Origin of the sequence: Actinoplanes sichuanensis, assembly GCF_033097365.1 — a bacterium.
In the GTDB taxonomy this organism is placed as follows: Bacteria; Actinomycetota; Actinomycetes; order Mycobacteriales; family Micromonosporaceae; genus Actinoplanes; species Actinoplanes sichuanensis.
The window spans coordinates 57672-115342 of the sequence record NZ_AP028461.1 but is presented as its reverse complement, the minus strand read 5'-3'; the positions used below and the strand labels follow the sequence as shown (position 1 = coordinate 115342).

Below are 57671 nucleotides of genomic sequence, written 5' to 3'. Positions count from 1 at the left end.
AACAGCAGCATGTCGCGCCGTTGCCCGATCAGGTCGGCCACCCCGGTGAAACGGCCACCGAGCTTGCGGTACGCCCGCTCCATCAGGTGCGCCTGCTCCTCGTTGGGTTCCCTGGGCTGCCAGGTCGACGCCCGTACGATCGCGGCGATGTCCTCGGGGTTGTCGGTGGTCATCCGCTCGTAGATGAAATGGAAGTAATACATCGACAGGATGAACTTGGCGAACCGCATCTGATAGGCCAGGAATCCGGCGTCGCTCTTGCGTTCGGCGGTGTGGAAATTGACGATGTGCCGGTTGTGCAGCAGCCCGGGGAGCCCGGCCCGGTCGGCGACGTGAATGAGGAAGTAGTCGCTGCCGATCGTGTCGGTGGCCGGTGGCAGCGGCACCTTCTCGTGCAGGCCGTGGAAGCTGATGTTGTGCATGTCGACGCGCATCGGGTCGACCACCGACAGCACCGTGTGGTCGCCGTCGAAGGGTGCGCTGCCGGTGAACGACTCCTCGACCAGGGCGCGTTTCTCGGTGTCGGTGCTGCCCGGCGCGGCCCAGAGGCTGACCAGGTCGTAGTAGCCGTCAGCGTCGCGGATGTCCTCGACGTCGACGCTCATGTCGCCGACGAACGACGCCCCGACCATGGCGACCGGCAGGTCCCGGCGGCTGTCGTCGAGCCGGTCCTCGGTGGCCCGCACGTCGCGGGCGGGTCGGCCGAGCGCGGACAGTTCGGCGTGGATCGGGAAGATCTTCTGGCCGGCGTACGTCTGGAAGTACAGGTCGGAGTCGCGCCGGTGCACGGACTCGCAGCCGAGGGCGGCCGCGATCAGGAAGGCCCGGTTGGTGCAGGCGCCGTAGGACGGTTTCGACGGCAGCAGCAGGTCGAGCATCCGGCCGGGTTCGGCCACACCGGCGCGGTCGACGACCCGGCTCAGGAACTCCCGCTGGCGCGCCTCGTCGAGGTGCCACCCGGTGCGGGCGTCGGCCAGGACCTTGGCGTGGCCGGTGCGGTCGGCCGAGGAGTCCAGCACCAGCAGGTGCACGTCGACGTCGAAGTGGTGTTCGGCGTACTCCGCCTCGGCCACCACTTCGGCGAGCGTGGCGGAGCACTCCCGGTTGGTCGGCACCACCAGACAGATCTGGCGTTTCACGCTGTGACACTCCCGAAACAGGCATCGACGGACAAGCCGCAACGAACCTAGTAGCCGATCTTGACGGCCACAAGCCCAGTTGTGAGGGAATGTCGGAAATCGCTGGTCGTCGCCGGTTCCGGAACTCGGGCCGGCTCAAGGCCGGCCCGGGTCACCGGGTCACGGCTTGGTGAGCAGACAGCCGGAGACCGTCAGGTCGATGGCGCGGCTGGAGTTGAGGCAGGTGGTGAACCAGTAGGTCTGCTGGCCGTAGCTGCGGCCCGACAGCACCGTCACGTTGCCGGCCGCGTCGACCTCGCACGGGTTGTTCAGCGTGCAGCGGCCGCCGGACTCGTTGCCGGTGTTGTTGATGCCGATCAGCTCACCGGTGACGGTGCTGACGATCGGCGAGCCGGAGGTGCCGCCGATGGTGTCGCAGCCGGCGTTGTAGCGGATCGAGTCCTTCCAGGTCCAGGTGTCCTCGCGCAGCGTGTTGACGAAACCGTCGATGCTGCAGTTCCAGACCCGCTTCCAGTAGCCGGAGGGGATGCCGATGCCGGTGCCGGCGGTCGGGTGCGCGGCCGAGATGGTCAGCGGGACCGCCCCGTACGACGAGGACAGCGCCCCGAACGTGGTGTTGAGCCGGTAGAGGGCGACGTCGTTGCCGGTCATCGTCGCGTAGATCACCCGGTTGGCGCGGACCCGGACCACCGAGCCGCCGGAGCTGTTGAGCAGCGTGCCGGTACGGGTGCTGGAGACGTTCTGGATGACCCGGCCGGCGGCGATGAACCCGCCCTCGTAGCAGTGCCCGTTGGTGAGCATCATCGCGCTGTCGGTGCTGACCGAGGAGGGGAACCGGACGAGCGACGCCGAGCAGTTGTTCAGCGCGATGGTGTTGGCCAGTGTGACCGCGACGGCGGTCGGGGCCGGGGCGGCCGCCTGGGCCGGGGCGGCCGGCCCGGACAGGACTCCGGCGAGAGCCGCGAGGGTGGTGGCACCGATGGCTAAGGCCCGTCGAAAACGCATGAAAGGTTCCCCTCACTGCGGGGCGGCAGCCCGTGTACGGCCCGCCGCCCAGATGGCGGCGAGGCATGACGGGTCGACGGCACGCCTACGCCGGATGTCTCTGGCGTAGGCACCGTCCCATCAGACATTTACATCTGTCAATAATTCAAAGAACCCCTGATACCGGCCTTATGGAACGGCCCCGATGGAACGGCTCAGCGCACCTTCTCCGCGCTGAACTGCATCCGCGGGCTCGCGTAGAACTCCTGCGCCTGCACCAGCCGCAGCTCACGCTCCCCGGACCGGAAGGTCAGATCGATCAGATCGAAGACACTCGAGGCGGTACGCTCCAGCGCCACCGCCGCATCCTTGGTGGCCGTGTAGTGCGCGGTGAACAGAGCCGCCGTGACATCCCCCGATCCGTTGGCCTTGAACGGCAGATGCGGGGTGTTCACGATCCACGCCCCGGCCGGGTCCACGACCAGCATCTCGATCGTGCCCTCCGCCCGATCCGGCCGCTCCACACTCGTGACCAGCACCGTCGACGGCCCCATGGCCCGGGCCAGGTCGGCCGACGCCAGCGTCGAATCGAGGTCGGCGGGCTCGGTGCCGGTCAGGAAGCCCAGCTCGAACTGGTTGGGAGTGATGATGTCGGCCACCGGAACCACCCGGTCGCGCAGCAGCACCGGGATCTCCGGCGCGACGAAGCACCCCGATTTCGCATTACCCATCACCGGATCACACGCATACAGCGCCGACGGATTGGCGGCCTTCACCCGGGCCACCGCGTCGATGATGACGTCGGCGATGCCCGCCCCACCCTGATAACCCGACAACACCGCGTCGACCTGCGGGAATACCCCACGCTCCTCGACACCGAGGAGGATCTCGGCCACCTCCGGCGGCGGGATGAGCGGGCCGCGCCACGCCCCGTACCCCGTGTGGTTGGAGAAGTTGACCGTGTAGACCGGGACGACCTCGACACCGATGCGCTGCAGCGGGAACACGGCCGCGGAGTTGCCGACATGCCCGTGGGCCACCGCCGACTGGATGGACAGAACCTTCATGGGCCAAGCGTCTCAAAGATCTTCGGATCTGTTCACTCAGGCCGTGGGAGAGCGACGAGGATCGCGATCCGGCGACGGGCGGGCCCGGCGTGGAGCCGGGCCCGCCCGAAGCGGTGACGAGAGCGTCAGCGTCGCAGGGTCAGCAGACCCGGCCGGTACGGCAGCCGGCCGTAGTCGCCGCCGGAGCTCGGCGACCGACCCTGGTAGAGCAGCTGGAGGTTGCACGGGTCGACGGTCATGGTCTGGTCGGCGCCGGTACGGATGAGTTCGCCGTGGCTGATGTCGTTCGTCCAGGTGGCGCCGCTGTTGGCCTTGCCCGCGAACGGGTTGCCCTCGGTGGCGGCCTGGGGTGTCCAGGTGCCGCCGAGGCTGGTGGCGGTGAAGGACCGGAAGTACCTTCCGTTCGCGCCGACCGCTTCGACGATCATCAGGTACTGGCTCCGGCCGGCCACCTTGTAGACCTGGACCGCTTCGAACAGGTTGTTCTTGGTGTCGCTCAGCACGACCGTGGAGGCGGTGCCGAAGCTGCCGGGGAAGTTGCCGATCGGCATGCTCGCGCGGTAGATCTTGCCGTTGTCACCGGCGAAGAACAGGTACATGTTCGACCCGTCGCCGATCACGGCCTGGTCGATCGGACCGGTGTCGGAGCCGGAGATGCTCCCGGAGAACAGGGTCTGCGCGGCCGACCAGCCGTTGGCGTTGGTCGGGTCGCTGGAGGTGCGGTAGGAGAACGCCGGCCCGCCCCACTGGTAGGCGAGCACCCACACGCTCTTCGGCGCGAAGTAGAACAACGACGGCGCGACGGCCGAGAAGTTCATCCCGTTCTGACCGGCCGAGCCCATGTCGGACCAGTTGGTGAACGGGCTGAAGTTCATCGAGCCCCAGGACGAGCCGTTGTCGTGGGTGGTCGCGTAGACCAGCTGCCGCCCGTTGTACGGCGCGTGCGTGAAGTCCTTCAACGACGCCCAGCCGGACTTCGGGTCGGCCAGCACCCCGGTCGACGACCACCGGTAACTCGACGGGAGCGCGCAGCCCCCGGGATCGGGCGAGCCCGCCGGACTGGTGGGGGTGGTCGCGCCGACCCGGACGAGCTGCCACTGCTGATTGGCGCCGTTCCAGTCGCTGTACTGCACGACGTTCGCCCCGTCGGCGGTCGACGCGCCCTGCACCTCGACGGCCTTCCCACTGTTCCGGTTGATCAGCTGGATGTAGCCGTCGACGTCCTGAACGCTGAACTGCTGACTGGTGGCATTGCCGTCGGTGAACTGCACGATGGCGCCGCCGTCGGCCGTCGACCGGTTCTGCACGTCCAGGACCTTGCCGGAGTGCTTCGACGTGAGCCGGTAGAAGCCGCCACCGGCGTCGGTGAACTGCCACTGCTGCTGCGCCTGGTCGTTACGCGTCCACTGCGCGATCCGGGCGTTGTCGCCGGTGGCCAGGTTGTAGACGTCCAGCGCCTTGCCACTGGTCCGGTTGACCAGCACGTACGAGGCGCTGGTGTCGATGGTGGCGGCGGAGGCCGTCGAGGCGGTCACGGCGACGGCACCGCCGGCGGCCAGCACGACCATCGCGGCGAGAGCGCCACGCCAGGGTTTGCGGCGCGGGGAACGGGATTCCATGTCGGTCTCCTTCACGAGCGAGGGGTACGCGGTCAGCCGACCCGGGCGAGCTGCCACTGCTGGTTGGCGCCGTTCCAGTCGGCGTACTGCACGACGTTGGCCCCGTCGGTGGTGGCCGCGCCCTGCACCTCGACGGCCTTGCCGCTGTTGCGGTTGATCAGCTGGACGTAACCGTCGATGTTCTGGATGCTGAACTGCTGGCCGGCGGCGTCGGCGTCGGTCGACTGCACGATGACGCCACCGTCGGCCGTCGACCGGTTCTGCACGTCGAGCACCTTGCCCGAGTGCTTCGACTTGAGCCGGTAGAAGCCGTTGCCGGAGGACACGAACTGCCACTGCTGCTGGGCCTGGTCGTTACGGGTCCACTGGGCGATCCGGGCGCCGTCGCTGGTGGCCAGGTTGTAGACGTCCAACGCCTTGCCACTGGTCCGATTCACCAGGACGTACCAGGCATTGGTGTCGATCCCGGTGGACGGTGCCGTCGTGCCCGTACCGCCGCCGCTGCCGTTGAGGGTGTTCAGCACCGCGGTGTAGGCGGCCTTCTTGTTGCCGGAGGCGTCGAACAGCAGCGGGTTGGTGCCGGTGCGCCACGAGTCGCTGTCGCGGATGCCCCACACCGTGATGCCGGTGCAGCGCGACACCGCGAGGCAGGCCTTGGTGACGGCGGTGTACGCGGCGGTCTGGTTGTTGCCGGCGATGTCCAGCTCGGTGATCTGCACGTCGACGCCGAGGTCCGCGAACCGCTGCAGGTTGGCCTGGTAGTCGGCGGGCGCGTTGTCGGTCAGGTGCGACTGGAAGCCGACGCAGTCGATCGGCACGCCCCGGGCCTTGAAGTCCTTGACCATGGTGTAGACGGCGGTGCTCTTCGCGTTGACGCCGTCGGTGTTGTAGTCGTTGTAGCAGAGCTTGGCGCCCGGATCGGCGGCCCGCGCCGCCTTGAACGCGGCCTCGATCCAGTCGTTGCCGGTGCGCTGCAGGCTGGAGTCGCGCCGTGAGCCGCGGCCGTCGTCGGCGAACGCCTCGTTCACCACGTCCCACGAATGGATCTTGCCTTTGTAGTGGGTGGCGACCTGGGTGATGTGGTTGAGCATCGCCGAGCGCAGCGTGCTGCCGGACAGCGCCTGCGCCCAGCCCGGCATCTGCGAGTGCCAGGCCAGCGCGTGCCCACGGACCTTCTGCCCGTTCGCCTGCGCCTGGTTGAGGATCCGGTCGCCGGCGGTGTAGCTGAAGACGCCGCGGGACGGCTCGGTGGCGTCCCACTTCATCTCGTTCTCGGCGGTGACCGAGGTGAACTCCCGTTTCAGGATCGTGGTGTAGGTGCTGTCGCCGAGTTTCGACGCGGCGATCGCGGCGCCGAAGTAGCGGTTCCTGGCCGCGGCCGAGGCGCCCAGTGTGGTCGCCGCCTCGGAGGTGTCGGCGAAGACGAGCGCCGCGCCCGCGGCGACGGCCGCGGTCACCAGGACGGGCAGGAGCGTACGCAATCGGCGTGAACGGCTCGGTGTGGTCATGACGAGGTGCCTTTCGGGGATGATGTGCCCGCGGCCGGCGGCGGCGGGCGACCGGCGCCGTTCGGGGCGGCGGCCGGCAGTCCACCATCAGTGGACTGAATGCGGCGAGAATTGCTCGCCGACAAATTCTTGGGAACGTCCCCAAGGTGCCGACACATGATTGCAGAGCAATTCCGCGGCCTCAAGCCGGGGCGGAGAATTATCTCCAGCACCCCTTTGAACTGCGATAATGCAGCCAGACCAGGAGACATGCCGAGAAATAACAACTTGCCATCCAGGGGTTCTTTAATTCTTTCTCAAGCGCCGTCGGCCGATCGGAATCCACCTGAATAAACGGACGGACGACACCGGATGACCAGCCGGACCCATGGCACGTAACGCTTTTCCACCGTCGGCGAACTCAGATTGTTGAAATTCGAACTGTCCGCCGCAAAGAGCACTGGACCGGCCGGGATCGTGATCAAGAGGCATTAGGGTGGTCCCGCTATGAGGGCACCCGACACCAACCTGGCCACCACGGTCACCGCCGCACAGCACGGGGACCGCCGCGCGCTCACCGAGCTCGTCTCCTCGTACCTGCCGCTGGTCCGCAACGTCGTCGGCCGTGCCGTGGACAACAGCGCCGACGTCGACGACATCGTGCAGGACACCATGGTCCGGGCGGTCCGCGACCTGCCGTCGCTGCGCAGCCCCGGCAGCTTCCCGACCTGGCTGACGTCGATCGCGATCCGCCAGGTCGGCACCTATCGGACCCGACAGGAGTCCAGGGCCGGCCGCACCACGGTCCTCGAGGACGCCATCGGCCACCCGGACCCCGACGGCGACCCGGAAGGCGCGGGTCTGCTGCGCGCCGAACTGAGCACCCAGCGCCGGGAGGTCGCGCGGGCCGGCCGGTGGCTCGACCCGGACGACCGGATCCTGCTCTCGCTCTGGTGGCAGGAGGTCGCCGGGATCATGACCCGGGCCGAGATCTCCGCGGCCCTGGACCTCAGCGTCGCCCACACCGGCGTCCGCATCCAGCGCATGCGGGAACAGCTGGACGCGGCCCGCACCGTGGTCGCGGCCCTCGCCTCCGGCGACTGCCCGGAGCTGGCCGCCCAGACCGCCGGATGGGACGGCCGGCCGGACCGGGTGTGGCGCAAACGTCTGGCCCGGCACGTGCGGGCCTGCCCGGTGTGCGCCCCGTCGGCACAGCGGCACATGCCGGTCGAGCGCCTGCTCGCCGGTCTGCCGGCTCTCGCGGTCCCGGCCGGTCTCGCCGACCTGGTCCTCGCCAAGACCGCGCCGGTGGCACTGTCCGGCCCGGTCGCCGCCGGTCTCAAGACCGGCGTGGTGAAACTGCTGTCCGCCCATCCGCTCGTCGCCGCCGTGGCCAGCGCCACGGTGGCGGTCGGGGTGGCGGCCCCGATCGTCCTGCACGACGGACCGCCGGAGGCGCCACGGACGTTCGCCGCCCCACAGAACACGACAGTGTCCTCGGCGCCGGCCGGCACCCCGCCCGCCTCCCCGTCGGCGGCGACGATCCGGCCCGGGCGCCTGTCGCTGGAGTTGGCCGGCGGCGGCCACCTCACCGCCCGGGACGACGACGTGGCGGCGATCGCCCCGGTCGGCGGCGACGACCGCAGTCGACGCCGGGCCACCTTCGTCGCCGTCGCCGGCCTGGCCGACCCGGACTGCTTCTCGTTCCGGACCCTCGACGGGCGGTATCTGCGGCACTACGACCTGCTGGCCTACGCCAACGCCCCGGACGGGACGAAGGTCTTCCCGGAAGACGCGACCTATTGCGCGCTGCCGGGCGCGACCCCCGACGCCGTGATCCTGCAATCGCACAACTACCCGCTGCTCTGCCTGCGGTGGACCGGTACACGACTACGCATCGGCTACAACGACGGAAGCGCGAAGTTCCGCACCGACAGCAGCTTCCGGATCCGGCCCCCACTGGCCGGCTGACAGCCCGCCCGCCGGCCGGGCCACACTCGGTACAGTGCTTTCGATAAAGCGCTTCGGAGCAGGTCGGGGCGGCACACCGGAATGGGGCGGACGTGGCGGCGGATCATCGGGTCACCATCTACGAGGTCGCCGACCGCGCCCAGGTGAGTATCTCGACGGTCTCCAACGTACTCAACAAGCCGGACCGGGTCAGCCCCGCGACACGCGCCCGGGTGCTGGCGGCGGCCGACGAGCTCGGGTTCGTGCCCAAGGCGCAGGCGGTCAGCCTGGCCCGGCGCGCGGCCGGCCGGATCGGCGTGATGGCCCCGTTCACCTCGTACGGGTCGTACCTGCGCCGGCTGTCCGGGGTGCTGACGGCGGCGAGTGAGCTGGAGATCGACGTCGTGGTCTTCGACCATGAGTCGGCCGCCCTGGCGTCGTCACCGGTGCTGGCCAGCATGCCCCTGCACGGCCGGCTGGACGGCCTGATCGTGATGGGCCTGCGCATCGAGGACGCCATCGCGGACCGACTCCGTGAGCGGAGTCTGCCGACGGTGGCCGTCGACGCGGACAGTTCGCTGTTCAGCCGGGTCGTGATCGACGACAACGACGGCGGCGGTCTGGCCGCCACCCACCTGCGTGACCGTGGGCATCGCCGGGTCGGCTACCTGCTGGAGCGGCAGGTGTCCGACTACGAGTCCCAGGCGATCCGGCGGCTGTCCGGTTTCCGGCAGGTGATCGAGGCCGCCGGCGGTGAGGTACTCGTCGCGACCAGCGACAACTCCGTCGATGCGGCTCGGCGCGCCGCTGCGGACCTGCTCGATGTGCCGGACCGGCCGACCGCCGTCATGGCCCACCACGACACGCTCGCGGTGGGGGTCCTGCTGGCCGCCCGCGATCGAGGACTGCGGGTGCCGGCCGACGTCGCCGTGATGGGGTTCGACGACGGCGAGACCGCGACGGCGGCCGATCTGACGACCGTCCGGCAGCCGTTCGAGGAGTCGGGCGGCATCGCCCTGTCGGTGCTGCTGGGCCACGTCGACGGTACGCGCCCGCGCTCCACCACCGTGCTCGACGTACGTCTGGTGCAGCGGTCCACGACCTGAGATGCGCCTTGCACGAGGCGTCTCTGAGCTGCTGACCGAGCTATAAAAGTGCTTTTATAGAAACGCTTGACACATCTGGCCGCGATGCGGTTTCGTGCTCGTTAACGAACGCGGGACGGCCCACCGACCCCCGATCCGCCGCGCCGCTCAGCCCCGGTGGCAGCCACACACCGGCCGGGACGAAATACCGATAACCACGTCATCGCACGACCGGCGGTGATCTCCTCACCACCGGAAGTTCTGCGATCCTGGAGGCCCGACATGGCTCACGGAACCACCAGCCGACCACTACTCGCCGCGATAACCCTCACCACGTTCCTCGCCACCGCCGCGTGCAGCGCCCCCGGCAGTGACGCGAGCACTCCCGGCACCAGCGCCGCACCCGCCACCACCGCGACCTGCGGCACCGCGCCGATCAGCCTCAAGGCGTACTTCGAGACCGGCTTCCCGCTGCCGAAGAGCCTGGCCGACGAGTTCACCCGGCAGTACCCCAACGTCACCTGGGACATCCGCGAGGACCAGTTCGCGGTGATCACCCAGAACGCACCGCGGGTGCTGGCCGACGACCCACCGGACCTGATGCGCCTGCCGCAGGTCTCCGAACTCGTCAAGGACGGCCTGCTGAAGAACCTCGACGGGTACGCCCAGACGCTCGGCTGGACCGGCTGGCCCGCCTCCCAGCTGCAGCAGATGCGGGTGGGCACCGACGGCGAGCGCGGCGACGGCCCGCTCTACGCGATGGGCCTCAACTTCAGCATGACCGGCGTCTTCTACAACAAGAAGCTCGCCGAACAGATCGGCATGACGCAGCCGCCGGCCACCCTGGCCGAGTTCGACACCATCCTGCAGAAGGCCAAGGACGCCGGCATCACCCCGATCAACCAGTTCAACGGCGGCGCCACCGGTGGCCTGGCCTTCCCCCTGCAGAACCTGATGGCGGCGTACGGCGACGCCGGCGCGATCAACGACTGGATCTTCCAGCGGGCCGGGGCGACCATCGACACGCCGACGAACCTGCAGGCCACCCAGCATCTGGAAAAGTGGATCAAGTCGGGCTTCCTCGCCCCGGACATCAACTCCCAGGACTACGCCACGATGATGAGCCGCTTCATCGAGGGCAAGAACCTGTTCATCTTCGACGGCGACTGGGAGTCGGGCAACCTCGACAAGCAGATGGCCGGCAACGTCGGCTTCTTCCTGATGCCCCCGGCCCAGGCGGGCGGCAAGCAGGCCGCGATGTCCGCCCCACTCACCTACGGCATCGGCAGCAAGGCCAAGAACGCCGACTGCGCGGTCTTCTTCCTCAACTGGGTCGCCACCGATCAGAAGGCCCGCGAGATCGCGGTCACGGTCGGCGGCTCGCACCCGATGGGTCCGGCCGACGCCTACATGCCGGCCGTCAAGGAGGGCAGCGTCACCGCCGCCACCCTGGCCGCCGGCGCCGTGATCGGCAAGGACAACGGCGCGATGGACTTCATCGCCAACGCCACCGGCGCCATCTACGCCAAGAGCTGGACGCCCCAACTGCAGAAGCTCGCGGCCGGCCAGCAGACGCCGGAAGCCCTGCTCGACGAGGTGCAGAAGGACTACCAAGCCCAGGTCAAGAACTGATGTCGGCACCGGTCGAGGGGCGGCGCGCACGGCGTGCGCGCCGCCCCCGGGCGATCTGGCTGGGCTGGCTGTTCGCCGCGCCGGCCGTCATCATGTACGCGACGTTCGTCCTCCGCCCGTTGCTGCTGACCGTCCAGTACTCGCTGTACGACTGGAACGGCATCGGCGCCTCGACGTGGGTCGGCCTGGACAACTACCGGAGACTGCTGACCGACGAGGACCTGTTCTCCTCGATCCTGCACGCCTTCGAGCTGATCATCTTCTTCAGCGGCATCCCGGTGGTTCTCGGCCTGTTCGTGGCCGCCACCATCCGCGACATCGCGCAGAGCCGCCTGGCCGTGATCGCCCGGACCGTGCTGTTCCTGCCGCAGGTCATCCCCCTGGTCGCCGCCGGCATCATGTGGAGCTGGCTGCTGTCCACCACCGGAACGGCCAACGAACTGCTGTCCGCTGTCGGTCTGGGCGACCTCACCCGCGCCTGGCTAGGCGACTTCGACACCGCGTTGCCCGCCGTCGGCGTCATCGGCGCCTGGGTCCTCGTCGGCCTCTGCACGCTGCTGCTCCTGGCCGGCATGAGCAAGATCGACCCATCGCTGTACGAGGCCGCCCGGCTCGACGGCGCCGGCCCGATCCGGGAATTCCTGTCGATCACCCTGCCCAGCCTCCGGCAGGAGATCGGGGTCTGCGTCACGGTGACCGTGATCGCGGCCCTGGCCAGCTTCGACATCGTCTACATCGCCACCCAGGGCGGCCCCGGCAACACCACCATGGTCCCCGGCCTGGAGATCTACTACCTGGCCTTCTCCGAACGCGAGGTCGGCATGGCCTCGGCCCTGGCCGTCGCCCTCATCGTCCTCGTCCTGGCCTGTGTCCTGCCCATCCAGCGCTTCACCCGGGACGGTTCCCGATGACCACCACGCTGCGTGAGAACCTCACCGGGCGGATCCTGCTCGTCCTGCTGATGGCCATCACGATCATGCCGTTCGGCAGCCTCTTCGTCACTGCATTGCACCCCTCCGGCACCTACCCCTCCGGGCTGTCCTGGCCGGCCGATCCGCAGTGGGGCAACTTCCTCGACGCCTTCCAGGCCGCCGACATGGGCGCTCTGCTGCACTCCAGCGTGCTCATCGTGGTCGGCGTCGTACCCGCCTCGCTGCTGTTCGGCACCATGGCCGGCTTCGCCTTCGGCCACCTGCGGATGCCCGGCCACCGCGCCGGTTTCCTGATCTTCGTGCTCGGCCTGACCCTGCCCTTCGAGGGGATCATCACCCCGCTCTACTACCAGATCCGCGACATGGGCCTGCTCAACACGCGATGGGCGATCATCCTGCCGCTGATCGGCCTGTTCATGCCCTTCTCCGTGCTGTGGATGCGAGCGCACTTCGTCACCATGCCCGCTGACCTCTCCGAGGCGGCCCGGGTCGACGGCGCCGGCACCTGGCAGCTGTTCCGCCGGGTGCACGTCCCGCTGGCCATGCCCGCGCTCTCGTCCCTGGCGATCCTGCTGTTCCTCTGGACGTGGAACCAGTTCCTGCTGGCCATCGTGCTCGTCGACGACCCGGCGAAACGCACGATGGCCGGCGCCCTCGGCGCCTTCCAGGGACAGTGGGGCACCGACATCCCCCTGCTGTGCGCCGGCGCCCTGCTGATCCTGGTGCCGACCCTCACCGTGTTCCTCGTCTTCCAGCGCCGTTTTGTGGCGGCGCTGCTCCAAGGTTCGATCAAGGGCTGAGACATGAACCCACCACAAATGATCGCCTTCACCGACGACGAACGCCGCCACTTCCTGCGCTACACCCGTACCCCGCAGTGGCCGATGCTCCAGCGGTTCCCGATCGACGAGGACGGCCACCTCGGACTGCTCGCCGGAATGCTGGCCAGCAGTCCGGACACCATCCGGTCGATGATCCGTGCGATGCGCGACGAGACCCGGGCCACGGCCGCGCGGATGCTCGCCGACGACCACTACCGCGACGCCGTCACCGATCTGCCGTTCCGGCCGGACGACCGGGTCGTCGCCGTCGGCGACTCGATCACCGCCGACCGCCTCGGCTGGTTCGAGCTGCTCACCGCCTCGGTCGACCCGGCTCTGGTCACCCTGGTCAATCTCGGCGTCAGCGGTGACACCACGGCGAACGTCCTCGAACGTTTCGACACCCTGGAGGCCGCCGAGCCCAGCCACGTGTTGCTGATGATCGGCACCAACGACGCCCGGGTCCACGGCCGGGCCCTGTCCTATCGGATGGCCACCGTCGCGGAGACCGAACGCAACCTCCGGGCACTGACCGACCTCATCACCCGCCAGCTCGGCGCCTCGATCACGGTCATCACGCCACCCGCCGTCGACCAGGCCCGCATCGACGCCTCCTTCGAGGCCGCGCCCGTCACCTGGACCGCCGAGGCGGTGGCCGAGATCGCCGAGGTGGTCCGCAAGGTCGTGCCGGACGCCATCGACCTGCACGAGGCCACCCGCAACCGAACCCTGGCGGGTTTCCTGGAGCCCGACGGTGTTCATCCGACACCCCAGGGCCACCAGCTCATCCTGCGTCAGGTGCTCCGCCACCTGGACCGCACCGGATGAGCCGCGCCCGCCCCGGTCGCAGGCCCTCCGGCCGGGGCGGGCAACGCGACTGCACCCGACGGGACTCCGAACGCACCGCGTCAAACGCGCGGCGGACGTGACCGGATGTCGAACAGAGGTGTCGGACATCTCTGGAGAAACGTCGAGGAGGCCGCGCCCGCATGGCTGAGCAGGTCATCACCCCCGGAGCCAACCCGATGCAGCGTCTGTTCGGGAACCGACGGGTCAACACGAAGATCATGACGGCGGTCGGCGTGATCGCCGTGTTCAGCGTCGGCGACGGGCTGTTCGCGCTGGACAGCCTGGGCGCCACCAACGACCAGGTGAAATCCGCGTACGTGATGAACAGCGAGCTGAACACCATCGGCAACCTGCGCAGCGCGGTCAACCGGGTGTGGCTCGGCATGGACGACTACCAGCTGGCCGGCACCGACGACGAGCGCGCCACCGCGGCGAAGGCGATCACCACGGCACAGGCCCAGGTCAGCGAGTACGCCGAGGCGTACCGCGGATTCCCGATCACCGCGGTGGCCCGCGAGTCGATCACCTCGTTCACCACCGACTGGGCCACCTTCAGCGATGTGCTGAGCACCGAGGTCCTGCCGCTCGCCGACCAGGGCCGCACCGACCGGCTGGCCGAACTGCGCCACGGTGAGCTCGCCGAGACGATGAAGTCGGTTCGCGCCGACCTGGGCACGCTCGCCGACGAGACGGTCCGGGCCGGCGCCGAGCAGTCCGCGGTGGCCCAGGACCGCTACGACTCGACCCGGACCTGGGTGATCGCGATGCTCGCCGCGTGCACCCTGCTCGGGCTGCTGCTGGCCGCCGCCGTCGCCCGGATGATCGTGCGGCCGTTGACCCGTACCGTCGAGGCCCTGGCCCGGATCGCGGGCGGTGACCTGACCACCCGCGTCCCGGTCGACAGCGCCGACGAGGTCGGAAGGATGTCGCAGGCCCTCAACAGCACCGCCGAGTCGATGGCCGGCATGGTCGGCCGGATCGCCGACAGTTCCTCGGTGCTCGCCTCCGCGTCGGAGGAGATGACCGCCGTGGCCACGCAGCTGTCCGCCTCGGCCGAGCAGACCGCGGCGCGGGTCGGCACCGTGTCGGACACCGCCGGTCAGGTGTCGATGAACGTGATGACGGTCTCGGCCGGCGCCGACGAGATGGGCGTCTCGATCCGGGAGATCGCCACCAACGCCAACGAGGCCGCCGGTGTCGCCGGTGAGGCGGCCCGGGCGGCGGCGTCCACCAACGCCAGTGTCGAGCGGCTCAGCGCCGCCTCCACCCAGATCGGCACGGTGGTCGCGATGATCACGGCGATCGCCGAGCAGACCAACCTGCTCGCCCTGAACGCCACCATCGAGGCGGCCCGCGCCGGTGAGCAGGGCAAGGGTTTCGCCGTGGTCGCCTCCGAGGTCAAGGACCTCGCCCAGGAGACCGCACGGGCCACCCAGGAGATCACCACCCAGGTCGCCGCGATCCAGGCCGAGAGCAGCGCGGCGGTCAGCGCGATCCAGGCGATCAGCACCGTCGTCGGCACCATCAACGACTACACCACCACGATCGCGGCCGCCGTCGAGGAGCAGACCGCGACCACCGCGGAGATCTCCCGCAGCGTCAGCCAGGCGGCCGAGGGCTCGGCCGGCATCGCCGACAGCATCGCCGCCGTCGCCGAGGCGTCCCGCCAGGTCACCGAGGGCGCGACCGAGACCTCGCAGACCGCTGCCGAACTCGCCCGCACCGCCGCCGAACTGCAGGAGACCGTCTCCACCTACCGGATCTGACTCACGTCCCACGTTGCCAGTCGCGGCGGGCCTCGGCCGCCGCGACCAGCGCGTGGATCACCGGCAACGCCTTCTCGGCGGCCTCGCGGCCGAGGTCCTCGAACTCCGGGATCCGGTTCAACTCCCAGAACGCGTACTCGTCGACCTCCGGGGCCAGCACCAGGTCGGCGTCCTGCTCGAGAGAGTCGGTACCACCCGGCTGCAGGGTGCTGACCGCCACCAGGATGTGCAGCACCGTCGTCGGCGGACGGCGCGGCAGCGGACCGGACACGTCGACCGCGATCACGATGTCGGCGCCCATCTCGCGGGCCCGCGCCGCCGGCACCATGTTGACCAGGCCGCCGTCGACCAGCAGGCGATCGTCGCGTTCGACCGGTGGGAACACGCCGGGGATGGCGGCGCTGGCCAGCACCGCGCTCGCGACCGGACCGGACCTCATCACCACCTCCCGGCCGGTGGTCAGGTCACAGGCGACCGCGGCGAACGGCAGTCGCAGATCCTCGAAGTCGGCGCCACCGAACGCGGTCTCCAGGAAGAGCCCGAGTTTCGACGTCTCGAACAGCGCCTTACGGGTCCGGGCGGGCCGCACCAGCCGGGCCCAGCGCAGGGTCTGTGCCAGCTTGGCGATCTCGGTCGGGCTCATCCCGCTCGCATACAGGCCGCCGACCAGGGCACCGGCGCTGGTCCCGGTGATGATCGCCGGGGACAGGCCGGCGCTGTCGAGGGCCTCCAGGACGCCGATGTGCGCCGCGCCGCGCACCGCGCCGCCGCCGAGCGCGAGGCCGATCCGGATCGGCGGGGTCTCGTTGTCCACGCTGCCAGGTTCTCCTATGCCGAGCCGCGTCGCACCAGCCTGGTGGGCAGGATCACGGACGTCGGCCGGTCCCCCGCGATCAGGGCGACGAGCATCCGGCCCATCTCCCGGCCGAGGGCCTGAACCGGCTGGTGGACGGTGGTCAGCGGCGGATCGGTCCGGGTCGCGATATCGAGGTCGTCGAAGCCGACCACCGCCACGTCGTCCGGCACCCGGCGACCGGCGTCGCTGAGCACCCGCACCGCGCCGGCCGCCATCTTGTCGCTGGCGGCGAACACCGCGTCGAGGTCGGGGTGGCGGTCGAGCAGCGCTTTCATCGCCGCGGCGCCGCCCGCCTCGGTGAAGTCGCCCTCCGCCGTGCCGTACGGGACACGACCGGCCATGATCATCGCCTCGCGGTAGCCGCGGTGGCGGGCCTCGCCGACCTGCGTGGTCATCTGGCCGGTGATGGCGACGATCCGGGTCCGGCCGAGACCGAGGAGATGGTCGGTGGCCAGGCGCGCCCCGCCGAGGTTGTCGGAGTCGACATACCACTGTGGTTCGACGTGCAACGGCCGGCCGCCGTGGACCGCGGGCACCCCGGCCCGGTCCACGATGCCGGTCAGCGGATCGTCGCCGTGCAGGGCCATCAGCATGACGCCGTCCACACCGCGGGCCTGCAGAAGGTGGGTGAGCCGGGCCCGGCCCCGGCCGGAGCTGGCCAGGCAGAGCAGCAGATGCAGGTCGGTGTCCTCGATGGCCGCGGACACCCCGACGATGACCTGGGCGAAGAACGGGTCGGCGAACAGGGCCGGGTCGTCATGGGAGAGCGCGAGAGCGATGATCCCGGTCTGCCGGGTGGCCAGGGCGCGGGCGGTGCGGTTGGGCCGGTAGCCCAGTTCCTTGATCGCCTTCTCGACGGCCTCGCGGGTGGCCCGGCTGACATACGGCGCCTGATTGATGACCCGGGAGGCGGCGGAGCGGGACACGCCGGCGCGCGCGGCCACCTCGTCGAGGGTGGGCTGCCTGCGGGGTGTCGCTGCGGCCATGGGATGCCGTGTCCTTCCGGGTGGGGTTCGCCGCCCGATGGTATCGGCCGGTCGATGGACGTCGATTTCTGGGAGCGGTCCCAGAATCGCCTTCGATGCTCTTGACAGGGTCGGCCCGCTTAACCAGCATGAAATCGAAGTATGCAAATTCGTGGCTCTGGAAGCGCTTCCAGAACCGCGTGGCCGATCCCCGTCCCCCACGTCCAGGAGAGCCACCTCATGAGACGACCCACCCTCACCGGAACGCTCGCCACACTGGCGCTACTCGTCCCCACGGTCCTGCTCGGCGCCCCGGCCGCGCACGCCGATCCGATCAGCCAGACCAGCGGCTTCTACGTCAATCCCTACTCCAGCCCCGCGACCTGGGCCGCCGCCAACCCGGGCGACGGCCGCGCCGCCGCGATCCGTACCGCAATCGCGCAGAAGCCGATGGCCGGCTGGTTCGGCAACTGGAGCGGCGACATAGCCGGAGCGGTCGGCAACTACGTCGGCGCCGCCGACCGGGTCGACAAACTGCCGCTGCTGGTGGCCTACAACCTGCCCGGCCGGGACGCCTGCGGCGGCCACTCCGGCGGTGGCGCGGGCAGCGTCGGCGCCTATGACGCGTGGATCGCCTCCTATGCCGCCGGGATCGGCAACCGGCCGGCCGTGGTCGTCCTCGAGCCGGACTCGCTGGGCGACTTCAACTGCATGAGCCAGACACAGATCAGCGAGCGGACCGGGATGCTCTCCCGCGCCATCGGCCAGTTCCGGTCGAAGGCGCCGAACACCTGGGTCTACCTGGACGCCGGCAACTCCGGCTGGGTCGACGCCCCGACCATGGCGCAGCGCCTCAACCAGGCGGGCGTGTCCGGCGCACGCGGCTTCGCACTCAACGTGTCGAACTACTTCACCACCGGCGAGAACAGCAACTACGGCAACCGGGTGGCCGGGGAACTGCGGCGCTTCGGATACAGCAAGCCCTTCGTGATCGACACCAGCCGCAACGGCAACGGCTCCAACGGTCAGTGGTGCAACCCGGCCGGCCGGCGACTCGGCACGCCGACCCAGATGGGCGGCGGGGCGGAGATGCTGCTGTGGCTCAAGACCCCGGGCGAGTCCGACGGCAACTGCGGTGTCGGCGGCGGATCCAGCGCGGGCCAGTTCCTCCCCGAGGTGGCTTACAAGATGATTTACGGATATTGATGTGATGATCGCCCGCGGGCCGGCCCCCGAGCCGGTCCGCGGGCGAACCATCAGTCCCGGACAACGAGGAGTGACACCGTGCACCGATCACGCCGGACGGCCGCCGTCACGGCTCTTCTGCTCGCCGCCGCCTCGATCACGGCACTCCCACCCTCGGCCGGGGCCGCACCACCACCCGGCGGCCTGGACGTCTACACGGCCACCCTCGACACCGCCCGATGGCAGACGCTGCGCACCGCCGGCGTGGACGCCGCCGAACTCGGGCGCCCGCCCGGCCCCGGGCAGACCGTCACCGTCCGGACGATCCTCGGCCGCGACCAGGCACAACGGCTGATCACGGCCGGCGTCCCGCTGGACGTCATGCCGTCCACCGCCCGGATGCGCGCCCGCGCGACCGCCGCACCCACGGTGTTCCGTCCCTACAGCGGCGCCGGCGGGCTCCGGGAGGAGCTGGTGACGACGGCCGCCCGGTTCCCCCGACTGGCCAAACTGGAGACGATCGGCACGACCGTTCGCGGTGTCCCGATCCAGGCGGTCAAGGTGACCGCGAACGCCGCAACGGTGCCGGACGGGCGGCGGCCGGCGGTGCTGTACTTCGGCGGCCAGCACGCCCGGGAATGGATCACCCCGGAGATGACCCGGCGGCTGATGCACCACGTCCTGGACGGCTACGGCACCGATGCCACGACCACCCGGCTGCTCGACACGACCGAACTGTGGTTCATCCCGGTGGCCAACCCGGACGGCTACGACATGACGTTCACCTCCGACGAGTACCGCTACTGGCGCAAGAACATGCGCGACGACGGCGACGGGGTCTGGAGTCCCGCCGACGGCGTCGACCTGAACCGCAACTTCGCCGAGAAATGGGGTTACGACAACGAGGGCTCGGCACCGGACCCGGCCACCGAGGTCTACCGGGGGCCCCGCCCGAACTCCGAGCCGGAGACCCGGGCGATGGACGCCCTGTTCCGCCGGATCGGTTTCGAGTTCCTGGTCAACTACCACTCCGCCGCCGAACTGATCCTCTGGGGCTCCGGCTGGCAGGTCGAGACGGTGAACCCGGACGATCAGATCTCGATGGCCCTGGCCGGGAACGACGCCCACCCGGCGGTGCCCGGATACGACCCGGACATCAGCGCCGAGCTGTACGTCACCAACGGCGACACCAACCTGCACGCCCAGGCACGGTACGGCACGATCGCGTTCGCGCCCGAGATGTCGACCTGCGAGACGGCGTCGGCGTCGGTACCCGACGACGTGTGGCTGCCGGAGGACTGCCGTACCCCCTTCGACTTCCCGGACGACGAACGGCTGATCCAGGCCGAGTTCGCCAAGAACATCCCGTTCGCCCTGTCGCTGGCCCGATCCGCCAGGGACCCGGCGAACCCGGTCTCGGCGGTCGGCTTCCGGACCCCTGACCTGCTGGCCGACCCCTTCCCGGAGTCCTTCGGCCGGACCCAGCAGGTCGCCGTGACGGCGAAACGATCGCTGGGAGCGGTGACACTGCGATACCGGATCAACAACGGGCGGGTACGGACGTCGCCGGTGACCGAATGGCAGGGCGGCGAAAGGTACGGCGGCACCGCCGACAAGTACTTCGCCGAACTGCGGGGCACCGTCCGGGGGCAGAAGCCGAACGACCGGGTGACCGTCTGGTTCACCGCGGCCGGCGGAGCCCGCAGCGAGCCGTTCACCTACACGGTCGCCGCCCGGACCGGCGGGGACGTACTGGTTCTCGCCGCCGAGGACGTGACCGGGATCGAACCGGCCGCCACCGACGGCGCGACCTCCGCCCGCTACGCCGACGAGCACGTGGCGGCGCTGCGTCGAGCCGGCTTCACCGCCGACGTGTACGACATGGACACCCACGGCCGCCGGGCGCCGCACCCGCTCGGGGTGCTGTCGCACTACCGGGCCGTGGTGTGGGAGACCGGCGACGACATCGCACCGCGCGACCCGGGCCAGCCGGAGTGGACCACCACCCGTGCCGAGTTCGCCACCCAACTGGCCGTCCGCGACTACCTCAACGAGGGCGGCAAACTGCTCTACGCCGGCCAGTACGCCGGCTATCCGGCCACCCAGTACTTCGTCTACAGCGCGCCAGAGGCCCCGGCCGAGTGCGGCATCGACGACGACTGGAACTGCCAGCCGCTGAGTGACGACTTCCGGCAGTACTGGCTCGGCGCGGGAACCTACGCCGACGACGCCGGCGGCACGACCCTCGCCGGTACCGCCGGCCCGTTCGCGGGATTCACCGCCCCGGCCGGTCCGCAGCAGCACACCGCGGCCTTCCTCAGCACGTCGAGCGAGCTGCCGCCGGCCGAGTTCCCCCAGTTCACCAGTTCCCTCCCGGTCACCTGGGCGCAGGACGGCACCGGTCCGTACGACCCGGCCGACGGCGACTGGTACGTGTGGAGCGGGCAGGCGGACTCGTCGTACAAACGCCTGACCCGGTCCGTCGACCTGACCGGCGCCACCGACGCGCACCTGCGGTTCCGGACCTCCTTCGACACCGACCCGGGCGGCGACTTCCTGTTCGTCGAGGTGCGCGAGTCGGGCACCGACGCCTGGACGACACTGCCCGACACCGGCGGTCTCACCACCACCGACACCGGATGGGGCTGCCTGTACGGCCGACTCGACCCGCACCCGTTCATGGCGCACTACTGGGCCGAGGACTGCTCACCCGAGGGCAGCACCGGCACCTGGAACGCGGCGACCGGCTCCAGCGGAGGCTGGCGCGACTTCGACGCCGACCTGTCCGCGTACCGTGGCCGACCGATCGAGGTGTCCATCACCTACATGTCCGGCCTCTACTCACAGGGGTACGGCGTCTTCCTCGACGACGTGCGCGTCGAGGTGGACGGCACGAGCGTCGCCCGGACGTCGTTCGAGACCGACCTCGCCGGCTGGACCATGACCGGCCCGCCGGAGGGCTCACCGCCGGTCACCGTCAACTGGAGCCGGAGCCGCCGGGCGTACGACTTCGGCGCCGCGACCGCGACCGCGGACTCGGTCTATTTCGGCTTCGGACTGGAGAAACTGGCCCCGGCGGCCCGTGACGACCTGATCGCCCGGGCCATGCGACATCTGCTGCCGGACTGACCCGTGCCCCCCAGGCGGCCGAGGCCCGCCGCCGACCGGCGACGCCGGGGCGGGCCTCGGCCGGTGTCACGGACGATTCCGGACGATCGCCTCGGCCAGGACGTCCTCGAACTTCGTGAACCAGCTGTTGTCGTAGTCGTTCTGATGGAGGTAGATCACCCCGGAGGGGGAAGCGGGGAGGGCACCCGGTACCTCGACTCGCCGTAGAAGCTGTAGAGCGTGCCGTCGGAGGCCAGGAAATACCTGTCGACGTCCCAGCCGTGCATGATCTTCTCGAACCGGGCCACCGGCGGATCGATCTTGAACCACAGTTTCTGCAGCGGCCCCTGATAGCCGAGCCCTTCCCGGAGCTGTCCGTGGCGACGGAGCACGTGCGTCGGTTTCACTCCCGCGTGCTCGAATCCCTGGACGGCCTCCCGGAGTAAAGCCGTGATGCTCGCGACATCCTGCGGCAACCGGTTCGCCTGAAATACCGCTTTAGTCCGTTGTTTTTCGGCGTCCCCGGCCGCGGCTGCCGCCGCCTTCCGGATGGCGTCGTCCAGCGGCATGGTGGCCCCTTCCCGGCGCTGTACTGCGGTTCTCGCCCATCCTGGCAGCCGGCCGACGATCGGATGGATGGCCGGACGTGCGGAATCAGCGCGATATCAGGTGGAAACAGTTCGCGTTTAGCGTGGCGGCCAGGTGCGGCGCTGGACACGTGCCGGGTTTACTCGTCGTGAAAGGAGCAGGGTGTGAAACTTCTCCTGCTGACCGATGACCATGTCGATGTGCTGCCCGCACTGGACCTGCTGCCGTACGCCGTGCAGGTCGCGCCGCTGGACAAAGGCGCCGAGGCGCACCGGGATCCGAACCTGACCGCGGTCCTGGTCGACGGGGCCACGCAGCTCAGCCAGGCCCGCGCGGTCTGCCGGACGCTGCGCGCGAAGGGCGTCACCGTGCCGCTGATCGCGCTGCTGCGGGAGTCCGGGCTGGCCGCGGTGGGCGCCGACTGGTGCATCGACGACTTCGTGCTGACCACCGCCGGCCCGGCCGAGGTCGCCGCCCGCCTGACCATGCTGGTGGCCCGCAACGGCCTCGACAGCGCGTCCGGCGACGACATGATCCACATCGGTGACCTGACCATCGACCCGCACAGCTACACGACCCGGCTCGGTGGCGAGGCACTGGCCCTGACGTACAAGGAGTTCGAGCTCCTCAAATATCTCGCCCAGCACCCGGGCCGGGTGTTCAGCCGCGACCAGCTGCTGCGCGAGGTCTGGGGCTACGACTACTTCGGCGGCACCCGCACGGTCGACGTGCACGTGCGACGGCTGCGGGCCAAGCTCGGGCCGCGGTGCGAGACGATGATCGGCACGGTCCGGCAGGTCGGCTACAAGTTCGTCATGCCGGCCGGCGCCACCGCTCAGTGGGATTCGCGGGAGACGCTGTCGCCGCCGGCACCGAGCAGGAAGTCGCAGTCGGCACCGGTGTTCGCCTGACCGACGGTGTCGACGTAGAGACGTTCCCAGCCGCGCGTCGGCGCCGCGTAGGCTTTCGCCGCCTCCGGCGACGGCTCGCGGGCCGCCCACTCGGCGGCCGGGACGTCCGCGTCGAGGCGACGACCGGCGACATCCAGGACGATCATGTCGCCGGTGCGGACCTTGGCGAGCGGCCCACCCGCCGCGGCTTCGGGCGTCACATGCAAAACCACGGTGCCGTACGCCGTACCCGACATCCGCCCGTCGCAGATGCGCACCATGTCGCGTACCCCCTGCTCCAGAAGTCTCGCCGGCAGCGGCATGTTGGACACCTCCGGCATGCCGGGATAGCCCTTCGGCCCGCACCCGCGCAGCACCAGCACCGAGTCGGCGGTGACGTCGAGATCCGGGTCGTCGAGCCGGGCGTGCAGGTCCTCGACGGAGTCGAAGACGACCGCCGGCCCACGATGCCGCAGCAGGTGCGGTGACGCGGCGGCCGGTTTGACGACCGCACCGTCCGGGGCGAGGTTGCCGTAGAGGACCGCGATCCCGGCGTGCGCCTGCAGCGGTTCGGCGCGGGGCCGGATAACCTCCCGGTCGTAGACCCGCGCGTCGTCCAGATAGTCGACCAGCGGCCGCCCGGTGACCGTGATCGCGGCCGGATCGAGCAGGTCGCGGACCTCCGCCAGGACCGCGTGCAGGCCACCGGCCCGGTACAGGTCGTCCATCAGGAACCGCCCGGCCGGCAGCAGATCGACCAGCAGCGGCACCCCGGCCCCGGTGGTGTCGAAGTCGTCCTGGGTCAGCGTCACCCCGAGCCGCCCGGCGATGGCCAGCAGGTGCACGACCGCGTTGGTGGATCCGCCGATGGCGGCGAGCGTGACGATCGCGTTGAGGAACGAGCTCCGGGTCATCACGTCGCTGGGCCGCAGCTGCCGGTCGGCGAGTTCGACGGCGAGCACCCCGGTCGCGTGCGCGGCTTCGAGCAGGCGGCTGTCCGGTGCGGGCGTGCCGGCGATCCCGGGCAGGGTCATCCCGAGCGCCTCGGCGAGCAGGCCCATCGTCGACGCCGTACCCATCGTGTTGCAGTGGCCCTTGCTCCTGATCATCGACGATTCGGAACGCTGGAACTCGGCGGCACTGAGCGTCCCGGCACGGACCTCCTCGGAGAGTTTCCACACGTCGGTGCCGCAGCCCAGCGGCACCCCGCGGAACGTGCCGGTCAGCATCGGACCGCCGGGCACCACGACGGCCGGCAGGTCGACCGAGGCGGCCGCCATCAGCAGCGCCGGAATCGTCTTGTCACAGCCGCCGAGCAGCACCACACCGTCGATCGGGTTGGCCCGCAGCATCTCCTCGATCGCCATCGCGGCCATGTTGCGCCACAGCATCGCGGTCGGCCGGACCTGGGTCTCGCCGATCGACACGACGGGCAGATTGAGCGGGATCCCACCGGCCTGCTGAATACCGCCGGCGACGCTGCGGGCAACCTCGTCGAGGTGCGCGTTGCACGGGGTCAGGTCGGAGGCGGTGTTGGCCATCGCGATGTGCGGACGGCCGTCGAACGCGTCGGCCGGCAGCCCGCGCCGCATCCAGGCACGATGGATGTAGCTGTTGCGGTCGCCGCCGCCGTACCACTGCGCGCTGCGTCTCGGCTGCATCTCAACCTCCGGGAGTCACTAGGCTTTCATCGACGGACACGACCCGCAACGGAGCGCGCATGATCACCCGACACACCGCGCAGGTGGCGACCGAGAGCGGCTACTTCCTCGGCGAGGGGCCGGTGTGGGACGCCGACCGGCAGCGGCTGCTGTGGGTCGACATCATGGCCGGTCACGTGCACGAGGGCGAGCTGCTCGGCGACCGCATCGAGCCGGCCGGGACGCTGTCGTTCGCGGGCAGCGTCGGCGCCGTCGCGGTCGCGGAGAGCGGTGACCTGCTGGTCGCCGAGCGGGAGACGCTGACCCGGGTGCATCCGGACGGTCGGCGTACGCCGCTCGCACGCGTGCTGCCGGAGGGTGCGCCGGGCCGGTTGAACGACGGCGCGGTCGACCCGTCCGGCCGCTTCCTGGTCGGCAGCCTCGGCAACGATCGGGAGGTGCTGGTCCGGTTCGAGGACGGCGCGTGCGTCACGATCGACGACGATCTGACGCTGTCCAACGGGCTGGCCTGGAGCCCGGCCGGGGACCGTTTCTACAGCGTCGACACGCTGACCCGCACGGTGTACGTCCGTGACTATCCCGACGGGGACCGGTCGGTGCTGTGCACCGTCGACGACGGATATCCGGACGGCCTGTGTGCGGACGCCGACGGGAACCTGTGGCTGGCGGTCTGGGGTGGCGGCCGGGTCGAGTGCCGATCGCCCGAGGGTGAGCTGCTCGCGGTCGTCGAGGTGGACGCGCCGCACACGTCGAGCGTCGCGTTCGCCGGGCCGGAGCTGGACGTCCTGGTCATCACCACGGCCACCCAGGACCTCTCCCCCGCCGATCGGGAGCGTCGACCGCTGTCCGGCCGGTTGTTCACCGCCCGGGTCGGCACGGGGCTGCGTACGCCGTACTGGAAACCGGGAATTTGATCTCATCCCTTGACCGCCCCGGCGGTGAGCCCTTCGGTGAGGAAGCGCTGCCCGAAGGCGTACATGACCACCACCGGGATGCTGACCAGCAGTGACGCCGCCGCGAGCTGGCCCTGCGGCACGACGTCACCGGCGATCATCGACTGCATGCCGACCGGCAGGGTCTTGTACTCGTCCTTGGTGATGAACACGAACGCGAACAGGAACTCGTTCCACGCGTTGGTGAGGGTGAACAGCGCGACCGCCAGCAGACCCGGTTTCGCCAGCGGCAGCACCACCCGGCGGAACGCCTGGAACCGGGTGCTGCCGTCGACCAGCGCCGCCTCCTCCAGGTCGACCGGGATCGACGCGAAGTAGCCGGTCAGCAGCCAGGTGGCGAACGGCAGTGTGAACGTCGGATACGTGATCGCCAGGGACCACAGCGAGTCGGTCAGCCGGGTCTCGATGAGCAGCTGGTAGAGCGGGATGAACAGCAGCGCGCCGGGCATCACGTAGGTGAGCAGGACCGTGACGGTGAACCCCTGCGCGCCGCGGAAGCGCAGCCGGGCCAGCGCGTATCCGCCGAGGGCGGCGCAGATCAGCGCCACCGCGGTGGACGCGGCCGACACCGTGATCGTGTTGAGGTACCAGCGTCCGAACGGCTGGTTGGTGAACAGCGCACCGAACTGTTCGAGGGTCCACGGGGTCGGCCAGAGGTCGTTGTCACGCATCACGACCTGGGTCTCCGACTTGAACGCGGTCACGAAGATCCAGTACATCGGGCCGAGCACGAAGACGAGCAGCCCGGCCAGCGCGAGCCCGGTCCCGACCTTCGACAGTCTCGTCACCAGCGCCGCGACCAGCAGGATCACCGCCAGGACCAGGGCCGCCTTCCAGAAGATCTCCGGGGACGCCCAGAAGAGCAGGCCGGTGACGAGCACGGTGATCACCCACGGCAGGGCCCGGCGGGTCGGCCCGGTCCAGCGGGGTGGCCGGTTGCCGGAGTCCTCGCGCAGCAGGCGGACCAGTACGAACACCAGCCCGGCGATGATCGGCAGCATCACCAGGGTGACCGCCGCGCCGGCGCCGTACTGCAGCTGCAGGATCGCCTTCGAGTAGGCGACCAGCACGTACGGCGCGGTCACGTCGCCCGGGCCGCCCTGGGTGAGCAGCCAGATCAGGTCGAAGTTGTTGAACGTCCAGATCGACGACAGGGTCACCGTCACGGTGATCACGTGCCGCAGGCCGGGCAGGGTGACGTGCCGGAACTGCTGCCAGGTCGAGGCGCCGTCGATGGTCGCCGCCTCGTACAGCTCGGTGGGAATGGACTTCAGCCCGGCGAGGAAGCAGACGGTGAAGAACGGCACGCCCTTCCACACGTTGACCAGGATCACCGACGGCATGGCCAGCGACGGGTCGGACAGCCACCCGGCCGGCCAGCTGTCGACCAGGTGCAGGCTCGCCAGCAGCGAGCCGATTCCGGAGTCGGTGAGCAGGGTGTTGACGCTGCCGAAGATCGGGTCGAGCAGGGCCCGCCAACTGAACGCGGTGACCACGGTCGGCACCACCCACGGGACCAGCAGCAGGCCGGTGATCAGGGCCCGGCCGCGGCGCAACCGGTGCAGCAGCAGGGCCGCGGCCAGGCCCAGGACCACCTTGAAGACTTCGGCGTACGCGGTGAAGACGAACGAGTTCACCACGCCGGTCCGGAACTGCCGGTCGTCGAGGAGCGCCCGGTAGTTGTCGAAGCCGACGAAGACGCTCTGTGCCCCGTGCCGCACCGTGGTGCTGGTGATCATCGACTGGACGATCGGGACGAGCACGAGCACCCCGACCAGTACGGCGGTCGGCGCCAGGAAGAGCACGGCGAGCCGCCAGTCCCGGCCCAGCCGACGCTGGACCGGGGTGAGTGAGCCGGGCCCCGGTGGTGACGTCCCCTTCACCACCGGGGCCGGCGTGGTGCGGAGTGAGCTCACTGTGGCAGCCCCTGCTGGGTGAAGATCTGCACCATCTTGGCGTGCGCGTCCTTGACCGCCTGCGCGGCCGCCGCACCCTGCACGACCTGCTGCATCATGTCGGTGAGCACGTAGGCGGCGACCACCGCCTGCTGTCCGGCGCTGGCCTTCTGCGGGAACGACAGGCCGTTCTTGGTGGGCAGCGGCAGCGTCTGCTGGGACATGTTGCGCAGCATCGGGAACGCCGGGTCGCCGCCCGCGAAGAACGGGTCGGCGTCCCACACCTTCGCCCAGGCCGGCATGGCCAGGCCGGGTGCCTCCTTGGCCACCCCGACCAGGGCGGGCGCGGTGATCAGGTACTGGGCGAGCAGCTTGGCCAGGGCGGCGTTCTTGGCGCCCTTGAAGACGACGAATCCCTGGGACTGGCCGAGCAGCAGCGATTTGTCGGTGGCCGGGCCGATGCAGTCGGAGAAGACGTGCGTGTTGCCGTACACCGGATTCTTCTTGGTCTTGGAATCGGCGTAGACGCTGAAGCTGTTGCGGGTGTAGCCGAGCACGCCGGCCAGCCAGTTCTCGTTGTTGCTGGTGTCGGTCCAGCTGTCCACACCGGGTGGCAGCATCGGCTGGTACTTCGGATTGGTGTAGAGGTCACCGAGGAAGGTGACCGCCTGGACCGTCTCCGGGGTGTCGAAGGTGACCTTGCGGCCGTCGTTGGACGCGATCGCCCCGCCGTACGAGTTGATCAGGGCTTCGATCATGCCGTTGCCGTCGCCGGAGCGGTTCACCGTCATGCCCCAGCCGAAGCGGCGTTTACCCGGGTCGGAGATGGCCAGGCACAGGTCGCGCAGCTCCTCCCAGGTGTAGACGTCCTTCGGCGTGATGCCCTTCTCCGACATCCAGTCCTTGCGCAGGAACGATCCGATGCCGATGAAGTGGTACGGGATCGCGAACCACTTGCCGTCGAAGACGCAGAAGTTCTTGGCCTCGGCGCAGGGCTCGCCGTACTTCGCGGTCAGCGCCGTGACGATGTCGGTGACGTCCTCCAGGTCACCCAGCGCGTGGAACTGGGCGACGAACCGGGAGTCGGTCATGAACGCCAGATCGCGGGCCACCCCGCCCTCGACCTCGGCGTGGATCTTGGCGACCACGTCGCCGGCGTCCGCCTGGACCAGGCTGTTCTCGATCTTGGTGCCGGTGGCCTCGGCGAACTTGCGGACCGAGGCGTCGAGGGCGTCGTTGGCCGCCGTCGAGTACAGCTTCTGCGACAGCAACCCCATCGCGGAGCCCTTCAACGGCGCCGCCGCGTCGACCAGTTCCTTCGGCACCTCGGCGGCCTGCGGCTTCGGGTCCGAGCCGGAGCCGTCCCCGCACGCGGCCAATCCGGCCGCGCCGAGCACCCCCACGCCCATCCCCAGAAAGCCGCGTCGCGACCAGACCGGACTGTCCATCGCCACTCACCCCTTTGTTCGAAATCTCGAACGTGGTTCGATATACCGTATCGGGTGGACGCGACGCTAGGACAAACCCTCAAGAGGTGTCAATGTTTGGATGCGCGTTATCGGCGCCGGAATCCCATCCGCGCCGACAGCGAGGCCGCTCCGTCACGGGCCAACTCGGTCCACCGCGGCTGCTCCTGCGGGGTCCAACGGATGATCGGCGCGGAGACGCTCATCGCCGCGACCGCCTTGCCGGAGTGGTCCCGGACGGCCGCGGCGACACAGCGCATCGCGGTGTCCGACTCGCCCATGTCGACCGCGAGGCCCTCGGCCCGCACCCGGTCGAGCTCGGCACGCAACCGGTCCGGGTCGGTGATGCTCTGCGGGGTCATGCCGGCCAGCGGGCCCTTCGCCAGCACCGCCTCCAGGCCCGCCCGGTCCAGACCCGCCAGCAGGACCTTGCCGACCGCCGTGCAGTGCGCGGGCAGCCGCAGCCCCACGCCGGAGACCATCCGAACCGGATGCGTGCTGTCCACTTTGACCAGGTAGACCACGTCGGCGCCGTCCAGCACGGCCACGTGCACCGCCTCGTCACACTCGGCGGCCACGTCCCGCGCGACGCTCTGCGCCTCCCGGACCAGGTCGAGCCGCCCGGCGAAGGCCGACCCGAGCTGGAACAGCGGCATCCCCAGCCGATACCGCACCGGCTGCCCCGGGACGACGACCAGATACGACCGCTCGACCAGCGTGACCAGCAACTCGTGCACGGTGGTCCGGGGCAGGTCCAACCGCTCGATCACCTCACGAGCCGACATCTCCGGCCGGTCCAGGAACAGTTCGAGGATGTCGAGCGCGCGGATGACCGCCGGTACCACACGGGCCACGTCGAAGGTCCTTTCGATCTCCACCACAGGGTAACGGAGGGTCACATGCCGATCTCCATTCACCAGCTGCGCGCCGGCGACAGGTCACTCTGGGCAGTGTGCCAGGACGGCAAGTGGGCCGAACTCGACAGCACCCTCACCGACCTGCTAGCCGCACCGCTCGACCGGGCCCGGGCAGTGGTGGAGGACGCGGCGCACCACGCCGGCCCGCCGATCCCGATGGGCTACTTCCTCCCGCCGCTCGACCGACAGGAGGTCTGGGCGGCCGGCGTGACATACCGGCGCAGCCGCGACGGACGACAGGAGGAGTCCGGGTACGGCGCCCTCTACGACCAGGTGTACACCGGCGAACGTCCGGAGATCTTCTTCAAGTCCAGCCCCTGGCGGGTCGTCGGCGACCACGACGACGTCGGGATCCGTGCCGACTCCGGCTGGGACGTGCCCGAACCCGAGGTCGGCCTGGTCCTCAACGCCGCCGGCGAGGTGTTCGGGTACACGCTGGGCAACGACATGAGCAGCCGGTCCATCGAAGGCGAGAACCCGCTCTACCTGCCCCAGGCCAAGATCTACGACCGGGCCTGCGCGGTCGGCCCGGCGATCGTGCCGAGCTGGTCGGCGGGCCCCGGCCCGTTCGAGATCGGACTGCGGGTGCTGCGCGACGGCCGGACCGCCTACGCCGCCGAGACCTCCACGGCCGCGATGGCCCGCACCTTCGAAGACCTGGCGGGCTGGCTGTTCCGCGCCCTGAGCTTCCCGGCCGGTGTGGTGCTGCTGACCGGCACCGGCGTGGTACCGGACACCGACTTCACGGTGCGCCCCGGCGACACCATCGAGATCTCCTCCACCACCCTGGGGACATTGACCAACCCGGTCGTCGCGGTGGGCGGCAGCCGTCACGATCTGATAGGCGTTGTGGATGGGTAACGCTCTTGTGGTCCGCGGCGGCTGGGAAGGTCACCGTCCGGTGGAGGCCACCGACCTCTTCCTGCCGTTCCTGGCCGCGAACGGCTTCGACGTCAGTGTTCACGACTCGCCCGACGTCTACGCCGACCCGGCGGTGATGTCCGCTACCGATCTGATCGTGCAGTGCGTGACCATGTCGTCGATCGAGCGCGAGGCGCTGGCCGGGCTGCGGGCGGCGGTGGCCGCCGGCACCGGGTTCACCGGCTGGCACGGTGGCATCGCCGACTCCTTCCGCGCCTCGTCGGACTATCTGCAACTGGTCGGCGGACAGTTCGCCACCCACCCCGGTAAAGAACCCTCGTGCCGCGCGGGCGACGAGACCGACAACTTCCTCACCCACACCGTGGAGATCACCGAGCTCGGGCGCGACCACCCGATCACCACTGGCCTGACCGATTTCACCCTTACCACTGAGCAATATTGGGTGCTGCACGACGACCTCGTCGACGTCCTCGCCACCACCACCCATCCGGTCCAGCCGTGGCACCCGTGGCATCGGCCGATCACCTCACCCGCGATCTGGACCAGGCGGTGGGGTGCGGGCCGGATCGTCGTCACGACACCCGGGCACAGCCTCGACGTACTGCAGAACGACTCCGTCCGTACCGTCATCGAAAGGGGCATGCTGTGGGCGAGCCGCACCGCATCGGCATCGTAGGCACCGGATGGATCTCCGGCGCCTACCTGGAAACCCTGCGTGACCATCCGGCGGTGACCATCGCGGCGGTCGCCGACCTCGACGCCGCGCGGGCGGCGAAGGTCGCCGACGGCATCCCCGGCTGCCGCGCCCTGCCGGTCGACGACCTGCTGAACGACGACAGCATCGCGACGATCCTCAACCTCACCGTCCCGGCCGCGCACGCGGAGATCGCTTCGCCGGCGATCAAAAACGGCCGTCAGGTGTACGGGGAGAAGCCGCTCACCTCGGAGATGTCCACCGCGCGAGCCCTGCTCGACCAGGCCGCCGCCCAGGGCGTGGCGGTCGGCTGCGCCCCCGACACGGTCCTCGGCACCGGCGTGCAGACCGCCCGCGCCGCCGTCGACGCCGGAGCCATCGGCCGTCCACTGTCGGCGGTCGCGGTGATGGCCACCCCCGGTCACGAACGCTGGCACCACCAGCCGGACTTCTACTACCTTCCCGGTGGCGGCCCGCTGCTGGACATGGGGCCGTACTACCTGACCGCCCTGGTCCACCTGCTCGGCCCGATCGTCGCCGTCACCGGGGCCGCCTCCCGCCTGCGTGTCTCCCGCGTGATCAGCGCCGGCCCGCGCACCGGCGAACGCATCCCGGTCGAGGTCGACACGCACGTGACCGGCGTCCTGCACCATCTCGGCGGCGCCCTGTCCACCATCACGACCAGCTTCGATGCGGTCCGTACCACGGCCGCCCCGATCGAGGTGCACGGCGAGACCGGAACCCTCGAAGTTCCCGACCCCAACCACTTCGCCGGTGACGTGCGCCTGTTCTCCCTCGGCGGCACCGACTGGCAGACCCTGCCCCCGTCGGCCGGCTACGCCGACGCGTCCCGTGGAATCGGCCTGCTCGACATGCTGACCGCCCCGACCCCACGCGCGAGCGGCGCCTTGGCCCTGCACGTCCTCGACGCGATGACGGCCCTACTCCGCTCAGCCGAGGAGGGCCGCCGGATCACCCTGACCACCACCGTCGAACGCCCGGCCGCCCTTCCCCTGATCCCCGCCGCCGAGTGGCGCGCGTAGCTGTCCTCTCCGTTGCCGTCACACGTCGTCGAGGTGTCTGGTTTCGCGCTGGCAGTCGGCCAGCCGACGTCGGGCCGTGTGCAGGCGGTCGCCCATCACCCGCAGGAAACGGGTGGTCAACTCGAAACCGAGGCTCGGGTCACTCTGGAACAGGGCGCGCATCTGCGGCCCGTTGAACGCCAGCACCTCCGTCGTGTGAACCGAGACCGCACCGAACTGCCACCGATAAGGCGGGAACAACCAGGAGCAGCCCAGTACCGCCGGTGAGCGCAATGTCTCCAGGACGAAGTCGTCGTAGCCCGGCATCGCACAGTCGAGATACACCCGCCCGTCGGTGATCAGCCAGAACTCCTCGGCCGGCGCACCTTCACGGAAGATCCGATTGCCGCCATGGAACATGGACCGGCTGGCCAGCGGCACCAACAGGCTCAGTTGGTGTTCGGTCAGCCCGGCCAGGAAGGGCTGCTCCGCAAGCATCTCGACGGTGGTCTGCACGTCTCCCCCTCGCAACGAGCCGGGTCGGCCGATGCCGTGACGCTAGCCCCGCAGAGGACCGGGTGGACAGGACCATCAGACCTGTCCACCAGGCCCATCGGTCCGTCATCTTCGAATTCAAAGCAAGTAGGATCGGGCGGTGAGTGAACCCGCGGCCCGCCTCGATTCGGAACAGCTCGGGGCGTACTTTGCGCTGATCGAGGTCAGCAGTCTTCTGCAGTACGCGGTGGATGAGCATCTGCGGGCCGACGGTGACCTCAGCTACGTGCAGTTCCAGATCCTCGCCCGGCTGGTCGACGCCCCGGACGGGCGGCTTCGGATGACCGATCTGGCCGACGGTGTCGTCTACAGCCGCAGCGGCCTCACCTACCAGGCCGGGCTGCTGGACAAGCGGGGCCTGATCACCCGGGCCCCCTCGCCCGACGACGAGCGCAGCGTGATGGTCACGGTCACCGACGCCGGGCGGGAACTGGTCGCGCACGTGCTTCCGGGGCACGTCGAGCGGGTGCACGAGCTGCTGTTCGCCCCGATGACCGGAACCGATCTGGCCACGCTCGGGGCGGTCCTCGGCCGGGTACGGGATCACATGCGCGCCGTACCACCAAGATCTGCCAAACCCCGGGCCTCGCGCAAGCGGGCCGGCTGACGGCGGTGGACCGCGCTCTGCTCGCGGATTTTCTCCGGGCCCGCCGGGAGGCGTTGCAGCCGGAGGAGGTCGGGCTGCCGCGGGGTTCGCGGCGCCGGACCGGTGGGCTGCGTCGGGAGGAGGTCGCGGCGCTGGCCGGCATGTCGACCGACTATTACAGCCGGATCGAGCAGCGGCGCGGCCCGATCCCGTCCGAGCCGATGATCGCCGCGCTGGCCCGGGCGTTGCAGTTGAGCCCGAGTGAGCGGGAACACCTGTTCGCGCTGAGCGGGCATTCGGCGCCGCGCCGGGTTCAGCGGGACGAGCAGGCCAGCCCGAGCATGCGCCTGATGATCGAGCGGCTGGCGGACACTCCGGCGATCGTCTTCTCCCGGTTCGGGGAGGCGCTGCTGCAGACCGAGCCGGCGGTGGCGCTGTTCGGTGACTACACCAGATTCACCGGAATGTCCCGTTATCTGATCTATCGCTGGTTCACCGATCCCGAGCAGCGGGCGCTGTACCCGCCTGAGGATCAAGCCACCCGGGGCCGGGTGTTCACCGTGGACATAAGGGCGGCGTTCACGGCCGACCCGACCGGCACGGCCGGCGAGATCGTCGAGGCACTGCTGGCCGTGAGCCCGGAGTTCGCCGAGGTCTGGCGGCGGCACGAGATCGACGTCACCCACCATCACGATCTCAAGCAGTACCGGCATCCGGTGCTGGGCGATCTGGAGATGTACAGCCGCCGCCTGGTCGATCCGGACGAGGGCCAGGACCTGCTGGTCTTCATGGCGCCGCCGGGTTCACCGAGCGAGGCGAAGCTGCGGCTGCTGAACCAGGGACGAATCGTCCGCGGATAACCACGGCCTGCCCCCGCCTCCCGCGCTGCGCGACGCTTGATCGGCCGGCGACACCGCGGCTGGCGCCACCACGATGCCGACCGGCGGCAGCTGGCGGCACCACGATGCCGACCGGCGGCAGCTGGCGCCGCGGCGTCGGCCGTCACCGCGGCTCGACCGGCGGCACCGCGTCGTCAGCTGGCGGCACCACGGTGTTGACCGGCGGCACCGCGGTGTTGACCGGCGGCACCGCGGTGTTGACCGGCGTCAACTGGCGCACCACGGCGTCGACCGGCGGCACCGCGTCGACTGGCGGCATCGCGGTGTCGGCCGGCTCACACCGCATTCCACTTGCTTCGAATTCGAAGCGAGCTATGGTTCAGAGGTGCTTCGAATCCGAAGCATCAGCGATCGAAGAGGTAGGGGCAACCCCATGAAGGCAATGCGATTCCATGCGTACGGCGAACCGACCGTCCTGCGCTACGAGGACATCGACCAGCCCGTCCCGTCCGCCGGAGAGGTGCTGATCCGGGTCGCGGCAACGTCGTTCAACGGTGTCGACGGCAACATCCGGGCCGGATTCATGCAGGGGCCGATCCCGGTGACACTGCCGCACACGCCGGGCATCGACGTGTCCGGCACGATCGCGGCGCTCGGCGACGACGTGACCGGCCTCGCGGTCGGCGACCGGGTCGTCGGTTTCCTGCCGATGACCGGTGCCGGCGCCGCCGCCGAATACGTGGTGGCCCCGGCCGGGATCCTCGCGCCCGCCCCCACCGCCATCGACCTGACCGACGCGGCCGCACTGCCGACCGTCGGTCTCACCGCCTACCAGGCACTGTTCGACCACGCGAAGCTCACCAGCGGCCAGCGCGTCCTGATCAACGGCGCTGGCGGGGCGGTCGGCGACTACGCCGTGCAGTTGGCCAAGGGCGCCGGCGCCTACGTGATCGCCACGACCAGCACCCGCACCTCCGACCGGGCGAAGGCAGCGGGCGCCGACGAGGTCATCAACCACACCACGGTCAAGCCGGTCGAGGCGGCCCTCAACGCCGACCCGGTCGACCCGGAACTCGACACGGAGCCGGTCAACCCGGCACTCAACGCCAAGCCGGCCGATCCGGCACTCAACGTCGAGCCGGTCAACCCGGAACCCAACCCCAAGCCGGTCGACCCGGAACTCAACGTCGAGCCGGTTGACGTGGTCCTGAATCTCGCCCCGATCGACCCGGCCCAGCTGGCTGCCTTGCTCGACCTGATCCGCCCCGGCGGCGTCCTGGTCAACACCACGGTGTGGATGCCCGCACCGAGCGACGAACGGCGCAACGTACGCGGCATCGACCTGTTCGTCCGCAGCGACGCCACCCAGCTGACCCACCTGGCCGGCCTGGTCGATTCGGGCGAGTTGCGGGTCGAGGTGGCCCAGCGGGTCCCACTCACCGAACTGCCGTCGGTACACGCCCAGGCCACCGCACACACCCTGCCCGGCAAAACCGTGATCATCCCCTGACCCCCAGAGATCCGGCACCGCCGGAACTCAGCACCATCCGAACCCGGCACCATCCGAACCCGGCACCCGAACCCGGCGCCACCCGGCCCTGGCACCGCCGGAACCCGGCACCACCGGAACCTGGCACCGCCCGGAACCTGCACCGCCCGAAGCCCGCACCACCCGAACTCGACACCATCCGGACCCGGCACCGCCCGGACCCGGCACCATCCGGACCCGGCACCATCCGGACCCGGCACCGCCCGGACCCGGCACCGCCCGGACCCGGCACCGCCCGGAACGTCACGGGCGGCCCCCGGTCACGGGCGACCGACCCGGCGGACGCAAACGGCCCGGGCGATCGTGGGCGGCCCCGCACGGTCACGGGTGGTCGCGGGCGGTTACCAGGCCTGACTCGTAGGCGGCGATCACTAACTGGGCTCGGTCACGGGCGGCCAGTTTGTGTAGCAGACGACCGATGTGCGTCTTCACGGTGCCGACGCCCAGGTACAGATGCTCGGCGATCTCGGTGTTGGACAAGCCCACGGCGATCAGGGACAGCACCTCCCGTTCACGGTCGGTGATGGCCTCGAGGCCGCGAGGCGCACCGGATGAGGGTTTGTCCCTACCCGTGAACGCGTCGATCAACCGGCGGGTGGCCCGTGGTGCGAGCAGCGCCTCGCCCGCGGCCACCAGCCGGACGCCGTTGAGCAGTTCGGTGGCGGTGGCGTCCTTGACGAGAAAGCCGCTGGCGCCGGCCTGAAGCGCGGCATACACATACTCATCGAGGTCGAAGGTGGTCAGAATGAGCACCCGCACCGAGGCGGTCTCCGGGGCAGCGCAGATCTGGCGGGTCGCCTCGATGCCGTCCATCTCCGGCATCCGCACATCCATCAAGATCACGTCAGGCATCAGTCGCCGAGCCTCGCGGACGGCCTCGGCACCGGTACCGGCCTCGCCGACCGTGGTGAACCCGGGTGACGCGTCGAGCAGCGCCCGGAAACTCTCCCGCATCAGCGGGTGGTCGTCGGCGAGCAGCACCCTGACGTCTGCCGCAGTCCGAACGTCGGTCACGAGTCCTCCTCGGCTGGCGTGTAGGGAATGGCGGCGGCCACCTGGAATCCGCCTTCCGGGCCAGGGCCGGTGGTGAGCCGGCCGCCATACATCGAAACACGCTCGCGCATGCCGATCAGCCCCTGGCCGGTGCGCCGCCGGCGGGAGGACGCCGGCCCCCGCCCGTCGTCGGTGATCTCGATGTGAACCTCGCCGCCGCCGGACCGCACCGCGACCCGGCAGCGGCTCGCATCGGCATGTTTGATCACGTTGGTCAGCGACTCCTGGACGATGCGGTAGACGGTGAGCCCGACCGCCGTCGGCAACCGCCCGGCAAGCTCCAGATCGAGGTCCAGGTCGATCTGGAGCTCTGGGGATCGCAGGCGTTCCACGAGCTCGGGAAGGTCGGCGGCACCCGGCGCGGGGGTCCGGGCAGCGGCCGGCTCGCCGTCGTCGCGCATCACGTCGAGCAGCCGCCGGATCTCGGTGAGCGCCGACCGGCTGGTCTTCTCGATCGTCTGCAACGCGGCCCGGCTCTCGGCCGGTTTCTCGTCGGCCAGATGGTTGGCGATGGTCGCCTTCACCGTGATCAGGCTCAGGCTGTGCCCGACGATGTCGTGCAACTCGCGGGCGATCCGAAGCCGCTCGTCGGCGACCGCGTCGCGGGCCATCCGCTGAGCCTCCTCGATCTGCAGCTCGCGCCGCCACTGGACCAGCCGGCCGGCGGCCCACGCGAAGGCGATGACGACAACGGCGATGCCGGTTTCCACCTGCCACCACAGCGGCGCCTCGCTCTGCGGGGCCGATGCGGGTGTGACACCGGTGCGCCAGTAGAGCCAGGGAATCGTCGCTGCGGGCGCGGCCAGCCCGGCGGCCAGCACGAACAACGCCGGGGACCAGTCGGTCACCGCGGCCGCGCTGTAGGCGGCGACCGCGACCGGCATCCAGATCAAGAAGATCACGCCGAAGCCGACGACTCCGGCGGCAGTGCAGGTCGCGGCGACCATGGTCACTACCGCGAAGACCTGCACCGGCCAGCGCCGCCGCACCAGGAGCGGTAACCCGGCAGCGGCACCGGCCAGCCACACCAGCGCGACCGGCCCAGCGAACGCCGGACCCGGCGGGTCGAGGGCCGCGACGATGATTTGATAAGTCAGCACCGCGACGGCGGCCGCGTCGACAAGCCTGCCGCGAACCTCCGAGTGCTGAATGCGTCTCACCCACCCAAGTTATCCAGGCGCTCACGGGCAGCGCGTCTGACCCAGGTCATACCCGCGGTTCCGACCTCGGTCAGACTCGCGCACCCCTCCCCGGCCGACACCATGGGACGCATGATCGAGGTACGGGAGCTGACTAAGCGATATGGACCGACGACGGCGGTCGACGGGTTGTCCTTCCAGGTCCGCCCGGGTGTGGTGACCGGATTCCTCGGCCCTAACGGGGCCGGCAAGTCGACCACGATGCGGATGATGCTCGGCCTGCATCGGCCCACCTCGGGCGAGGCCCTGATCAACGGTCGGCGCTACGACCGGATCCGCCATCCACTGCACGAGGTCGGCGCGGTCCTCGACGCGGACGCCGCCCACCCGGGCCGCAGCGCCTTCACCCACCTGGCCTGCCTGGCCCGCAGCAACGGCATCGGCAAGGACCGGGTGCAGGCGGTGCTCCAGCAGGTCGGCCTGGAGAGTGTGGCCCGCAAGCGGGTCGGCGGGTTCTCGCTCGGCATGCGGCAGCGGCTCGGCATCGCCGGCGCCCTGCTCGGCGACCCCGCGGTGGTGCTGCTGGACGAGCCGGTCAATGGTCTCGACGCCGCCGGGATCAGGTGGATCCGCTCGACGCTGCGATCGCTGGCCGCCGAGGGCCGCACGGTGCTGCTGTCCAGCCACCTGATGAGCGAGATGGCGGTCACCGTCGACCGGGTCCTGATCATCGGCAAGGGTCGGCTGCTCGAGGACACATCGGTCACCGAGATGCGAGACAGGTTCGAGCGAGACGTCCTGGTCCGCACCCCACGCCCGGCCGAGCTGACCGGCGTCCTGGCCCGGCTCGGCGCCACGGTCAGTGCCACAGACGGCGGAGACCTGATCGCGGTGGGCGTGGACGCCCCGGCGATCGGTGACGCCGCCGCGGCCGCCGCGATCCCGATCCACGCGCTGACCCCGCGCAGCGCAACCCTCGAAGACGTCTACCTACAGATGACCAGCTCAGCCACCGAGTACAAGGAGCACAACTGATGTCCGACCTCTTGGACCGCACGTGGCGCGACGCGGTGGCCGCCGAGTGGATGAAGGTGCGCAGTCTCCGGTCGACGTGGGCGTTCCTGGCCGGCGGGGTGGCCGCCACCGCCCTTGGCGCGCTGATCCTGTTCATGCTGGTCAGCGCCTATGACGCGGCAACGCCGGCGGAGCGGGCGAATTACGAGACCGCCGACCCGACCGTGGTGACCATGCCGTTCGTGATGTTCTTCGTCGGCGCGATCGGCGCGATGTCGGTCACGAGTGAGTATGCGACCCGTTCGATCGGTCCGGCGATGCTCGCGGTGCCGCAGCGCCGCCTGTTACTGGGCGCCAAGGCGACGGTCGCCGGGCTCGTCGGACTGGGCTGTGGAGCGCTGTTCACCCTGCTCGCCTTCGCCGACGCGCGGCTGATGCTCGGCGACCGACCAAAACCGATCAACCCATGGCCGCAGTGGACCGACGCGATCCCGACGGTGCTCTGCGCGACGCTGATCGTGATGGTCACGTGTCTGGTGGCGATGGGGGTGGGTGCGGTCGTCCGGTCCACCGCCGCGGCTCTGACCGTCGTCGGCGCGCTGGTCCTGGTGGCACCGATCTTCGCCCACTTCCTGCCGACGGTGTGGCAGTTGCGGCTCGCCTCTGTCCTGCTGCCCAACCTGACCCCGCAGCTGGCCGGCAGCGACCATCCATACCTGTTCTCCCAGGGCGGCGCGGCCGCCGTGACCGCCGGCTACGTCCTACTGGCCCTGACCGCGGGCGCGATCAGCTTCGCCCGCCGCGACACCTGACCGCGGCCACGAGCAACCCCGCCCACCACCTGGACCGCGGGACGGACAGCCTCGCCCGCCATCTGACCGCGGAGACGGACGGTCCCCGCGCACCACCTGACCGCGGACACGGAAGGCCCCCGCGCACCACCTGACCGCGGACACGGAAGGCCCCCGCCCACCACCTGACCGCGGGCACGAACAACCCCGCCCGCGCCGCCACCTGACGGATCGCACCTTCAACCTCGCGGCCCCGGCACCTCACCGCAGGTGCGAACAGCTTCGTCTGCGGCGGCCTCTGACCTCTTGGGAGACATCATGAGTGACCTCTTCAGCACCCTTGTCGGAATCGCGTTCTGGGCGGTCCTGCTGGCGGCGTGTACAGCCGCGTTCGGGGCCACGATCGTCAGCATTTCTCGCGCCCGGCTGGATCGGCGGGCTCGGACCCGCTGGATCTGGCTCGTCGTCCTGGCTCCGGGGATCGGCATCTTGATGTGGTTCGTGACCGGCCGACCAGCAGCTTCTGCACCCCGATGACGGGGCTGAGAGCGGCCCTACCCCTCCGGTAGGGTGACCCGGCTTCGAACCCTGAGCATTTCCACGCGGGAGTACCTGATGGCTAAGCGACGAGCGGATCGCCAATCCTGGTTAATCCTGGTGGCGGGCCTGGTGATGCTGGTCTCCGGCACCCTGTGGCTGCTCAGCGACTCGGTGAGTTGTGGCGGTTCGGAGATGAGATCGGGTGACGAGTGCGTCACCTACTCCGACGGCGAGAGCACGACACTCGACCTGGCCGGCCAGCGCCGCGCGGAGCAGTTCAAGGGCGGCGCGCTGGCCCTGTTCGGCGCCGTGCTGACGCTGACCGGTGGCCTGCTGGTCCGCAGCGACCGCGGCAAGGATCCGTCGGCACCGGTCGACGATCGGATCAACCTGGGCCGTCGAGACGGCTGGAGCTTCACCGACGTCGACACCGATCTGCTGACGACGTGGCGTCATCAGGTCCATTTCAGCTCCGGCCCGGCGGCGTGGTCGGTGCTCAGCGGGATCCAGGACGGCGTGCGGTTCGTCATCTTCGACTACCGGCTGGGTGACAGTCCGCGTACCGCATGGATGGTCTTTCCGAATGAGCCGTCGCCGGAGTTCCGCAAGTGGGCGCTGTCGCGGGGCATCGGTGCACGCGGCCCGCTCAACACGGTGGAGGAGGACGAGAGGGCGCTGATCGGCACCGGCCGGCTGTTCCGTTCGAAGAAACCCGACCACGTCCTGCGGCCGCTCACGCGGCTGGTCGAGGCGGTCCGTCGCTACGAGCGGGAGACGGCCTCCCACACCTGATCCGGTCTTGTTCATCGTGATCGCCACCGCCGACCCGGTCGCCGAAAGTTCGTCGCCCGGCCCGGGAAAGGACACGAGGCATGGATGTGTACGAGGCAGTGGACAGCCGTCGGGCGGTTCGGGCGTTCAGCGCCGAACCGGTCCCCATGGAGGCACTCGAGCGGGTGCTGGCCGCGGCGACGCGTGCGCCGTCGAGCGGAAATCTCCAGCCATGGCACCTCTATGTGGTGACCGGTGAGCCCCTGGCCGAACTGAAGCGGCGCGCCACGGCCAGAGCCCTCGCCGGTGATCCTGGTGACGAGAGGGAGTATCCGATGTATCCGGCCGAGCTGACACCGGCGTACCAGGAACGGTTCGCCTCGGCGGCGGCGCAACGGTACCGTGCGCTGGGCATCGACCGGGACGATCCGGACCGGCCGCGGAAGATCGCCGCCCGTAACTCGGAGGCCTTCGGTGCGCCGCTGGTGCTGTTCTGCTACCTCGACCGGATCATGGGCCCGGGGCAGTGGGGTGACGCGGGGATGTACCTGCAGACGGTGATGCTGCTGCTCCGAGCAGAGGGACTGCACAGCTGCCCGCAAGTGATGTGGACGATGTACCGCGAGACGGTCCGCCAGGTGGTGGGCGCCCCGGACGGGCTGACGCTGTTCTGCGGTGTCTCGGTCGGCTTCGAGCGAGACGGCGTGCCACCGGTGCGGACGGGTCGGGCGGACCTGACCGAAACCGTCACTTTCATCGGCGCCTGACGAACGCCCCGTCGGTCCGCTCCGCACACGACCCCGCTCATCGGCCCGCTCCAGACACGGACCATTCATCGACCCGTTCATGACACGACCCATTCATCAGTCCGCTCCGGACACGACCCCGTTCATCAGTCCGCCCTGGAGGCGACCCCGCTCGCCGGCTCGCTTCGGAGGCGACTCCGCTCGTCGGTTCGCTCCGGATGCGGTCCGTTTGCAGCGCCGGTAAATTCATACATTCAGCTATTGACCATGACCGTGCCAACACAGAAGCTGATGCGGCGGACGCGGAGAGTGACCCTTTCCGGACCGCATGATGTCACTCCCTCTCCCTGGACATCTACATCGGCGTCATCGGCTCGTTTATGTGAACGAGCACAGAGGTTGTAGAGGAGCTGATCCGCGTGCTCGCCACGCTGAAGACCGGCGCGGTCCGCCATCGCACCGGCGGCACGATCCGGGGCCGCATCGCCCGTACCCTGGCCCTGCCCGTTGCCGTCATCCTCGCCCTGCTCGGTGTCATCGGCGCCGGTGAGATCGGCGACTACCGGGCCGCCGCGCGGACCGACCGGGCCGTCACCCTCGACCTCGCGGTGCTCGACCTGGCCGACGGTCTCCAGACCGAACGTGGCCTCGCCCTCGGCCTGCTCGGCGGCCACCGGGACTTCCGGGCCCAGCTCGCCCCGGCCCGCCAGTCGGTCGACATCCGGCGCGCCGCGGTCGAGGAGCTGACCACCGACGGCGGCGACGTCGAGGACCGGGTGGCCGCCGTGGTGGCCGAACTCGACGGGCTCACCGACGTGCGCGCCGCGACCGATGCCGGTACCGCTCCCCCGGCCACCACGGCCGCGTTCTACACCGCGGTGATCGGCCGGCTGATCAACATCGAGTTCGAGCTGGACACCGTCGACGACAGCGAGCTGCGCCGCAACTACGCCACTCTCAGCATGTTCAGCCTGGCCAAGGAGTCGGCCGCACAGGAGCGGGTGCTCTTGCACGGCGTCTTCACGGCCGGCCGGTTCGGGCCGGGGCAGTTCGTGCAGTTCGTGTCGGCGAAGTCGGCTCGGGACTCGGCGATCCTGGCCTTCAACCAGTACGGGAACCCGGCCGCCGTACAGGCTCAGAATCTGGTGTTGAGCACACCGGCCGGCGTGCAGGTGGTCGCGATGGAGAACGCCGCGCTGGCCGCGGCCGACGGCCGCCGTCTGCGGATCGACCCGGACACCTACTGGGAGGCGTCCGGCACCGTGCTCGACATCCTGCTCCAGGCCGGCCAGAACATGGGCGGCGTCGCGCAGGACAACGCGGCCCGGATCAAGAAGGAGGCCACCCTGCGGCTGGCCGTGCTGGCCGCGATCATGGCGGTGTGCGTCGCCGGAGCGATCCTCCTGGCCCTCGCGGCGGCCCGCAGGCTGGCCCGACCGCTCGCCGCCCTCGCCCGGGAGGCCGGCCGGATCGGTGCCGAGTCGCTGCCCGAGGCGGTCAACCGCGCCGCCGCCAGCGGCCGTGACACCAGGCCGGCGCCGGTTCGGGTGACTCCGGGCGCCAGTGTCGAGGTCCGCCAGGTCGCCGAAGCCTTCGAGCAGCTGCAGCACACCGCGTACACGCTGGCCACCGACCAGGCCCGCCTGCGCCTGGCCACCGCCGAGTCGTTGGCCAACCTCGGCCACCGCAACCAGAACCTGCTGCGCCGTCTGATCGGGTTCATCACCGAACTGGAGGCCGAGGAGGCCAGCCCCACCGGCCTGGCCAACCTGTTCGAGCTCGATCACCTGGCCACCCGTATGCGCCGCAACGCGGAGAGCCTGCTCGTGCTGGTCGACGCGGCCGACCCCCGACAGTGGACGGAGCCGATGCCGATCGCCGACATCATCCGGGCCGCGGTCAGCGAGGTCGAGGAGTACCGCCGGGTGACCCTGCGACGGGTCGACGACGTGCTGGTCAACGGGTCGGTGGTGGGCACCGTCGTGCACATGCTGGCCGAGCTGATCGAGAACGGCCTGGTCTTCTCCCCGCCGGACGTCGACGTGGAGGTGCACGGCCGGATGGTCGACGGCGGCTACCTGATCGCGGTCATCGACTCCGGCATCGGGATGAGCCCGGAGGAGATGCGCACCGCCAACCAGCGGCTACGCGGCGAGGGTGACTTCATCACCGCACCGGCCCGCTACCTCGGCCACTTCGTGGTCGGCCGGCTCGCCGTCGAAACCGGGGTGCGGGTGCAGCTCGCCCCTTCTCCGGTGACCGGCGTGACCGCCCGGCTCGCGCTGCCGGCCGGGCTGATCACCGAACCCGCCGCGACCGCCCCACCGCTGCCCGCGCCCGCTCCCTCCCTTCCGGCCTCGGCGCGGGGTCTGCGTCCGGACACCATCGAGTTCGTGGTGCTGCCCGAGCAACGCCCCGCGAGCACCCCCAACGGCCTGCTTCGGCGGTCGCCGAAGAAACGGACCGAGAAACCGGCCGCGCATCCGGCCGAGAGCCGGTCCCGGTCCGCGGTCATCACCGATTCACCCGAGGCGGTACGGGACAGGCTCTCCGCCTTCCGCGAGGGTGTGCTGCTCGCCGAGGCCGACGACGCGGTGCGGTCCTGACCCACCAGACCCACAGCAACGGGGAGAACGATGAGCATCAACTGGCTGCTCGGCAATTTCGTCCAGCACACCGACGGCGTGCGCAGCGCGGTCGCGGTGTCCTCGGACGGCCTGCTGATCGCCGTCTCGGACGGCCTGGACCGGACCGAGGCCGACCAGCTGGCCGCGATCGTGTCCGGCCTGGCCGCGGTGGCGACCACCGCCTCACACCGGTACGACTTCGACGGCCTGAAGATCATCATGATCGAGATGACCCGGGGCTATCTGGTCGTCTCGCAGATCGCCGGCGGCAGCGTCCTCGGCGTGGTGGCCGGCAGCGAATGCGCGCTGCGAACCATCGGCTACGAGATCCGGATGCTCGCCGACAGGTTCGGCGCCGTGCTGACGCCGGCCCTGATCGCCGAGTCCCGGCAGCAACTGTCGCCATGATCGACGACAGGTGGCCGCACGCGGGTCACCGGCCGCCCCGGTTCGAGAAGGACCCGCTGGTCCGCCCGTTCATGCTCACCGGCGGCCGAACCCGGACGGTCCACGACACCGTGCGCGTCGAATCCCTGCTGGTGGCGGTCCCGGCGGCACTGTCCGCCCCGCTGCGTTTCGAGTCCCGCCGGATCGTCGAGCTGTGCCGGCACCCGCAGTCGCCGGCCGACCTGTCGGCGGCCCTCAGGGTCCCGCTCGGCGTGCTCCGGGTGATCGTCGACGACCTGCTCACCGACGGCCTGCTGCAGATCGCCGAACAGCCCGACGTCCTCTCCATCGAACTGATCGAACGCATCCGCGACCGCGTCCGCGCCCTCTGACCTGGCTTTCCAGCAGGGATCGCGGGCGTGTTTCAATCAGGGCTCGACGGGGCCTCGCGGAGGGTAAGGGCGGCTGGTGAAGCGTACGGCTCAGGAGGCCGCGGAGACGCGGGCCGCGATCCTCTCGGCCGGTTTGAAGGTCTTCGCCGAGCGGGGGTACGAACGGGCCACGCTCGCCGACATCGGTGCGCGCGCCGGGGTCACTCGCGGGGCGGTCTACCACCATTTCTCGGACAAGGCGGAGCTGTACACGACGGCGATCGCCGACCGCTGGGCCACGGTGGGCGCCCGGGTGTGGGCGGGTCTGGCCGGTGCCGGTTCGGCCCGGGACCGGCTGCGGGCCTGCCTGCTGGAGTATTTCCGGGCCATCGAGGAGGACGGGGATTTCCGGGAACTGCTGGATGTCACGATCCTGCGTTCGGACGCCTCGCTCGAGCCCGGCGCGGGACTGGCGGACAAACAGCAGGGGATCCGGGAGTGGGTCACGCAGCTCTCCGGGCTGCTCGCGGATGAGGACCTGCGTTCCGGGATGAGCGCGGACGACGCCGCCGTCCTGGTGGTCTCCACCCTGGCCGGGGTGATGGTCACCTGGCGGATGGGCGACGACCTGTTCTCACCGGCCCGGAAGGGCGCCGTCCTCACCGACGCCCTGCTGTCCGCCCTGTTCGGCTGATTCCCGATCGCACGGATCCCCTTCGAAGCTTCGCTCTTTTTTACATACATGCGCGCATGTATCGTTGGCGGCGACATCCCTTCGCTTGACGGAGCCATCCCTTGACGAGACAGGAAGATTCCACCCGGCCGACCGCCGCGGCCACCGTCGTCGCCATCGCCCTCGCGCTGGACATGTTCCTGTACGGCGCGATCATCCCGATCCTCCCGGAACTGCCCGCCGTCGACGGCTCCGCGATGCTGTCCGGCGTGCTGTTCGCGGTCTATGCCGCCGCTCAGCTGGTCACCGTTGCGTTCGTCGGCCGGGCGGTCGACCGGATCGGCCCGCGTCGCCCGTTCCAGGCGGGCATCCTCGGCGTCGCGGCCGCCACCCTGCTCTTCGGCGTGGCCACCACCGTGCCCGGTACGGCCGGCCTGGTCCTGCTGATCCTCGGGCGCGCCGCTCAGGGCGTGGCCGCGGCGATCTCCTGGACCGCCGGGCTCGCCCTGGTCGCCGCGGTCTACCCGGCCGAGCGCCGAGGACAGGCGATGGGCCTCACCCTCTCCGCCGTCGGCATCGGCGTCCTGCTCGGCCCGGCAGTGAGCGGCCAACTGGCCGGATGGCTCGGCCCGGCCGCCCCGTTCCACCTGATCGCCGTCTTCGCGGTGGGCGACGCGATCGCCCGATTCCTGCTGATCAAGGTGGACCATCGGCCGCCGGTCGAGGTGCCGTTCCGCACGGTCGCCCGGGGACCCCGGGCGGGCCTGCTGATCACTCTGACCGCGATCGGGGCGGCCGCTCTCGCGTACCTCGAACCGGTCTTGCCCTTGCATCTCGACGACCTGGGCGTCGGTGCCGGCGGCATCGGGTCGGCGTTCGCCGGGGCCGCGTTGGCGGGTGTGCTGAGCAGCCCGCTCGGCGGTGGCCTCACCGACCGACTCGGGCCGAACCGGGTGGTCGCGATCGGCGCGTTCATCGTCGCCGCCGGTTTCGCACTGGCCGGGCGCGACTCCACCGCCCTGGCGGTGACCGGGCTGATCGTCGTCGGATTCGGCGCACAGCTGCTGCTGGCGCCGACGCTCGTGCTCATCGGGCGGCTCGCCGAACATCAACGACCGCCGGCGTACGGCGTGGCGTACGCCCTCTACAACCTCGCCTACACCGCCGGGCTGACCGTGGCTCCCCTGGCGGCGGGCCTGCTCGGCGGCTTGGCCGGGATCACCGGCGCGACGGTCGGCGCCGCGATCGCGGCCGGCGCACTGGCCGTGGTGATGTCCGGCCGCCGTTGAGGGCTCGTCCTATCGTGCGAGCCATGGCGTCGGAAACTGTCAATGCTCCAGTGCGGGCCGTGGGCCGGACGCTGGCTGGTGGCGCCGGTGTCGGTGCTCTGACCGGGATGTGCACGGCCGCCGTGTTCCTCGGTGGGGCGGCGATCGAGCAGAATCCGCCGGGTCAACGACTGCAACCGTTTCTGGCGCTGCCGCTGTACATGCTGATCGGGATCCCGATCGGGGTCGTCTGTGGACTGGTCGGGGCGTTGCTGTCCGCGCTGCTCGCCGCCGGACTCGCGCCCTGGTGGCGGGCGCCGATGTGGGCGTCCCGACTGGCCGGGGGCCTGCTCTTCGCCGTTCCGGTGCTGCTCACATCGTTGCTCGGCACCCTGCTCGCGCCGCACGTGGGTGCGCTGTGGCCACATCCCGCGATCACCGTCCCGGCGATGGTCGGCGCGGCCGTCGGCGGGTTCTGGCTCGGACCGTGGATGCTCGGCGTCACCCCGGCCCGGCTCGTCACCAGGCGGGGGCTGATCTGGTCGGCGGCTACCACGGTCGTGGTGCTGCTGGTACCGGCGGTGACGGTGGGTGGGTTGCCGGGCCGTTCGCCGGGCCAGCGGGTCGAAGTGGTGGCGGGCGCCGGGACCGTCGCCGGTGGGCTCGCGGCCGACACACCCGTCACCGGACGGCTCCTCGGCATGACCGCGAGTGCCGACGGTGGCCTGCGGCTACTCACCGCGCAAGGGCTCGAGCACACCTTGTGGACAGTCCGGGACGGGCGGATCAGTCACGTGCCGGTGCCCGGCCTGGACGAGATCACCGTCGCGCAGGTCGTGACCGGGCCGGACGGCGGGATGTACGCGGCGCTGCGCCAGGGACCCGGCAGTGTCGTGCGGATCTCACCGGACGGCGGGATGGTCCGAGTGCTCGGCCCGGATCGGGCCACCTACCAGGGACCCACGGTCCCGGTGCCGGACGGGACGCCGGTCGACGGCGCCTACATCGGTGTGCTCGAGGGTGTCGCGGTGTCCGCCGACGGCCGGATCCACTTCGCCGAGAGCCGGCTCGGCGAGAGCACCTACCAGGTCGTCCGCACCGTCCGGGACGGGCGTCTGGCCACCGTGCTGGGCCGGGAGATGAACGGGGATTGGCGGTCGGCGAGTGTGCGGGGCGGCTTCCCGGACGGCGTGCCGAGCACCGGCCTGACCATCGATTCCGGCTATGTCACACCGATGACGATCACACCCGAGGGCATGTTGTACGCGGCGGTCGGCGCCCGTGGTGTCGTGCGGGTCGGGGCGGACGGAGCCGTACATCAGGTGATCGGTGCTCTGACCGGGACCACCGGCGACGTCGACCGGCCGGAGACGCCGTGGAAGGACCGCGGTGCGGCCGTGGGTGTCCCGGTCTCGTTGGGCGGCGACGCCGAAGGCGCGAACCTGGTCGCCGACACCACCGGCGACATCTACCTGACCAACCGGCATTGGATCGACGAGCGGTTGCCGGAGTCGTTCGAGTGGGACGGTGTCGCCGGTGACAGTCGGCAGGCGGTGGTGGAGCAGGCCCGCAAGGATCGATGGATGAAGGGCGAGACGGAGGTCCTGCGGGTGACACCGGACGGCCGGGTCGCCACGGTCGCCGCGCAGGCCGACCTGATCGCCGTCCAGGGCGACTGGCTGTACCTGGCCCAGACCTTCCAGGCCGACGACGACACCGACCGGGTCCTGGTCGTCCGGACCCCGATCCCGCGGTAGGTCGCGTTCACTGCATCCAGGAGTACAGGTACAACGACTGTTCGGCCGCGTCGTCGGTCCAGGCCTGCACCTGGACCCTGCCCTCCCCGCGCAGGTGCAGGGTGTAGGAACGATCCGCGGGAAACGTCCAGCCCAGCTCCGCGGCCTGCTCGTCCTCGGTGATCGCCGTCGGCGCCGGGCCGGAGACCGGGGAGGCGTTCAGCCGGTTCGCCTCGACGAACCGGCTGACGCACTCCGCCGTCGCGCTGATCTTCAAGTACAGGCGGCCGTCACCCACCCAGTAGCGGAGGCGGCCGTCGGTGCACTCCGGCAGCGTCACGGCGAACCGGGTGAAGGTCTCCTCCGGCGTCCACGTCAGACTGCTGCCGGGGTAGGCCCGGTCGTCGAACCGGGTGCTGTCGCGCACCGAGAGGACGAACGTGCCGGCGATCGCCGACAGCGCCACCGCGGTCACCACGCCGCCGATGATCCACCTACGCACGTTCGTCCTCACCGTCATCAGTTGGCGTTCACCGTCTGGGTGCTGCTGCGCCCCCGCACCGTGAACTCGCGGGCCATGCCCTGCTCGTGGGCGAGCGCCGCGCTCTCGAACGGGATGAACTCGTAACCACCGAAGCCGGCGAACTCGTCGGCGTCGAAGTTCCAGTCCTTGTAGAGCTCGAGATCGTAACTACCGCCGACGTGCATCGACCCGTCCGACCGCTTGGTCACCTTCACCGAGCCGCGGATCCGCACCTGCACCCCACGAACCCCGAGGTAGTAGTCGATGTTGTCGCGCATCTCGGCCCCGAACCACTCACTGTCCCAGCTCAGGTCGCAGGTGGAACTGCTCACCGAGAAACAGCGGGCCTTGCTCCGGCCGATCATGTCGTTGACGATCAGGTCGACGTCGGCCTTGAAATCCGCCTCCTTCAGATAGTCGTCCACGCTCACCTGGAAATCGCTGCCGGTCCGGTCGTAGTAGTGGTGCCAGAGCGCACACGCCTGACCCTTGGTGTGGATCGTGACCGCACAGACCCCCTGCATCTGGATCCACAGGTCCTTACGCTCCCCGTCCGGGTTCCACCACGGGGTGTCCTTCGAGCCGAACGGCGCGTTGCCGCTGGGGGTGGTCGGGTCGAGGTCGCCGGTCCCCTTCACCAGGTTCGGGTCGTAGCCGTAGCTGGCCAGCAGCTCGTTGTAGCGCTTCTGCATGGCGTCGCGGATCGCCTCCTGCGCGGCCAGGCCGGCCTGCAACGCGTCCTCGCCGGCGTCCAGGGCGGACTGCCGGGCCCGGGCGGCCGACGCCTTGGCGCCGGCAGCGTACCGGCGGGCGGTCGCCGCGGACGCCTCGGCCTGGGCCGCCGAGTTCTGCGCCCGGACCGCCGCCTGGCGCGCCGACTTCGCGGCCGACCGGGCGGTGTCGGCCGAGGCCGCGGCCTTGTCGGCGGAGACCTTGGCCGACTGCGCCGACGCGGCGGCCTGGTTCTTGTACACCTTGGCCTGGTCGGCGAGCGCCTGAGCCTGGTTCGCGTACTGCCGGGCCAGAGCGGCGAAGCCGTTGGCGTCGGCGGCCACCGAAGCGGCCAGAGCAGCGTCGCGGCCGGCGAGCTCGGCGGCCTCGGCGGCGGTCGACACGTACCGCCGGACGGTGCTCACATGGGTGGCGGTGTCCTGATCGCGTACCTCGGCCCGGAACCGCTCGATCGAGACGAACTTGCGCTGCATGTAGCGCGGTCCCTTCAGAGCGATCGTGGCGGCGGCCCGCACCTCGGCCCCACCCGTCTCCATCGCCGCCGCGATGGCCACCCGGTCGTCCTGCGCGGCCGCCGCGTACTGGCCGGTCCGCAGGAACGCGTGCGCCTCCTCGGTGGTGCCCTTGAGCGCCGCCTGACCGGCGGCCGCGGTGGCCGGGCCGCCGGCCTGGATGACCGCGGCGATCGCGATCCGGTCGTCCTGGATCTTGCCCTCATAGGCCGGGAACGCCAGGAAGGCCAGCACGTCCTGATAGCTGCCGTCCAGCACGGCCCGGGCCGCGGCCCGGAACCGGTCGGAGTCGCTGCTCTGGGCCATGTCCATCAGCCGGTTGCGGTCGTCCTGTTCGGCGGCGGCGGCACGGCCGGTGGCGAAGTACAGCCGTACGTCACTCTCGGATCCGGCCAGCGCGTCCCGGGCCGCCGACGCGGTCCACGGTCCACCGGTCTCGACCAGCGCCATCAGCGCCAACCGGCCCTGGTTCAGCAGAACCTCGCTGGACGCGTCGGGTGCCGACGCGGCGTCGATCAGCTGCTGGGTGGCCGCGTCGACCCGCTGGTACTCGGGGGTGTCCGGCAGCGGCCGCGCCGGCTGGGCGTCCTCGATCTCGCGCAGCGCGACCGCCTCGGCGACCGCCTCCGCCGTCTCGGTCTCCAGTCGCAGCGCGTCGGCCTCGCGGGCGGTCTGTTCCACCTCGGCCGCCTTGGCCGCCGCGTCGCGGGCGGTGGCGGCGGCCGTCTTGGCGTTGTTCGCGTGCAGATTGGACTGGGCGGCCGCGGTCTCCGCGTCACCGGCGTGGTCGGCGGCCCGGATCGCCTCGGCCGCGGCGTTGTCGGCGTGGGTGGCGGCCCGTGCGGCGAACGCCGCGGCCTCCCGCGCCGCCTTGGCCGACTTGCGGGCCAGCACCTCGGTGCGGTCCGCGGCCTGCTCGGCGACACCGGCGAGACGGCGGGCCTTGGCAGCCGCGGCACGGGCCTTGGCAGCCTCCCGACCGGAGACACCGGCCTGGCTCGCGGCCCGGTCGGCGGCGGCCGCGGCGGCCTGTGAGTTGCCGATCGCGGACCGGGCCGCCTTCGCGGCGTCCCCGGCCGCGTCGGCGGCGTCCCCGGCGGCCAGCGACGCGGCGGCCGCCTCGTTGGCCGCCTTGCCGATGTCCTTGGCCTTCTGCGCGGCCACCCGGGCGCTGGTCGCCTGCCCGGCGTTGACCGCGGCGCGGGCGGCGGCGTTGTAGGCGTCGGTCGAGGCCTGGCCCGCGGCGGCGGCCGCGGACGCCGCCCGGGACGCGGCGTTGGCGGCCACCCGGGCCGCGTTGTTCGCGGCCTTCGCCGCGGCGATCGCCTGTTGGGCGGCGTCGGCCGCCTGCACTGCGGCGTCCGCGGCCCGGCCGGCCGCCTCGGCGGCCTTGACCGCGTTGTCCTTGGCCGCCTCGGTTTCGTCGGCGGCTCGCTCGGCTGCCGCCTTCGCCAGTTCGGAGGCGGTACGGGCTTTCGCCGACGCCTCCTGTGCGGCCACCGTCTCGGCGGCTGCCGTGGCCCGCGCCTCGACGGCCAGCTTGGCCAGCTCGGCGACCGTCATCACCTCCTCGTCGCGGGCCCGGGCGATGTGCTGCCCACGGTCCAGCCACTCGCGCAGCTCGTCGGCGGTGCCGCGCAGGGCCAGGGCGCCGGTGCGCTTGACCTCGGCGCCACCGAACGAGACGAGCTGCGACGCCATGATCCGGTCGTCCTGGGCGGCCGCCGTGGCATACCCGGAGAGGTAGAACTCGGCGACCTTCTCCGGTCCGGCGGCCAGGGCGGCCTGCGCGGCCCGCTCGGTGGCCGGGCCACCGGCCGCCATGATCTGGCTCACTTTGATCCGCATGTCCTGGTTGAACGGCTCCTGGAAACCGGTCTCCAGGAACGCCCGGACATCCTCGGCGGTGCCGGCCAGCACCGGTTTGGCGGCGTTCGTCAGAACCGGTCCGCTCAGCGCCATGAGCTGGGCGAGCGTGATCCGGTCGTCCTGCACGCGAGCCTGGAACTGGCCGGTGGCCAGAAACTCGCGGAGCTGGGCGTCGGTGCCGAGCAGGGCGGTGCGGGCACCGCGGGCGGCGACCAGGCCACCGGTATCGAGCATGTCGACCAGCCCGTAACGGTCGGCGGCCCCGTTCGGCGCGGCGGCCGGCGCGGCGACGGCCGGCCCCGGCGCGCTGATCGTGGCCGCCATCGTGGTGCTGACCATGGCGAAGGTCAGCACGGCGGCGCGCCACCGCCGTGCTCCAGGTGGATGGTTTTTGCCCATGAGTCACCCCGTGTCCGAGTCCCCGTCGCGCGATCCGATCGCGCGTTGACACCGGGCACATTAGACAACCAGAACCGTCGATGTCTGCCCGCAACGGCAGAGCAACCCCGTCCGAACTCCCCGGTACGGTATCGATGATCAGCATTTCGTTGACGGTTACTCACGGGGGAATCAATTGCGCGCTATGTGGAAACGAATATCGCTCGTCGCGGCGTTGACGGTACCGATCATGGCTGGACCCGCGGCACCACCGGCGGCTGCCGCGGTGGCACCGCAGGGCGTGGTACGGGTACTGGACTTCAACCTCTGCGGCGGTTACATCGACGGCTGCCGGCCGGAGGAGGCGGCGAACGACTGGGCTGACCGGATCGCCGGTCAGGTGACCTCCTGGGACACCGACGTCGCGACCTTCCAGGAGGTGTGCGACGGGCAACGGCAGCTGCTGAAGAACCGGCTGCCCGGATACCGAGTGGCGTGGTGGCCGGGGCGAACGAACCACTACGGGTGCGGCAAGTGGCTGGTACCGGGGGTGACCGGCAACCAGGACTTCGGCATCGCGATCTTCGTGCGGGCGACGGCGCTAACCGCGTACGACCCGATGCGGTTCACGCCGCTCTGGGACCAGAGCCGGACCAGTTCGGCGGCGGACGCGGGCCGGGACAGCCTGCTCTGCGCGGGCGCGAACGTCGACCAGCGGGACGCACTGTTCTGCACGGTCCACCTGAACTCCAACCTGCTCGACCACGGCATCCCGGAGGCCGTGACCCGGATGCACACCCTGGCGAACGGGCGACCGGTGATCCTCGCGGGCGACTTCAACGCGGACGCGACGGACCCGCTGCTCGATCCGCTCTACGGTGGGGCGGCCGGCACCGGCGCCTTCCGCGAGGTGGACGACGCCGACCAGGGCTACTTCACGTCGTCCTGCCGGCACCGTGCCGCCTGCCGCAGCGGGGAGCCGACCACGGAGGCCGGCACCGGACAGCCACCGCGCAAGTTCGACTACATGTTCGGCTCCGCCGGCCAGGTCCGCTGGGTCGGCGGCGACACCGTGGCGCCGGGCCTGAGCCGGCCCGACCACCGGATCCTGCGGGGCGAGGCGACCTGGGCCACCGACACCACCGCACCGGCCACACCGGTGGTCGACACCGCTGCCGTGCAGCGGGAACCGGACGCAGCGACCTGGATCGGCGCCGTCGACATGGTCTCCGGCCGGTTCACCGCGGACCGGATCGACGATCTGATCGTCCGCTGGTGGAACGGGGCGGTGGACCTTTATCCCGGGCGGGCCGACGGCACTCTGGACACCCCGAGAGTGATCCGCAGCTCCCGGGACGGCGGCTGGATCGACGCCACCGACATCGCGGCCGGCGACTTCACCGGCGACGGTTGGGACGACCTCGCCGTCCGGTGGAGCCGCAACAGCCTCTTCATCTACGACGGCACGGCGGAGGGCATCGGCGGAAGCCGGTCGGTCCTGCCGGTGTGGAGCCTCGACGGCGTCGCCGAGATGATCGCCGGTGACGTGGACGGCGACCTGTCCGACAAGCGCGACTCGGTGGTGATCCGACGTGCGAACGGTTCCCTGGGAGCTTTCAAGGTCAACGGTACGACGGTCGGCCCGACCAGGGAGCTGCTGCCCGCGGACGCCCTCTCGGACACCCGGCACATTGCACTCGGTGACGCGTACGGACCGGGGCGCGGGACCACCGACGGCCACGACGACCTGTTCCTGCGGCTCAACAGCGGCAGCCTGTACGCCTTCGCCGGCAGCGCATCCGGCTTCACCGGCGCGGCCTGGCAGCACCTGCACAGCGCCCTGTCGGATGGTCGGAACCCGATCGCCGGCACTGTCCTCGGCGACTTCGACGGGGACGGACGTGACGACCTGATCGTCCGCAGCCGACGCCGGCCAGCCGACGACAACGCGGGCATTCCCAGCGACGACGGCCGGCTGCACCGCTTTGACCTGCGCGCCGATGCGGTCGCCGAGCAGACTCCGCTGGCACCGGCCCGGTTCGGCTGGTCCGACGTCACGCACTTCGTGGTCGGCGCCTTCGCCTCCCCCGGATCGTCGACCGAACTACGCCGATGGAGCAGTGGCTCGATCACCGGCGTGCAGGCGCACGATGCGGCGGGCCAGGCCAGTTATATGAGATGGGACGGCGTACGGGATCTGGCCGTGGCGAATCTGGTCGGCGACACACGTGACGACGTCGTCATCCGGCAGGGCAGCGGGCGCGTCGCAGTGGTGGCGACACCGTTCGCGGCCGGCGACTCTGCGGCCACGCCCGGTACCACGGTGACCGCACCGGTCGCCGGTTGGTGCCCGGGCTCGGACCTGGCCGAGGTCGCGGCGGGCGATGTTGTCGGCGACGACCGCGACGACCTGGTGGTCCGCTGCGCCGACGGCGCCGTCCGAGGCTATCCGGTGAGTGCCGGACTGGTGGCCGGCGACCCGGTCACGGTCCGTGCGGCGGGTGCGACCGGCGTGCTCGGTGTCTACGTCGACCGGGTCGACGGCCGGCGGGCCGTGATCCTTCGGACGGCTGACGGGGCTGCCACGGCCGCGGCCGAGACCGAGCCCGGACGGTACGCCGCACCGGTACCGCACGTGCCGGCCGGCACCTGGGCCGGGTCCACCGACGTGGTCCGCGATGATGCGACCGGCTCGATCTACGCACTGTGGACCACCGGCGGCGTGACCCGCTATCCGGCGGGCGCAGCTCCGGCACCGTCGGCCACGGTCATCGTCCGGTCGTACGACGAGGCCGGCGTGGACCACTACCGATACCGGATCGACGGCCCGGTGACCGGCGACGCCGGCTGGGTCGACTCGCGCCAGGGGCGGGGCGTGGTCCCGCTCACCGGCGTCTCCCCCGGTTCGCACGTGCTGCGGGTGACCGCCGTCGACCAGGCCGGCAACGCCTCGGCCGAGCTGACCTATCCGGTGGTCGTACCCGCGGCCTGAGGTGACAGCGGCGCGGGCGCCACAGTCCCGCGCCGCTGCACTCGACGACGACCTCCAGGGGTACGTCCTCCCGGATCTGAGGCCACCGTACGGACGCAGTCGCCGGCGGCGCTCGAACTCTCCCGGAGCAAGGACACCGCTCTACTACAGCGGAACGTGCAGATCTGTACCGTCGGGTTGGCGAGCAATCCGCAACAATCCTGCGACACTGACGGTGATCTCAGCAAGGGGAATGGGCACGGCCTGATCGACACGGGCATACCGGGCAGAACAGGCGGTGCTGGATATAGGCGTGGAGCCATCGATAGACATGTTCTTGCGACAGAGACAGGTCTTCGAGAGGGCTCCACGTGATCGCTTATCTTGCCAGGCTCGACGTGCCCAGGGAACTCGTGCGTCACCTCGCGCGGCTGCTGGCCACGCAGCGCCGCCTTCTCGGCACACGCCGCCGGACAAGGGCCTTGACCTGCCACTACCAGGCGTTGATGGTCCTGGCCTGGTTCCGAAAGGCCGAGGACACCGCCCTACTCGGTGCCGGGTTCGGGATCTCCCGGGCGACCGCGTACCGCTACATCGCCGAGGGCATCGCGGTCCTGGCCGCCCAGCGACCCGACCTACACGACGCCCTGCGCCGCGCCGCCGACGACGGCTGGGCGTTCGTGATCCTGGACGGGAAACTGTTCGACTGCGACCGGCTGGCCGAGACCACCACGAGCGTCAAAGGCAAGACGATCGACGCCTGGTACTCGGGCAAGCACCGCGACTTCGGCGCGAACATTCAGGCGGTCATGCGCCCGGACGGCCTTCCGATCTGGACGGCCGACGCTTTGCCAGGCCATCTGCACGACCTGAGTTGCGCTCGGGAACTCGGCGTCACCGCCGCCCTGAACTGGGCGGCCGCCGAGCTCGACCTGCCCGCGTTGGCTGACGCCGGCTACAAAGGCGCAGGTCACGGCATCAAAGCTCCGACCCGGCAACCCTCCGACGGTAAACCCCTCGCCGTCGCCAACCGCACCGTGAACCGGCTACTGCGTGGCCTGCGCCGGCAGGGCGAACGTGGCTTCGCACTGCTGACCGGCCGCTGGAGAACGCTGCGGCACAGCACCATCAGCCCGACAAGAATCGGCGACGTCGTCGCGGCCGCACTCCACCTCACGCACTTCGAATACCGATACCTACCCGAAGCTCTCTGAGATCACCTCACTGGCCCAGTGGTCACCAACATACGAAGAAGGCCGGTCCGTTGATTCGGACCGACCTTCTGACCTCGGCTCATGCCTTGTCGGGCTGACAGGATTTGAACCTGCGACCCCTTGACCCCCAGCACCTGAAAGACCCAGCGACGTGCTCGATAACGTTTTCCCAGGTCACCGATAAGCAAACCAGGGGCGAGTTAAGGTGTCGCCACCAACCACCCCTCGAAGATCCACCTCCCGGGCTCCCTAACAGCACTTTTGTGACGTCGATTCCCTCAGAAGCCTTCTCGCGGGCGTTTACCGGCGCTTTGCAGAAGCCTCGATGGGCCGATCCGGACCAACGAGCGGCATGCTAACCCCAACATCGACCTGCCCCCTTGACTCGGAAACGAGAAGCGCATCCCTCCCCCG

The 57671-nt window shown here is 70.3% G+C and carries 48 protein-coding genes (1 of these 48 only partly in view); 30 read left to right on the top strand and 18 right to left on the bottom strand.

All coding sequences use genetic code 11. The annotated features are described in order from the left end of the window. From Q0Z83_RS00515 to Q0Z83_RS00495, 5 genes are all read right to left on the bottom strand, one after another. A protein-coding gene (locus Q0Z83_RS00515; protein WP_317791752.1) for a DUF6271 family protein crosses the window boundary here: on the bottom strand, positions 1-1139 show its 5' portion. 88 nt of this gene lie to the left of the window's left edge; only the first 1139 of its 1227 coding nucleotides appear in the window; it begins with the start codon at positions 1137-1139; its stop codon lies off the left edge, out of view. Positions 1140-1298: 159 nt separating this feature from the next. Continuing rightward, positions 1299-2144, bottom strand: a complete 846-nt coding sequence (locus tag Q0Z83_RS00510) for a S1 family peptidase (RefSeq protein WP_317791751.1) — start codon at positions 2142-2144, stop codon at positions 1299-1301. A 194-nt stretch (positions 2145-2338) separates the two neighbouring features. After that, entirely contained in the window at positions 2339-3190 is an 852-nt protein-coding gene (pdxY, locus tag Q0Z83_RS00505) for a pyridoxal kinase PdxY (protein ID WP_317791750.1), read from the bottom strand. Between the two features lie 125 nt (positions 3191-3315). After that, a complete protein-coding gene (locus Q0Z83_RS00500) occupies positions 3316-4809 on the bottom strand; it encodes a non-reducing end alpha-L-arabinofuranosidase family hydrolase (protein WP_378078159.1) in 1494 nt (497 codons plus the stop codon). 32 nt (positions 4810-4841) lie between these two features. Beyond that, positions 4842-6317 (bottom strand): endo-1,4-beta-xylanase, encoded by a 1476-nt coding sequence (locus tag Q0Z83_RS00495; RefSeq protein ID WP_317791749.1) that lies wholly within the window; start codon positions 6315-6317, stop codon positions 4842-4844. A 486-nt stretch (positions 6318-6803) separates the two neighbouring features. Between Q0Z83_RS00495 and Q0Z83_RS00490 the strand changes: the two genes are divergently transcribed. The 7 genes from Q0Z83_RS00490 to Q0Z83_RS00460 all read left to right on the top strand — a co-directional run bounded on the left by Q0Z83_RS00490 (position 6804) and on the right by Q0Z83_RS00460 (position 15331). After that, positions 6804-8267, top strand: a complete 1464-nt coding sequence (locus Q0Z83_RS00490; protein WP_317791748.1) for a sigma-70 family RNA polymerase sigma factor — start codon at positions 6804-6806, stop codon at positions 8265-8267. A gap of 92 nt (positions 8268-8359) precedes the next feature. Next, a complete protein-coding gene (locus Q0Z83_RS00485; RefSeq protein WP_317791747.1) occupies positions 8360-9352 on the top strand; it encodes a LacI family DNA-binding transcriptional regulator in 993 nt (330 codons plus the stop codon). A gap of 261 nt (positions 9353-9613) precedes the next feature. Continuing rightward, positions 9614-10963 carry an ABC transporter substrate-binding protein gene (locus Q0Z83_RS00480; RefSeq protein ID WP_317791746.1) on the top strand — a complete coding sequence of 450 codons (1350 nt, stop codon included), beginning with the start codon at positions 9614-9616 and terminating at the stop codon, positions 10961-10963. Beyond that, the gene (locus Q0Z83_RS00475) at positions 10963-11874 is read left to right on the top strand and encodes a carbohydrate ABC transporter permease (RefSeq protein ID WP_317791745.1); all 912 of its coding nucleotides are present in this window, start codon (positions 10963-10965) and stop codon (positions 11872-11874) included. Before Q0Z83_RS00480 ends, Q0Z83_RS00475 begins: the two co-directional genes overlap by 1 nt. After that, positions 11871-12695, top strand: coding sequence for a carbohydrate ABC transporter permease (locus tag Q0Z83_RS00470; RefSeq protein ID WP_317791744.1), 825 nt, complete (start codon positions 11871-11873; stop codon positions 12693-12695). Before Q0Z83_RS00475 ends, Q0Z83_RS00470 begins: the two co-directional genes overlap by 4 nt. A 3-nt stretch (positions 12696-12698) precedes the next feature. Then, positions 12699-13544, top strand: coding sequence for an SGNH/GDSL hydrolase family protein (locus Q0Z83_RS00465; RefSeq protein ID WP_317791743.1), 846 nt, complete (start codon positions 12699-12701; stop codon positions 13542-13544). 161 nt (positions 13545-13705) lie between these two features. After that, positions 13706-15331, top strand: coding sequence for a methyl-accepting chemotaxis protein (locus Q0Z83_RS00460; RefSeq protein WP_317791742.1), 1626 nt, complete (start codon positions 13706-13708; stop codon positions 15329-15331). A gap of 1 nt (position 15332) precedes the next feature. Here Q0Z83_RS00460 and Q0Z83_RS00455 read toward each other — a convergent pair whose 3' ends face one another. Both Q0Z83_RS00455 and Q0Z83_RS00450 read right to left on the bottom strand, forming a co-directional pair. Beyond that, positions 15333-16145: a patatin-like phospholipase family protein gene (locus tag Q0Z83_RS00455; RefSeq protein ID WP_317791741.1), complete on the bottom strand. Its 813-nt coding sequence runs from the start codon at positions 16143-16145 to the stop codon at positions 15333-15335. Positions 16146-16159: 14 nt separating this feature from the next. Further along, positions 16160-17173, bottom strand: a complete 1014-nt coding sequence (locus Q0Z83_RS00450) for a LacI family DNA-binding transcriptional regulator (protein ID WP_317791740.1) — start codon at positions 17171-17173, stop codon at positions 16160-16162. A 219-nt stretch (positions 17174-17392) separates the two neighbouring features. Here Q0Z83_RS00450 and Q0Z83_RS00445 point away from each other — a divergent pair, with 219 nt between their 5' ends. Further along, complete coding sequence (locus Q0Z83_RS00445) at positions 17393-18358, top strand: glycoside hydrolase family 6 protein (RefSeq protein WP_317791739.1); 966 nt, start codon at positions 17393-17395, stop codon at positions 18356-18358. A 78-nt stretch (positions 18359-18436) separates the two neighbouring features. Further along, positions 18437-21466, top strand: coding sequence for a M14 family metallopeptidase (locus tag Q0Z83_RS00440; protein WP_317791738.1), 3030 nt, complete (start codon positions 18437-18439; stop codon positions 21464-21466). A gap of 155 nt (positions 21467-21621) precedes the next feature. Here Q0Z83_RS00440 and Q0Z83_RS00435 read toward each other — a convergent pair whose 3' ends face one another. Next, positions 21622-22014 carry a hypothetical protein gene (locus Q0Z83_RS00435; protein ID WP_317791737.1) on the bottom strand — a complete coding sequence of 131 codons (393 nt, stop codon included), beginning with the start codon at positions 22012-22014 and terminating at the stop codon, positions 21622-21624. A 183-nt stretch (positions 22015-22197) separates the two neighbouring features. Between Q0Z83_RS00435 and Q0Z83_RS00430 the strand changes: the two genes are divergently transcribed. Then, a complete protein-coding gene (locus Q0Z83_RS00430; RefSeq protein ID WP_317791736.1) occupies positions 22198-22944 on the top strand; it encodes a winged helix-turn-helix transcriptional regulator in 747 nt (248 codons plus the stop codon). Here the strand turns inward: Q0Z83_RS00430 and Q0Z83_RS00425 are convergent. Beyond that, positions 22869-24584, bottom strand: coding sequence for an IlvD/Edd family dehydratase (locus tag Q0Z83_RS00425; RefSeq protein ID WP_317791735.1), 1716 nt, complete (start codon positions 24582-24584; stop codon positions 22869-22871). The two genes, Q0Z83_RS00430 and Q0Z83_RS00425, sit on opposite strands and share 76 nt — an antisense overlap. 59 nt (positions 24585-24643) lie before the next feature. Between Q0Z83_RS00425 and Q0Z83_RS00420 the strand changes: the two genes are divergently transcribed. Then, the gene (locus tag Q0Z83_RS00420; RefSeq protein ID WP_317791734.1) at positions 24644-25498 is read left to right on the top strand and encodes an SMP-30/gluconolactonase/LRE family protein; all 855 of its coding nucleotides are present in this window, start codon (positions 24644-24646) and stop codon (positions 25496-25498) included. 2 nt (positions 25499-25500) lie between these two features. Here Q0Z83_RS00420 and Q0Z83_RS00415 read toward each other — a convergent pair whose 3' ends face one another. The 3 genes from Q0Z83_RS00415 to Q0Z83_RS00405 form a co-directional block, all read right to left on the bottom strand. Continuing rightward, on the bottom strand, positions 25501-27453 hold the full coding sequence (locus Q0Z83_RS00415; protein ID WP_317791733.1) for an ABC transporter permease: 1953 nt from the start codon (positions 27451-27453) through the stop codon (positions 25501-25503). Next, positions 27450-28880: an extracellular solute-binding protein gene (locus tag Q0Z83_RS00410; protein WP_317791732.1), complete on the bottom strand. Its 1431-nt coding sequence runs from the start codon at positions 28878-28880 to the stop codon at positions 27450-27452. Before Q0Z83_RS00410 ends, Q0Z83_RS00415 begins: the two co-directional genes overlap by 4 nt. A 107-nt stretch (positions 28881-28987) precedes the next feature. Next, a complete protein-coding gene (locus Q0Z83_RS00405) occupies positions 28988-29752 on the bottom strand; it encodes an IclR family transcriptional regulator (RefSeq protein ID WP_317791731.1) in 765 nt (254 codons plus the stop codon). A gap of 45 nt (positions 29753-29797) precedes the next feature. On the opposite strand from Q0Z83_RS00405, the gene Q0Z83_RS00400 reads away from it, so the two are divergent. The 3 genes from Q0Z83_RS00400 to Q0Z83_RS00390 are packed head-to-tail and all read left to right on the top strand — an operon-like array spanning position 29798 to position 32434. Continuing rightward, positions 29798-30676: a fumarylacetoacetate hydrolase family protein gene (locus Q0Z83_RS00400; RefSeq protein WP_317791730.1), complete on the top strand. Its 879-nt coding sequence runs from the start codon at positions 29798-29800 to the stop codon at positions 30674-30676. Continuing rightward, complete coding sequence (locus tag Q0Z83_RS00395) at positions 30669-31373, top strand: ThuA domain-containing protein (RefSeq protein ID WP_317791729.1); 705 nt, start codon at positions 30669-30671, stop codon at positions 31371-31373. The genes Q0Z83_RS00400 and Q0Z83_RS00395 overlap by 8 nt, the downstream gene beginning before the upstream one ends. After that, complete coding sequence (locus Q0Z83_RS00390) at positions 31343-32434, top strand: Gfo/Idh/MocA family protein (protein ID WP_317791728.1); 1092 nt, start codon at positions 31343-31345, stop codon at positions 32432-32434. The genes Q0Z83_RS00395 and Q0Z83_RS00390 overlap by 31 nt, the downstream gene beginning before the upstream one ends. A gap of 18 nt (positions 32435-32452) precedes the next feature. On the opposite strand, the gene Q0Z83_RS00385 is transcribed toward Q0Z83_RS00390, so the two are convergent. Continuing rightward, entirely contained in the window at positions 32453-32929 is a 477-nt protein-coding gene (locus tag Q0Z83_RS00385; protein WP_317791727.1) for a Crp/Fnr family transcriptional regulator, read from the bottom strand. Between the two features lie 139 nt (positions 32930-33068). Here Q0Z83_RS00385 and Q0Z83_RS00380 point away from each other — a divergent pair, with 139 nt between their 5' ends. Further along, on the top strand, positions 33069-33575 hold the full coding sequence (locus Q0Z83_RS00380; RefSeq protein WP_317791726.1) for a MarR family winged helix-turn-helix transcriptional regulator: 507 nt from the start codon (positions 33069-33071) through the stop codon (positions 33573-33575). A 5-nt stretch (positions 33576-33580) separates the two neighbouring features. After that, positions 33581-34414 (top strand): helix-turn-helix transcriptional regulator, encoded by an 834-nt coding sequence (locus tag Q0Z83_RS00375; protein ID WP_317791725.1) that lies wholly within the window; start codon positions 33581-33583, stop codon positions 34412-34414. 142 nt (positions 34415-34556) lie between these two features. On the opposite strand, the gene Q0Z83_RS00370 is transcribed toward Q0Z83_RS00375, so the two are convergent. Further along, on the bottom strand, positions 34557-34739 hold the full coding sequence (locus Q0Z83_RS00370; RefSeq protein ID WP_317791724.1) for a hypothetical protein: 183 nt from the start codon (positions 34737-34739) through the stop codon (positions 34557-34559). A gap of 87 nt (positions 34740-34826) precedes the next feature. On the opposite strand from Q0Z83_RS00370, the gene Q0Z83_RS00365 reads away from it, so the two are divergent. Next, the gene (locus tag Q0Z83_RS00365; RefSeq protein WP_317791723.1) at positions 34827-35903 is read left to right on the top strand and encodes an NADP-dependent oxidoreductase; all 1077 of its coding nucleotides are present in this window, start codon (positions 34827-34829) and stop codon (positions 35901-35903) included. Positions 35904-36263: 360 nt separating this feature from the next. Here the strand turns inward: Q0Z83_RS00365 and Q0Z83_RS00360 are convergent, their stop codons facing one another. Together Q0Z83_RS00360 and Q0Z83_RS00355 are read right to left on the bottom strand one after the other, a co-directional pair. Further along, positions 36264-36956, bottom strand: coding sequence for a response regulator (locus Q0Z83_RS00360; RefSeq protein ID WP_317791722.1), 693 nt, complete (start codon positions 36954-36956; stop codon positions 36264-36266). Continuing rightward, positions 36953-38155: a sensor histidine kinase gene (locus tag Q0Z83_RS00355; RefSeq protein WP_317791721.1), complete on the bottom strand. Its 1203-nt coding sequence runs from the start codon at positions 38153-38155 to the stop codon at positions 36953-36955. Before Q0Z83_RS00355 ends, Q0Z83_RS00360 begins: the two co-directional genes overlap by 4 nt. 111 nt (positions 38156-38266) lie before the next feature. On the opposite strand from Q0Z83_RS00355, the gene Q0Z83_RS00350 reads away from it, so the two are divergent. From Q0Z83_RS00350 to Q0Z83_RS00300, 11 genes are all read left to right on the top strand, one after another. Then, complete coding sequence (locus Q0Z83_RS00350) at positions 38267-39169, top strand: ABC transporter ATP-binding protein (RefSeq protein WP_317791720.1); 903 nt, start codon at positions 38267-38269, stop codon at positions 39167-39169. Then, positions 39169-39960, top strand: coding sequence for an ABC transporter permease (locus tag Q0Z83_RS00345; protein ID WP_317791719.1), 792 nt, complete (start codon positions 39169-39171; stop codon positions 39958-39960). Before Q0Z83_RS00350 ends, Q0Z83_RS00345 begins: the two co-directional genes overlap by 1 nt. A 297-nt stretch (positions 39961-40257) precedes the next feature. Beyond that, positions 40258-40476: a PLDc N-terminal domain-containing protein gene (locus tag Q0Z83_RS00340; RefSeq protein WP_317791718.1), complete on the top strand. Its 219-nt coding sequence runs from the start codon at positions 40258-40260 to the stop codon at positions 40474-40476. Between the two features lie 120 nt (positions 40477-40596). Continuing rightward, positions 40597-41271, top strand: a complete 675-nt coding sequence (locus Q0Z83_RS00335; RefSeq protein WP_317791717.1) for a hypothetical protein — start codon at positions 40597-40599, stop codon at positions 41269-41271. A gap of 80 nt (positions 41272-41351) precedes the next feature. Next, a complete protein-coding gene (locus Q0Z83_RS00330; RefSeq protein WP_317791716.1) occupies positions 41352-42017 on the top strand; it encodes a nitroreductase in 666 nt (221 codons plus the stop codon). A gap of 398 nt (positions 42018-42415) precedes the next feature. After that, positions 42416-44602, top strand: a complete 2187-nt coding sequence (locus tag Q0Z83_RS00325; RefSeq protein ID WP_317791715.1) for a sensor histidine kinase — start codon at positions 42416-42418, stop codon at positions 44600-44602. 30 nt (positions 44603-44632) lie between these two features. Further along, entirely contained in the window at positions 44633-45031 is a 399-nt protein-coding gene (locus Q0Z83_RS00320) for a roadblock/LC7 domain-containing protein (protein ID WP_317791714.1), read from the top strand. Continuing rightward, positions 45028-45402, top strand: a complete 375-nt coding sequence (locus Q0Z83_RS00315) for a DUF742 domain-containing protein (protein ID WP_317791713.1) — start codon at positions 45028-45030, stop codon at positions 45400-45402. The genes Q0Z83_RS00320 and Q0Z83_RS00315 overlap by 4 nt, the downstream gene beginning before the upstream one ends. Before the next feature lie 76 nt (positions 45403-45478). Continuing rightward, on the top strand, positions 45479-46075 hold the full coding sequence (locus Q0Z83_RS00310) for a TetR/AcrR family transcriptional regulator (protein ID WP_317791712.1): 597 nt from the start codon (positions 45479-45481) through the stop codon (positions 46073-46075). Positions 46076-46176: 101 nt separating this feature from the next. Beyond that, positions 46177-47343 (top strand): MFS transporter, encoded by a 1167-nt coding sequence (locus Q0Z83_RS00305; protein WP_317791711.1) that lies wholly within the window; start codon positions 46177-46179, stop codon positions 47341-47343. A gap of 23 nt (positions 47344-47366) precedes the next feature. Continuing rightward, on the top strand, positions 47367-49079 hold the full coding sequence (locus tag Q0Z83_RS00300) for a stage II sporulation protein M (protein WP_317791710.1): 1713 nt from the start codon (positions 47367-47369) through the stop codon (positions 49077-49079). 7 nt (positions 49080-49086) lie between these two features. On the opposite strand, the gene Q0Z83_RS00295 is transcribed toward Q0Z83_RS00300, so the two are convergent. Further along, a complete protein-coding gene (locus Q0Z83_RS00295; protein ID WP_317791709.1) occupies positions 49087-49578 on the bottom strand; it encodes a hypothetical protein in 492 nt (163 codons plus the stop codon). Next, on the bottom strand, positions 49578-53048 hold the full coding sequence (locus Q0Z83_RS00290) for an ALF repeat-containing protein (protein ID WP_317791708.1): 3471 nt from the start codon (positions 53046-53048) through the stop codon (positions 49578-49580). Before Q0Z83_RS00290 ends, Q0Z83_RS00295 begins: the two co-directional genes overlap by 1 nt. Positions 53049-53322: 274 nt before the next feature. On the opposite strand from Q0Z83_RS00290, the gene Q0Z83_RS00285 reads away from it, so the two are divergent. Both Q0Z83_RS00285 and Q0Z83_RS00280 read left to right on the top strand, forming a co-directional pair. After that, complete coding sequence (locus Q0Z83_RS00285) at positions 53323-56064, top strand: FG-GAP-like repeat-containing protein (RefSeq protein WP_317791707.1); 2742 nt, start codon at positions 53323-53325, stop codon at positions 56062-56064. Positions 56065-56414: 350 nt separating this feature from the next. Then, on the top strand, positions 56415-57257 hold the full coding sequence (locus Q0Z83_RS00280) for a transposase family protein (protein WP_317791706.1): 843 nt from the start codon (positions 56415-56417) through the stop codon (positions 57255-57257). The last annotated feature ends 414 nt before the right edge of the window (positions 57258-57671 follow it).

Coding starts and splice junctions, on each gene's coding strand:
- Q0Z83_RS00465 (WP_317791743.1), top strand. CDS start 12,699: ATGAACCCACCACAAATGATCGCCTTCACCGACGACGAACGCCGCCAC.
- Q0Z83_RS00350 (WP_317791720.1), top strand. CDS start 38,267: ATGATCGAGGTACGGGAGCTGACTAAGCGATATGGACCGACGACGGCG.
- Q0Z83_RS00370 (WP_317791724.1), bottom strand. CDS start 34,739: ATGCGGTGTGAGCCGGCCGACACCGCGATGCCGCCAGTCGACGCGGTG.
- Q0Z83_RS00510 (WP_317791751.1), bottom strand. CDS start 2,144: ATGCGTTTTCGACGGGCCTTAGCCATCGGTGCCACCACCCTCGCGGCT.
- Q0Z83_RS00395 (WP_317791729.1), top strand. CDS start 30,669: ATGGGTAACGCTCTTGTGGTCCGCGGCGGCTGGGAAGGTCACCGTCCG.
- Q0Z83_RS00295 (WP_317791709.1), bottom strand. CDS start 49,578: ATGACGGTGAGGACGAACGTGCGTAGGTGGATCATCGGCGGCGTGGTG.
- Q0Z83_RS00365 (WP_317791723.1), top strand. CDS start 34,827: ATGAAGGCAATGCGATTCCATGCGTACGGCGAACCGACCGTCCTGCGC.
- Q0Z83_RS00345 (WP_317791719.1), top strand. CDS start 39,169: ATGTCCGACCTCTTGGACCGCACGTGGCGCGACGCGGTGGCCGCCGAG.
- Q0Z83_RS00330 (WP_317791716.1), top strand. CDS start 41,352: ATGGATGTGTACGAGGCAGTGGACAGCCGTCGGGCGGTTCGGGCGTTC.
- pdxY (WP_317791750.1), bottom strand. CDS start 3,190: ATGAAGGTTCTGTCCATCCAGTCGGCGGTGGCCCACGGGCATGTCGGC.
- Q0Z83_RS00400 (WP_317791730.1), top strand. CDS start 29,798: ATGCCGATCTCCATTCACCAGCTGCGCGCCGGCGACAGGTCACTCTGG.
- Q0Z83_RS00445 (WP_317791739.1), top strand. CDS start 17,393: ATGAGACGACCCACCCTCACCGGAACGCTCGCCACACTGGCGCTACTC.
- Q0Z83_RS00285 (WP_317791707.1), top strand. CDS start 53,323: ATGGCTGGACCCGCGGCACCACCGGCGGCTGCCGCGGTGGCACCGCAG.
- Q0Z83_RS00470 (WP_317791744.1), top strand. CDS start 11,871: ATGACCACCACGCTGCGTGAGAACCTCACCGGGCGGATCCTGCTCGTC.
- Q0Z83_RS00420 (WP_317791734.1), top strand. CDS start 24,644: ATGATCACCCGACACACCGCGCAGGTGGCGACCGAGAGCGGCTACTTC.
- Q0Z83_RS00500 (WP_378078159.1), bottom strand. CDS start 4,809: ATGGAATCCCGTTCCCCGCGCCGCAAACCCTGGCGTGGCGCTCTCGCC.
- Q0Z83_RS00315 (WP_317791713.1), top strand. CDS start 45,028: ATGATCGACGACAGGTGGCCGCACGCGGGTCACCGGCCGCCCCGGTTC.
- Q0Z83_RS00340 (WP_317791718.1), top strand. CDS start 40,258: ATGAGTGACCTCTTCAGCACCCTTGTCGGAATCGCGTTCTGGGCGGTC.
- Q0Z83_RS00475 (WP_317791745.1), top strand. CDS start 10,963: ATGTCGGCACCGGTCGAGGGGCGGCGCGCACGGCGTGCGCGCCGCCCC.
- Q0Z83_RS00480 (WP_317791746.1), top strand. CDS start 9,614: ATGGCTCACGGAACCACCAGCCGACCACTACTCGCCGCGATAACCCTC.
- Q0Z83_RS00435 (WP_317791737.1), bottom strand. CDS start 22,014: ATGCCGCTGGACGACGCCATCCGGAAGGCGGCGGCAGCCGCGGCCGGG.
- Q0Z83_RS00495 (WP_317791749.1), bottom strand. CDS start 6,317: ATGACCACACCGAGCCGTTCACGCCGATTGCGTACGCTCCTGCCCGTC.
- Q0Z83_RS00490 (WP_317791748.1), top strand. CDS start 6,804: ATGAGGGCACCCGACACCAACCTGGCCACCACGGTCACCGCCGCACAG.
- Q0Z83_RS00320 (WP_317791714.1), top strand. CDS start 44,633: ATGAGCATCAACTGGCTGCTCGGCAATTTCGTCCAGCACACCGACGGC.
- Q0Z83_RS00425 (WP_317791735.1), bottom strand. CDS start 24,584: ATGCAGCCGAGACGCAGCGCGCAGTGGTACGGCGGCGGCGACCGCAAC.
- Q0Z83_RS00450 (WP_317791740.1), bottom strand. CDS start 17,173: ATGGCCGCAGCGACACCCCGCAGGCAGCCCACCCTCGACGAGGTGGCC.
- Q0Z83_RS00410 (WP_317791732.1), bottom strand. CDS start 28,880: ATGGACAGTCCGGTCTGGTCGCGACGCGGCTTTCTGGGGATGGGCGTG.
- Q0Z83_RS00300 (WP_317791710.1), top strand. CDS start 47,367: ATGGCGTCGGAAACTGTCAATGCTCCAGTGCGGGCCGTGGGCCGGACG.
- Q0Z83_RS00460 (WP_317791742.1), top strand. CDS start 13,706: ATGGCTGAGCAGGTCATCACCCCCGGAGCCAACCCGATGCAGCGTCTG.